We start from the raw sequence: 50948 nt of genomic DNA on the forward strand, positions 1-50948 counted from the left end.
ACTGCCTTTTATGCGGTAGGAGCCGTTTTTATCACCCCTGACCACGTTTTTGTCATTGCTCTCGCTGAACAGCATGGGAGAGATATACTGTAGTTCACTCACCTTTTCTTTGATCACCGGGATATCGCTGTTGGTGATATTCCACCTTCTGCCTTTCTGAAATCCTTTGTAGGGAACGGTTGTGCGCTCCGCTTCGAAGAAGCAGGAATTGGTGGCAAACCCTTCGATCTGCGAAAAAATCCCTTGTTCAAGCGCATTGCCTGCTCCCACCATCAGTATCAGCATCAGCATTCCCCAAAAAACACCGAAGGCGGTCAACGCACTCCGTGATTTGTTGTGCGTGATAGTGATCCATATTTCCTGCCACCTGTCTAAATCAAACATTTTTTTAAGAGTAAAGAGTAAAGAATCAAGACTTTTAGCACCACATTGATCATTCCTGCCGCATTGCTTCAATCGGCTTCACTTTCACTGCCTTGCGGGCAGGCAGGTAACCGGCAATTACGCCGGAGATAATCAGCACGAGTGTGGCGAACAGCGCATAGCCCACATTCACCGTAGGATTGGAAAATATAGACATCTGCGGTTCGTCGGACACCGCTTGTGCGTTGGCCGCCTGTTCCATAAAGAAGTTGACCGTTTCGGTCAGCCCGATTCCCAGTATCAGTCCTATATACCCGAAAACAGTAGTGATAAAGATCGATTCCAGGATAATGGTCTTCAGGATGGATGACGGTGTGGCGCCGATGGCTTTCCGAATACCGATCTCGCGCGTTCGTTCCTTGACGGATACCAGCATGATGTTGCTTACGCCTACGATCCCCGCGATGAGTGTGAGGATACCGATAATAGTGACCAGGAAGGTGATTCCCCCGAATATTTTCATCGTCTCCACATATTCCGTTTGTGCATTATATACCCAGAGCGCTTGCTGGTCTTCCGGGTTAAAATTCAGCCGGTGTCCCATCAGTGCCCTCAGGGATTCATTGAACCGGTCGTTCTCCTCTTCCGTCACCAGTCCGTCCACGGTGAAAGTGATCTGATAGAACTTACGGTTAGGATTAAAAATGGTCTGTGCAGTAGAGAATGGAATGTAAGTATTCGATCCGCCCCATTGTTCCTTTTTGGAATTCACTCCTACCACTTTGAACATCAGTTGTCCCACCTTGACATATTTGCCGAGTGATGATTCTTCTTTGAAAAGAAGGTCGGCAACTTTTTTATCCAGTACGATTACTTTATTCGATTGGTTGATATCCAGTTGATTAATGAAACGTCCTTCTTCCGGGGCAATGGTCAGTTTCTCAATATCAAAATAGTTCGGCATTACTCCTCTCACCTGATAGGAGCCGTATTCATTCCCGTAAGAGATGGTTTGGGATGTGTTGAACCGGGGCGTAATGAGCCGGCTCTCCTCTACTTCTTTCCTGATAAAATCCAGTTCGTCCTCTGTAAAATAGAGGTTCCTTTCCGATTTCAGTCCCTTGTGGGGCATAGATGTGGTGCCGGGCCAGAGGTTGACCCGGTTCACTGCCCGGGAACTGAAGTTTTGCATTACTCCGTTCCGCAGTCCGTTACCTGCCCCCAGCAAGACAATAAGGATAAAGATACCCCATGACACCGAAAGCCCGGTGAGGGTAGTGCGCATCTTGTTCTTTTTCAGCGTGGACAGTATTTCCTGAAGCTGGTCGGTCATACCATTTGTGATTTTTGGGAGGGGGTGGGGATATGTACACCGTTATCCTTGCGTGTTTCGTATTCGATCATACCGTCTTTCAGGTGGATGATGCGGTTAGTGGCATCTGCCACCGACGGTTCATGTGTGACGATAATGGTGGTGATCCCATCACTGTTGAGGTTCGTCAACACTTCCATTACTTCCACCGTAGTCTTGCTGTCGAGGGCGCCCGTAGGTTCGTCGGCCAGGATGATCTTTGGATTCGAGATCAGGGCACGGGCAATAGCTACCCGTTGTTTTTGCCCGCCCGACATCTCGTTCGGCATGTGGTGTGCCCAGTCTTTCAAACCCATCCTGTCGAGATGTTCCAACGCGATGATATTCCTTTTTTTGCGGCTCACCTTCTTATAATAGAGCGGTAACGCCACATTTTCCAATGCGTTCTTGAAGTTGATCAGATTGAACGACTGGAAGACAAAACCGATCATCTCATTGCGGTAAAGCGCCGCCTGTGTCTCACTGAGATTTTTAATCAGTGTGCCATTCAGGAAGTATTCGCCCGAATCGTATGTGTCTAGAATACCCAGGATATTCAACAGGGTGGATTTTCCCGATCCTGATGCACCCATGATGGAGACATATTCACCGGAACTTATTTCCAGATCGATCCCCTTCAGGACATGAAGCGACAGGGCTTCTGTTCGGTAGGATTTATGTAGTTGCCGGATTTCAATCATACAATAATATTTCTTGTGACCTCTATAGTTCTTTCTTCTGCTTAGACCATCTTTCACTCAAAATGGTTACAGGATTTTTCGCTTATTTTATTTGCACGGTACAAATGTATGTCAAAACATTGTACTATGCAATACATAATACTGTATTGTTTTTATTTTTAACATTGTTTGTGATTTAGTGGAAAAGTGGTTAGGTGGCTAAGACTGGAGGACTGGGAGAATAGGAGACTGGGAGAGGGAGGGATTGGGAGAGGGGGAGATTGGGGGACTGGGAGAGGGGTGTTGAATCGTTGAATTGGAAAAAATAGTTGATACTAATGAATATTTGTTGTAAGTTTACGAAAAAATGAAGCACATTTTCGTTGTTTAGTCCTTATTGCAGGAGCCTATGAAGAAATTGATTATTGCCGTACTTTGCATCTGCTTCGCAGGTGCTCTTTTCTCCCAGGATATAACAGGTTCATGGGGCGGAAAGCTGCAAATTCAAAATACCAGACTTGGGATTGTTTTCCATATCGTGAAAAACGACACAGTTTACGAAACAAAGATGGACAGCCCCGACCAGGGCGCTTTCGGACTGGCTACATCCAAAACTGTTTTTTCAAATAATCGGCTGGAAATTTCAGCAGGCGGAATGGGTATTTCCTATATCGGAACTTTTCAGGGTGATTCTATTGAGGGTATATTTCGTCAGGGTGGACTGCAATTGCCGTTGGTGTTGAAGCCCACTCAAAAAACTGACTTGTCCCGTCCCCAGGAACCTAAACCGCCTTTCCCATATATGACAGAAGATGTTACTTTCCGGAATGGGGTGAACGGAAACAGACTGTCCGGCACATTGACGGTTCCGGACGAAACGGGGATATTCCCGGCGGTAATCCTCATAGCCGGAAGTGGACCAAATGACCGCGATGAGGCTATTTTCGGTCACAAACCCTTTTGGGTGATCGCCGACCATCTGACACGCAACGGATTTGCGGTCTTGCGCTATGACAAACGGGGTATTGGCCAATCGAATGGTGATTATGCCAATGCTACTACGGCAGATTTTGCTTCTGATGCCGAGGCGGCGTTTCATTTTCTCCAAGCGCAAACTCGTATCGACAAAAAGCGGATAGCCCTGATCGGACACAGTGAAGGGGGAGCAATTGCACCCATGGTGGCAGCAAACGATACAACGGTCGGAGCGATAGTATTGATGGCGGGAATGGGAGTAGAGGGAAGCAGGCTTCTCCTGGAACAGAATGCGGACCTCTTGAAGATGGGACAGGTGCGGCAGGATACCATCGATCGGATACTGGCAGTGTTAGAGACGGTCTATCCAAGCCTGAAAAATTGGAAAGGGACAGAAGACGAGAAAAAAGAACTCAGCGATAAATTCGGTAAATTGTGGGAAGCAATGCCTGCCTCATCCCGTGGGGCAAACAGCCGGGAACAATTTATCAACAGGAATATGGGGTCGATGCTCATGCCATGGTACCGGACCTTTTTATCATTAAATCCCGCCGGATACCTTGAAAAAGTGAAATGCCCCGTGCTGGCTGTCAATGGTGAAAAAGACATACAAGTGGACTCCCGGCAAAATCTGGAGATGATAAGGAAGTCGTTGGAAAAAGGAGGTAATAAAAATTATACGATCAAACCATACCCCGGCCTGAATCACCTTTTCCAGGAATGTGAAACCGGTTCGGTGGGAGAATATGGAAAGATTGAGCAAACAATATCACCCCGGTTTTTGTCGGACATAACGGACTGGCTGCAACATGTTTTTGCAGGGAAATAAAGGGAATATAAGCTGCCGCTCGAAGCGTTTGAATCGGCTTTCATTGCCTGTAGGTTTTTTGAATGGATATGAGGAAGGCGTTCTGTTAAATATAGGCAGTTTGTCGGGCCGGAAAGGAAATGGAATTTATATCCGGGATCAACTCGAAAGCATATCCTTCTTGCTGCAACCACTCAATGGCACGAGGAAGGGCGTATTTCATATTCTTCTCCGCTTTCAATGAATCGTGAAACACGATGATGGACCCGTCCCGCGTATATCTCTTTACATTCTCCAGTACCTTTTCGGGTGTCATATATCGGCTATAATCTCGTGTTACTACGTCCCACATTACGACATTGTATCCGGCACGCCACAAGGCATAATTCTGGGGCACCCGCATATGTCCATGAGGAGGCCGGAAAAGGGGTGAACTGATCAGTTCACGCGCTTTTGCCGTATTCTTCAAAAGAAAGGAGGTCTTGTGTTTCCATCCCTGTACATGATTAAAAGTGTGATTCCCTGTCCGGTGGCCTTTTTCAAGTAGCAGACGATATAGGTGGGGGTACTTGCGGACATTGTCACCGACACAGAAAAAGGTGGCTTTTATATTGTGTTGGTCCAATATATCCAGTACCCAGGGTGTAACTTCGGGGATGGGGCCATCATCGAAAGTGAGATAGACCGTTTTTTGTCCGGGAACCGTAATCCGCCAGCGGGCTTCCGGAAAAAGGAGCCTGTATAGCTTTGGGGGTTGCTCTATTAACATGAATCGTTGTTGTGAGTTATTCAGCCGATTGTTGCTGGTATTGTTCCAGTAAACGGGGACTGAACTGCTGCATCATATTGAGTGCTTTTTGCATAGTCTCCTCTTCGGTAGCCCGGTGTAATGTGTCATCGGGAGAAGTGGAGTAATATCCTCGTACCGAGCTGTCGGTAATTTCTTTCAGGAGAGCATCCCCAAAATAGGGGGCTCCCAGCGTGTAGAAAGTCTGTGCCCGTTGTAATAGGTCATCGACCATTACCTTGTATTTTTGCTTGTCGTATTGCTGGTAAATGGTTGAGATGAGCAGCATAGGATTGATATTGTTTCCCATCACATCTATATATGTATTGGAGAGCTGTATGGGGTTTAATCGTGTGAACCAATCGAGGTTGCGGTTGATCCTGTCGCTGATGTCCGCGATAAGTGCTTCGGCTTTCTCTTTTTCACCCAGACGATAATAAGCTCTTGCGAAGAGCAGTCCATCGCTACTGTAAGGAACGGCCGAAGCTGGAATCATCGTGGTTACTTTATCCAGGGCAGTGAGTGCTTTCTCTTTCTCATCGGCTTCAACCAATGCATTTACAAGGTGTGTGAAGTAAAGTCGGAACGTAGAAAGCATCCGTCGGCAGGTCTCATCGAGATAGATATCGGAATTCTTTTCAAGCCCTCCCCACCTGAATTTGTTTACCATATTGTCGTAGGCCGTGTCTATATTTACACCGTTATATAGAGGGGCTCCCGGTACTACCTGATAGGTGAGTCCGTTAAGCGAGAAGTTACGGTTTTGCAGGTTCATGTAGAGGTCGGGAGTGATTGTGGTGGCAAAATGAATAGGACGTTCCCAGTTTTCATCATTGATATTATTGAGCATCTCCATGATCATCAGTTCCTGACGATACACAGCCGATCTTTCTCCCAGATTGATATGCATCTTGTGCGCGGGTTTTGCGGCAAGCGCTTTCCAGTTTACCTTTGCAGTATCTACATCCAATGAAAGTACATTTCCCGGAATGATCTGGGTATTACCTGTAGAGAATGGATTATTCGGCTTTGTATTTTGTCCTGTCCTCAGATTTTCCATCGTTTGTTTCAGTGATAATGTATCTTTGAAAGCATTCATATCGTAATAAGTGCTGAAAGAAACGGAAGGAATATTATTTTGTCGAAGCACGTCTTCAATTTCCCGTTTAGTTATGATCAGCGCTGCAGCTCCTGATTCACCCGAGTACTGTGGCCTTGCCCATTTGATAGGCAGCGGTTCCGATTCATAAGCTGGACGAAGTAATTGGTCCACATACCATTCCGTCTGGAGGAAGCTGAGGTTTGTAACCCGTACGTCGGTGCGGAACCCTTCAGTTTCCTGCACGTACCATAACGGATAGGTGTCATTGTCACCGTTGGTAAAGAGGATGGCATTCTCACCCACGCAACTCAGGTAGTTCATTCCGGTATCCCTTGCCAGAGTTCTTCCTGAACGGTCGTGATCGTCCCAGTTCTGCGAAGCCATCTGTATCGGTATACCTAAGGTGGCTACAGTGGCAAGTGCTGTAGCCACAGTGGTGTTTTTTATATACTTTTTCAGGAAGTAACTGACACCTGCCACACCCATTCCCACCCAGATGGTGAAGGCATAGAAGGAGCCTGCATAGGCATAGTCTCGTTCCCGGGGCTCGAAGGGCGTCTGGTTAAGGTAAAGGATAATGGCCAGTCCGGTCATGAAGAAGAGCATGAAGACAACGGCAAAACTCTGCTGGCCTCTCTTTTTCAGTTGGAACTGGTAGAAGATGCCGATGATTCCCAACAGTAACGGGAGCATATAGTATTTGTTATGTCCCTTGTTGTTTACGATATCGGGAGCGATATTATCTTGCGGCCCCAGACCCAGTACATGGTCATCGACGACCGGAATTCCGGTAATCCAGTTGCCGGATGTAATGCCACCGTCGCCCGGTATGTCGTTCTGCCTTCCGGAGAAGTTCCACATGAAATACCGCCAATACATATAATTGACCTGGTAATTAAAGAAGAACTTAATATTTTGCCACAAAGAGGGCATCTGGTTCATATCGGTCACGCCGCCCCACCGTTCATACCCGATACTATGGTTTCGGAATGACGGATTACCGGAATGGGAATGCATTCTGGGGAGCAACATGGTATTGGTGTATTTATAGTTGGGTTGAGTCACCTTTTCATACCTGTCTTTTTGATCGGGTGAGGTTTTTACTATCTGTTGGTAGGATGTTCGTTCGCCTTTCATTACTGCCGATCCATCAGCGGAACGCTCTATCTTTGAGGCATAGGTGGTACCGTAGATGAGCGGCGTTTGTCCGTACTGCTCACGGTTCAGAAAACTTCCTAACGAGAAGATATCTTCCGGTGTATTCAGGTCGAGTGGGGGATTGGCACTTGACCGAATAGGGATTATTGCATAGGCGGAGAACCCTACCAGAATAACCATCAGGCTGGTTACAGCCAGGTTGATAAAATGTATCTCCAGCTTTTTATACCGGAATGCGAAATAAGCACCTGCTGCAATGAGCAATACCCACAACCACGCACTGCTTCCGATGAAAAGGATTCCCGTCATTCCAAGACTCATAAAGAATGCGGTCCTGGCACGACGTTCCTTTCCCTTTGGAGAAAGAGTTTCATAGAGGGTCCATCCGATTACCCCTATTAATAAAATAAGGTATATGAATGTGCCTGTATGGTAAGAGAATCCTAATGAATTCACAAAAAACAACTCAAACCAACCTCCTACTTTGGTGAAACCGGGAATAATTCCCCACATCAGTATGACGATCAGTCCAAAAGAGAGCAGAAGTGCTTTAATGCCACCTTTCCAGTCGGGATTCTCATTCTTTTTAAAGTAATAGACCAGTACGATAGCTGGGATGCATAACAGGTTGAGCAAGTGTACCCCGATGGATAGTCCCAAGACATAAGCGATCAGTACGATCCATTTATCGGAATGCGCCTTGCCGGCATTATCCTCCCATTTGAGGATCAGCCAGAATACCAGGGCAGTAAGCATAGACGAGAAAGCATATACCTCACCTTCCACTGCCGAAAACCAGAATGTGTCGGAAAAAGTATAAGCCAGTGCCCCTACCAGACCGCTCCCCATTACTGCGATGGTTTGTCCCAGCGTGAGTTCGTTTTGCTCTTGGGATACAATGAGTTTGCGAGTCAAATGGGTAATGGTCCAGAAAAGAAACAGTATTGTAAATGCACTCAATAGTGCCGACATGATATTGATCATCCGGGCCACTTGGGAGGGATCGGACGCAAACTGGGAGAATAAATTGCCTACCAACATGAAAATAGGAGCACCGGGGGGGTGACCCACTTCCAATTTATAGGCTGCTGTGATGAACTCACCACAATCCCAAAAACTTGCAGTGGATTCAATGGTTAGCAGATAAACAATGGCTGCGACAGTAAAGGCACCCCAGCCAACGATGTTGTTGATAAGCTTATACTTGATCATTATTCTTTTTTTGATGGTTGATGTATAGTTTTAATATTCAACCCGAATCACGCTGATTGATTGCGAATTTCCGCGCAAAGATACTGAAAACTCTTTATTTTGGCGATGAATGAACCCCCATTTTATAGTCGGGGTATTAAAAAAAGTAAAATAACGCAATTGATATTCAATCATTATTCGATGGTAATTCATTGGTAATTTAGTGGTTACTTGGAGGTAATTTGGGCGTAATTCAATTGTAATTCAATTGTAATTCGGTGTGATTCAGTTACAATTCGGTAGTAATTTGGTATGATTCAGTTCTAATTTGGTAGTCTTTAATTTATGGTTAGGCGGTTGTACTAGATGTCAAGCCGAAGAATGCCAAAGTTGAGTATGATGAAGCCGAATAATCCCCCGACGGAGATAAAAATATGGTTAAAATTTGTCTATTGTGCTTAATATCAGTAAAATATGTTGTAAAACATGTTTTTGTGTAATATGCTGTAAATCTGCTGTATATGGATATGTTTTGTTTTGGGTGAGGAAATAGTCCACAAAAAAAAGATTCGATTATTTGGAGAAGAGATAATAAAAAGTTTACTTTGGAAATGATTTAAAGAAAAAAATCAATAATTAAAGGGTCGTTTTCATTAATAGTTTATCATTTTTTTACTTCATGGAGATTACATTAGTAATTTTGAAACCCTCTGCGGTACAGCGCGGAATCATGGGAGAAATTATCTCCCGTTTCGAAAGGAAGGGAATTCAGATTATAGGAATGAAAATGATAGAATTGACCGATGAAATGCTTAGTGAGCACTATTCTCATTTAGTTGGAAAATCTTTTTTTGGTCGTATTAAAGATTCCATGCAGGCAAGTCCTGTCGTGGTAATGGCATTAAAAGGGGTGGATGTGGTGAATACAGTGCGAAAACTTTCTGGTGTGACAAATGGAAGAGGAGCGGATCCCGGCACAATAAGGGGCGATTATAGTATGAGTATACAGGAAAATATTGTACATGCATCCGATTCCCCAGAAACAGCTGAAATTGAGTTGAGACGTTTTTTCTCGGAAAACGAAATTTTTAATTATTCCCATTATCTTATCCCGTATCTTTATGCGAATGATGAGATATAAAGGTAAAAGTGTTTTTTAATTGGATTATCAAAAAATTCAGTAAAACAGCAATGGAGAGAAATCAAATTCAGACAAAAGCAGGTATATTATTATCAGCAGGCTTGATGTTCATTACGTTGAACGCATTTTCACAACAATCTTCGGAGTCGACCGCTAACCATAGGCCTGATCTCACATATAAACAATTACATAGTTCTACTTTGAGTGAACAGTCCGGACTTTTTGCAGATGGGCTGAAGCTTAAGCTGGATTTGTCTGTCCTGGAGGAAGTGGAAGAAGACAGGTTCGAGCTAGATCCTGATGCCATTCCGGCAGATGACGTCTATGGCGGTCTCTGGGAGAACAGTTATGTGAATATGTATGGGAACCTGAAAAATGCTCCGGATACTTTTATTGTGGATGTGGAAAATTTCACGATGCCGGTGGACGGTCATATGACATCCAATTTTGGCAGAAGGGGGAGCCGTCGTTACCATTATGGAGTTGATCTGAAAGCGCAGACCGGCGATACTATTTATGCTGCTTTCGATGGCAAGGTAAGAGTGAAGAGATATGAAAGGAAAGGATATGGTTATTTTCTTGTGGTCCGGCATCTGAACGGTTTGGAGACGGTGTATGGGCATCTTTCCAAATTTCTTGTTAATGAGAATGATGTGGTGAAGTCGGGTGACCCTATCGGTTTGGCCGGTAATACGGGACGTTCATTCGGATCACACTTACATTTCGAAACCCGTTTCCTTGGAAAAGCCATCAACCCTAATTTCATTATTGATTTTGAGAAAAAAGCAGTGCACGAACAGGAATATCTGGTGACTAATTCCAGTTACAGGAAAACGTCTAACAGCAGTCGTGTGGTTGTAGGAAGTAAAACGGGTTCTTCGAACTATAAGCCATCCGCCAACACTGCTAACAATAAATATGTTGCGGGTGATGTAAAATATCACAGAATCAGTAAAGGAGATACGCTGGGAGCTATTGCCAGACGATATGGCACGTCAGTGAATAAAATCTGCACGTTGAATAATATCACTCCTAAAACTACATTGAATGTCGGAAAATCTATCCGCATTTCATAATTTGTAAAACGGACAGGTAAGCAGAAAAAGGTACAGGTTGATTAACTTGTGCCTTTTTTTATTAACTTTGCCGATCAATTATAGTAGATAATTATGAACTTAACCCTCCATCAATTTGACGAAGTGTTGGCTGTCTGCAGGGACGTGTTTATCAAGAAACTTCAGGATTACGGAGCCGCATGGCGAATTCTTCGCCCGGGATCGGTGACCGACCAGATCTTCATCAAGGCCAAACGTATCCGTACACTTGAGATGACAAAAGATAACAAAGTGGATGAAGGCATCTTTCCTGAATATATAGGGATAGTGAATTATGGTATTATTGGGCTGATACAATTGGATTTGGGTGATGTAGATTCAGTGGATATCTCTGCTGAGAGAGCGTTGGAGTTATATGACCGGTTTGTGGCAGAATCGAAAGCGCTGATGGAAGCTAAAAATCATGATTACGGCGAAGCGTGGAGAAGCATGAGACTGAGTTCCTACACCGATCTCATCCTGATGAAGATTCAGCGTACGAAGGAGATCGAAGCGAATGATGGACAGACCCTTATCTCTGAGGGAGTCGATGCCAATTATAAGGATATGATCAATTATGCCGTTTTCGGATTAATTAAACTTCACTTTGGGAAATAGTAATTCAAATTTACAACGTAAATTTAGATGTTTGCTGCACTTACCCAATGGCGAAGCCGAATAGCAATAAAATTGAATATCAATACAAAATGGAATCAGAAAATAAAACAGTGAAATTTTTAGTTGAATTGTCGCGGGTTGTTGTCGGAGCTACATTTGTATTTTCCGGCTTTGTGAAAGCTGTCGATCCATTGGGTTTTACTTATAAAATAGAGGATTATCTGATCGAATTGGGGCTTACCGGCCTCTTTCCCCTGGCCTTGCCGGTGGCCATTATTCTGGTGACTGCCGAATTTTCATTGGGTGTTTTTTTATTGTCCGGCATCTACCGGAAATGGACTGTCCGGATGATAGCCTTGTTTATGGCATTCTTCACGCCCCTTACATTATGGATTGCCATAGCAGATCCTGTGAAGGATTGCGGATGTTTTGGCGATGCATTCGTTATTACTAACTGGCAGACTTTTTATAAGAACTTGATACTTCTTGCGGGAACTATTTTACTGGTTTTAAAATGGCGGAAGATAACGCCGCTCTTTTCAGAAAAAATGGCACCTGTAGCAGGCTTGACAATCGTAATTTTTGGCGTGCTGTTTTCTCTCCATAATGTGTACCGGTTGCCGGTGATTGATTTCCGACCCTACAAGATTGGAGCCAATATTCCCGGGCAGATGTTCGTGGATCCGGAGAAAGCTGACGTAATGGAAACCATTTTCATTTACAGTAAAGATGGGGTCGTGAAGGAGTTTACAGAAGAAAATTATCCCTGGAGCGATTCCACCTGGACGTTTGTTGAAATGAAGACAAAACTGGTGAAGGAAGGAGAGAAACCTGCAATCGAGGACTTTGCCATAGAAACGTTGTATTATGATGAGGCTATTGGTATATGGAATATAGGTGGTGATATCACCGATCTTGTCCTTTCCGATCCTTCCTATACTTTTCTCATGGTTGCCTATTCATTGGAAAAGATGAATATGAAACATCTCGACCGGTTCAGGGAAGTATACCGCTATGCTGTAGAAAAAGGATATTCTTTTTACCTTCTGACTTCATCGTCCACTGATGAGGTAGGAGAATGGGAACGACAGCACCATACCGGGTTCCAGTTCGGCCACGCTGATGAGCGGGTACTGAAGACCATGATTCGGGCTAATCCCGGGTTGATGTTGCTGAAAGAAGGAACAATTATCAATAAATGGGATGGTCGCAGTGTCCCGGGTGATGACGCTCTTCATGCGATCAAATGATAGGAAGAAGGGGGCGATAAATTTTATTAATTATATATATTATTTGTATGAGAAAGAACATTGTAGCAGGTAACTGGAAAATGAATAAAAACCTGCAAGAAGGAGTTGAACTGGCGACAGCGTTGAATGAGGCTTTAAAAAACAAAACTGTGCACTGCGATATAGTGATCGGTACGCCTTTTATTCACCTGGCAAGTGTGGTAAACAGTATTGACACGAATAAAATTGGGGTAGCTGCCCAGAATTGTGCGGACAAGGAATCAGGCGCATATACGGGTGAAGTTTCTGCCGCTATGATCGCTTCTACCGGTGCTAAATATGTGATCTTGGGACATAGCGAACGTCGTGCCTATTATCATGATACGCCTGAAATATTAAAAGAAAAAGTGAAACTGGCACTTGCCAACAGTCTTACTCCTATTTTCTGTATCGGAGAGGTATTGGAAGAAAGAGAAGCGAATAAACATTTCGATGTGGTAAAATCACAAATCGAAGAATCGTTATTCGACCTCTCTGCCGAGGACTTCTCCAAGATTGTACTGGCTTACGAACCGGTATGGGCTATCGGTACGGGAAAAACTGCTACGGCTGATCAGGCACAGGAAATACACGCTTTTATCCGTAAGACTTTAGCCGAAAAATATGGTCAGGACGTAGCCGACAATACCTCTATCCTTTATGGGGGAAGTTGTAATGCCGGCAATGCAAAAGAACTTTTCTCCAATCCTGATGTGGACGGCGGCCTTATCGGCGGTGCTTCCCTGGGTGTGGATAAATTTATGCCTATTATTGAGGCATTCTGACCCAATTAACAGAATTTTACCACAGATCAGATCCGGGTCTGTGGTATTTTTATATCTTTGAGAGTAAATTTTTACGATTTCTCTCAGCTTTCACTATCTTTGTAGCAATTTATTGTGCCAATCCCGATGTCGGGAAATCGGGATAACTTGTCCCGACTTTCGGGATTGTGACTGGAGTCTTTATTCTTGGTTCTAAAAGTCTGTTTTAATAATGAACTATTTTTATCACTATACGATTCTCTTTTTGTTTTTGTGGGTGTCTGTAGGAGTTTATCCTCAGCAGTCGTCAATACAAAAGAAAGAGATATTTCGTGAACTGAACTCCTTTGTTCCCGGTAAGGGGAAAGTTTCCATCTATGAAGACGAAAGCATTGCACATATATTGGGGCGTCCTATGGGGTCTCCCAGGACAATATACTCCAATGCCGATGGGTCTACACAGTATTACCGGATAAGGGGATTTAAGATACAGGCTTTTTCGGGAAACAATCAACGTACCTCCAAAAACGAAGCTCAATATAAACAACAGCTTATCAACAATGCATATCCCGATCTTGAAACAGTTCTCCTTTTTGATTCGCCTTTCTGGCGATTGAGAGTGGGTAATTTCGAGACCAGGAATGAGGCCGAAGAAGTAATGAAACAGATGGTCAAGTCATTTCCCTCATTTGGAAAAGAGATGTATATAGTAACGGATGAGGTAAAGATCCCTGTCAATCATCCTTACAGTGGAGAACAGTAAGGTTGTAACCTATACAATAATAAACAGATGTCTTCCGAAGAATTAGATAAAAACAGGTCGGCCATAGCCGATCATATGCGGAATGTTCTCTCTCTCCTGGGTGAGGACGCCGACCGCGAAGGATTGATAAAAACACCCGATCGGGTTGCCAAAGCCTACCAACATCTGACAAAAGGGTATTGGCAGGATCCTGAAACGATCCTTCGTTCTGCCCTTTTCAAGGAAAACTACCGGCAGATGGTAATCGTGAAAGATATCGATCTCTTTTCATTGTGTGAACATCATATGCTTCCTTTCTATGGGAAGGCACACGTGGCCTATATCCCCGATGGATATATTACGGGACTGAGCAAGATCGCACGGGTGGTGGATGTGTTTGCACGGCGATTGCAGGTGCAGGAACGGCTTACTACCCAGATCAAAGATTGCATTCAGAGGACACTGAATCCGATGGGTGTGATGGTGGTGATCGAAGCACAACACATGTGCATGCAGATGAGGGGAGTGGAAAAACAAAATTCCATTACCACCACTTCCGATTTTACCGGTGTTTTTCGTGAACAGCGTACACGCGAAGAGTTTATCGCGTTGATTAAAAAATAGAACAAGCTCAGCTTTGGGTGATATCCAATGCGTAAGCTTGCTATCCGTTACAGGTGATGCCCGTTGGGCAGTCACCTTTTTTTATTACCCTTTCTTGGAAACCCGCTTGCGGTCGTTCTCATCCAGCAGTATCTTGCGGATACGCATATGCTTGGGGGTTACTTCCACATACTCGTCTTCCTTGATGTATTCCAGCGCTTCTTCCAGACTGAAGACGATGGGCGGTGCCAATTGCGCCTTGTCGTCGGTTCCCGATGCACGCACGTTGGTCAGTTTTTTCGATTTGGTCACGTTGACCACAAGGTCGCCCTCCTTGTTGTGCTCACCTACCACCTGTCCTTCATATATGTCGGTCTGCGGTTCAATAAAAAAACGTCCCCTGTCTTGTAACTTGTCCAAAGCGTAGGCATACGCATTCCCTGATTCTCCGGCGATGATGGAACCGTTCTGCCGCTTTTCGATATTTCCTTTCCATGGACGGAATTCCAGGAAGCGATGCGCCATGATGGCTTCACCGGCAGAAAGCGTCAGCACGGTATTGTTCAACCCGATGATACCCCTGGAAGGGATCACGAATTCGATATGCATGCGGTCGCCCTTGTTCTCCATAGTGAGCATCTCGCCCTTGCGGCGGGTAATGACGTCGATTACTTTGCTGGCCGATTCTTCGGGGAGGTTGACGGTGAGTTGTTCTATCGGTTCGCACTTCTCCCCATCTATTTCCTTGATGATCACCTGGGGTTGTCCCACCTGCAGTTCATACCCTTCGCGGCGCATGGTCTCTATCAGTACAGAGAGGTGCAGTACCCCCCGCCCGTATACAATCCAGGAATCGGAACTGTCGGTCTCCTGCACACGGAGTGCCAGGTTCTTGTCCAGCTCCCGCATCAACCGGTCGTAGATATGGCGCGAAGTCACATATTTCCCGTCCTGCCCGAAAAAGGGAGAGTTGTTGATGGTGAAGAGCATCGACATGGTGGGCTCGTCGATGGCGATCGGGTCGAGCGGTTCAGGTTTTTCTACATCGGTAACACTGTCTCCGATATCAAAGCCATCGATCCCGATCAGTGCGCAGATATCACCCGAGGTAGCTTCATCCACTTTCACCCGTCCCAATCCTTCAAACAGGTTCACCTCCTTGATGCGGATCTTCTTGATGCTCCCGTCCCGTTTGCAGAGCGCGTAATCCTTATTGGATGTGATGATGCCTCTATGTACACGCCCTACGGCGATACGTCCTACATAGTTGGAATAGTCGAGGGAAGTAATCAGCATCTGCGGTGTTCCTTCCAGCACTTTGGGTGCGGGGATATATTTGATGATGGCATCCAGCAATGGAATGATGCTTCCGGACGGTTTTTTCCAGTCGTCGGACATCCATCCCTGCTTGGCCGACCCATAGATGGTCGGGAAATCGAGTTGTTCTTCGGTGGCGTCTAAGCTGAACATCAGGTCGAACACGTTCTCCTGCACCTCTTCGGGACGGCAGTTGGGCTTATCCACCTTGTTGATCACCAGTATGGGTTTTAATCCGATTTCAAGTGCCTTTTGCAGTACGAATCGGGTCTGCGGCATAGGCCCTTCAAAAGCGTCGACCACCAGTAGGCAACCGTCCGCCATATTGAGTACCCGTTCCACTTCACCGCCGAAGTCGGCATGGCCGGGCGTGTCGATAATATTTATTTTTACGTCGTTGTAACGTATAGAGACATTCTTTGAGAGGATGGTAATACCCCGTTCCCTCTCCAGGTCGTTGTTATCGAGGATCAAATCCTCCGTCTGCTGGTTGTCCCTGAAGAGATGGCCTGCCATCAACATTTTGTCCACCAAGGTGGTTTTGCCGTGGTCGACGTGGGCGATGATGGCAATATTTCGGATATTCTGCATGTAAACAATCTTTTTAGGGACGCAAAGGTACGGATTTTCAACGAGAAATTGATTATATGCTTTGTTATAATCGCATTATATCTCATTTATTTTTCTTTTATCACCAAGATATTTACTTCAAAACTTGGAGATTGTTATCTTTTGTGATAGCTTTGTCGGATGAGCAGAAAAATAATTTTCTACGAAAATCACTTTATTGAATTGGATCATGGAAAATTAGGAACATAGGGCTGACATTCCTGTAAACCGAAATAAAATGCTTTTGAAATGTTGTATATGGAACAGTTTGTCACAATAAAAACATTTACTTATCCGCATGAAGCTTATGTGATCAGGGGAAAACTGGAATCGGAAGGGATCCGGACTTTTCTCAAGGATGAAATGACGGTACAGGTATATAATTTCTATTCCAATGCGATTGGAGGAGTAAAGTTACAGGTCCTCGAAGAGGATGCCGAAAAGGCGTTAAACATTGTCAACAGTGTGGAAGAGGTTCCCCGGGAGGTAGTTGTCTTTTCGAAGAAAGAACTTGACGGAACGGATATCTGCCCTTTTTGCCATTCTGAAAATATTGGCCATAGCAAAAAGCCCGGTTGGCTCACATTGATACCTTACCTGATCGTGGGTTTTATTTTTCCGGTATATAAAAACTCCTATCTCTGTTTTGACTGTGAGAAGCAATGGAAAATTAAGAGAAGTTGTCAAAACAAGTATTCATGAGACTGGAATAAATGTATAATTTATAATGTAAAAAGTCATGGAAAATAAAAATTCTAAATACGATAGATCAAGTGTTTTATTGATTGTGTTTATAGGAGTGCTATTCATTACCAGTATTACCATTATGATGCTACAAACTTTCGTCGATAATTGGTATGATAAAAAAGCAATAGCAACTATTCTTCTAATTTTGTCGATTTTACGGAATATAAGTTATATTTTGCCTGCATTGGCAATTAAGAGTAAAAACTTAAAAATCGCAGGAATTATTGTTGCTTCAATATTAATACTATGTTTGTTAATTAGCCCTGCAAAAGTGTTGTTCACTATACAACCATATTAAAAAATATTTGCAAGTTTACCGGAAAAATATTTACTTTGCAAATAATTTCTATTAGCAATTATTTTTAATGGAATCAATTTGCAGGTTAAAAGACATATATAAAGCGCTGTATGCTTACGAAAAGCAGTTTGCCGAAGATGCGGGTATTACCATCAATGAGGGAGCTTTGCTCTGTTGCATGAAGGATGGTAAGCCAAAATCTGCAAACGAATTAAGCGATTTTATCGGGCTTTCCGGTTCAAGGGTGTCACGTATTATCCATGCTATGGAAGAAAAAGGATTTATTTTGCGGGAGATAGGGATTTCCGATAAGCGCCAGATGATTTTTACACTGACCGATGCCGGAAGAAAAAAAATAAAAGAGATGCAAGGATATACTATAGACGTGCATTCTTTGATGGTCAAATTGACAACCATCGCAGAAGAATAAAAAATTTTACCTATGTGATTGCTACTGGCAAATATGTATATCGACAAATTAATTAACACATCAATATGAAGATTATCATTATCGGGGGAGTAGCCGGAGGGGCTACTGCGGCAGCGCGCCTCAGGAGATTGGATGAAAAGGCTGAAATTGTACTTTTTGAGAAAGATGAGTATGTATCTTATGCCAATTGTGGTTTGCCGTACCATATAGGCGGTACAATCAAGGAACGTGACGAGTTGTTTTTACAGACACCGGAAGGCTTCAAAAGCCGTTTCGGGATTGATGTCCGTATCAAGTCGGAAGTTATGGCGATAGATACTGTGCGGAAGTATGTTACCGTAAAAGATTTGAAAACGGGAGCACAGTATGAGGAAGCGTATGATAAACTGGTCATCTCAACCGGGGCGAGACCCGTAAAACCGCCCATCAGCGGTATAGAAAATGAAAATATTTTTTCGTTGCGGAATGTGCCCGACATGGACCGGATCAAATCGTTTGTCACCGGGAAAAGCGTCACATCGGCAGTGATTGTCGGTGCGGGCTTTATCGGGCTTGAAATGGCAGAGAACTTAAAAGATGTAGGGCTGTCGGTAACTGTAGTTGAACAGGCCGACCAGGTAATGGGTATCATTGATTATCCCATGGCGGCCATGGTGCATCAATATCTTCGTACACGAAAAATCAATCTTTTGCTGAAAGAAAAAATCACCGCTTTTGAACCGGATGGAAATGCTATTGTTGTTAAGACAGAGAGCCGAAAGGCTATTTCGGCCGATATGGTCATCCTGAGTATCGGGGTAACGCCGGAGAACAGTCTGGCCAAAGCCGCGGGGTTGGAAATCGGTAGTTTGGGTGGAATCAGGGTAAATGATTATATGCAGACCTCCAATGCCGATATCTATGCGGTGGGTGATGCGGTGGAGGTGAAAAACCTTGTCACCGGGAAACCCGCATTGATCCCGCTTGCCGGGCCGGCCAACAAACAGGCAAGAATTGCCGCAGATAACATTGTAAGAGGAAACTGCCGGATTTACCGTGGAACCATCGGCACTTCCATTGCCAAGGTATTTGACATGACGGTCGCTTCTGCCGGTGCATCTGAAAGGTTGCTTTCACGGGAAGGAATAGCCTATATGACTTCGATTAGCCATGCCGGTTCGCATGCCGGATATTATCCCGGCGCTCTGCCGTTAACCGTCAAGATCAATTTCGCACTCGATGGGAAACTGCTTGGAGCGCAAGTGGTAGGTTTTGATGGGGTTGACAAGCGTATAGACCTGTTGGCTCAGGTTATCCGTAACGGGGGAACCATTTACGACCTGCAGGAGATTGAACATGCATACGCGCCACCGTTCTCTTCTGCGAAAGACCCGGTGAATATGGCGGGATTTATCGCGGAGAACATACTGTCCGGACGGGTAAAGGTTATCCAATGGAGTGACATGCTGAAGGTGGAGAATGGTGCCATGATCCTTGATGTAAGGACCAGGGAGGAATTTGATTTCGGCCATATAGAGAATGCGGTGAATATTCCTGTGGATGAATTGCGGGGCAGGCTTCCTGAAATCCCCACCAATAAGCCGGTATATGTGTACTGTGCCGTGGGATTGCGGGGATATACTGCTTCACGTATCCTTTTGCAACACGGATATACCGCTGTGTATAACTTGTCGGGGGGATATAAGACCTATTCATGTGTGCTGCAGGATCAACAGAGTAATAATGGAAATACCGGCGTAGAATGCGATTTCTTTCCGGTGATTCGTGATGACGGGGAAATGATGGTGGAGCCTGAGAAAAAGGTGATTGTGGATGCCTGTGGTTTACAGTGCCCGGGCCCCATCAGGGAATTGAAAAGGCACTATGATACGTTATCGGCCGGGCAGCAATTGACAATTAAGGTAACCGACCAGGCTTTCGGGCAGGATTTAAATGCATGGTGTAATATGGTGGGAGCGAAACTGATCGACATGAAGCATTCGGGAGGCGTTATTACGGCTACGGTGGAGAAAGCAGAATTGAAGAACATGACTGTTCCTATGCCTGGCAACCCGATGAGTGGTAGTGGTACAAAGACATTGATTGTCTTCAGCGACGACCTCGACAAGGCATTGGCTACCTTTGTGATTGCGAATGGCATGTTGGCTGCGGGTAAGAAGGTGAGTATATTCTTTACCTTCTGGGGATTAAGTGTGATTAAAAAACAGGATAAACCGGCCGTGGAAAAAGATCTCATCTCCAAAATGTTTGGCATGATGCTGCCTTCGAACAGCCGTAAGCTGGGATTATCAAAAATCAATATGATGGGTGCGGGAGGAAAGATGATGCGGTCTGTGATGAAAGACAAACATATCGATAGTCTGGAGGATCTGATACGGCAGGCCATTGAGGGAGGCGCAGAACTGATTGCCTGCTCCATGTCGATGGATGTGATGGGAATCCAGAAAGAAGAGTTGGTGGATGGAGTGATCATCGGTGGAGTGGCAACTTACTTGGAAAGGGCAGAGAAGTCGAATATCAATTTATTTATATAGAGTTCAGTCATCATACAATTTAACATACATAATAATCAATAGAATATGGGATTTTTGGGAAATATGTTCAAGTCGCCGGGCAAGGGCGAATTAAAGGAAAAAATTCAGAAGGGAGCATTATTATTGGACGTGCGAGAAGTAGAGGAATATGAATCGGGACATGCCAAAGGATCGGTCAATATACCGTTGTTCCTTTTGCCGAGTGAAATGAGCCGGCTCGACAGGAACAGGCCTGTTGTGGTCGTTTGTCTCAGTGGTGCTCGCAGCGCCCAGGCGGTGAATTTGCTGAAAAGGCAAGGGTTTGAGGCTTACAATGGCGGAGGATGGCAATTGTTTTAAGTGGGCAAATTTACAACATATCCAGCATGTTTTTTATTTTGGGATGATATGTCTGCCAAATACCAATGGGAGAGTTCGGCCAAAGGTAACTGAGAAATAAATTTCGAAACTTGTGACATTTATTTGGTGTACTAAGGTTATCCAATTACGCATCCAAAACAGATATTTCCTTTGTGCAAACCGATGCTTTTTTATACCTTTGTCTCTGAATTCAATAGTAATCATTTCAGAGTATTTAAGGTCAGATGAATATAGGTAAATTTCTCTTTGTTTTGGCAGCATGTATCCTTATAGGAAACGCCGTGGCAAAACAATCAGCAGTCATGGCGCAGGAAGTGCCGGTTTCAAAAAGCGACAAGGTTTTCGAGAACCCCGATATCATTCCCATGTACACGGGGGGAAGTGCGGAGATGCACCGGTTTATCGCGAACACGTTGAAATACCCGGCGGATGCAAGGGAACGCAACGAGCAGGGGTTGGTAGTATATACTTTCGTGGTGGAAAAAGATGGTACTCTTTCAGACTTTAATATTATCCACCGCGCCGATCCGTTGTTGAATGAGGAGGCTTTGCGTATATTGCAGGCTATGCCGCCATGGCGCCCCGCCCGGCATAATGGTGAGATAGTACGCGCAGAGACATATGTTCCTATGTATTTCAGGCTCAATCAAAATGTGGCTGCATCCGGTCCCGCCGTGCAACCAACCCGTAATTACTCTAAAACAGATCCTACAATCATGGAAGATAATACTATTTATACCATAGTAGATAAAATGCCGCAGTACACTTATGGTGAGTCGGGATTATCCGCTTTTATAGGACATAATATCCGTTATCCGCGTGAAGCCCGGCAGGAAGGGATTGAAGGAAGAATACTCTGTTCATTTATTGTGGGTAATGATGGTGCTATTTCAAATATAGAAGTTGTGGAAGGAACGAACCAAGCTCTCAATGACGAGGCTGTCCGTGTATTGGGACTAATGCCCAAATGGATTCCCGGCGAAAATAATGGCGAAAAAGTGCATGTGAAATGTCTCTTGCCGATAGACTTTGTAATAGATGAGGAGCCGATCCCGCCGTTGACAAGTAAGTAATTAGCTGGAATAGTGCATAGGTTTTAACGTTGTAAAACCAGTTCAAAGGTGCGTAGTCCGGAATAAGTATTGATAAAAAGCCGGAAAGGAACGGAAGAAGTGGTTGTTTGATTCCTTAAATCAGAGAGTAGGAAAGAGGCGTACATCTTTTTTGGATATCCCGGAGGATCGTTGTTCAAAGAGTGGCTGAAATAAAGATCTATAGATGAGGAAGAAGGATTCCGGAGCAGTGAAACGCGATGAGGTGCGTTATAATATTCTGTCTCTATGATCAGGTTGAGGTAATCTCCGCCTACCCACACACTTTGGATATTTACCGGGTCATCCGAATAATTTTCAGGAAAACCATCCGATTGGATGGTGCCGGTAAAAATGGCAGTCACATAATTGATCCTGATCATGTTTTCTTCAATCGGGACATAATTGATGATGACACGCTGCCCTTCTTCTGCCGAGAAATTATTAACTTTTTCCGGGATAAGTACGCGGCCGTTATCGAGTCTGAAACGAAAATTTGAATTTTCTACCAGCACTGTGGCAAAATCCACAAAATAACTGTCCATTCGTACCGACTCCTTTTCACATCCGGGCAGGAGGAAAAACAAGAATAATACCAGAAAAGAATAGACGCGACCTCTCATTGTTCATTTATTGTGCTTCCAGATAGTTTCGCACCGTATTCCCATACATCCCTATCATTTTTTCACGCAGAAAGGCGTCATCTCTGTTGGGAATATTTATCTTGTCTATTTGCTGCTGAAGATATTCATTAAAATTAGAGAGGTCTTCTTCCGTATATTGCGATGAGAACCGATTGGTACCCGTCATCAAGTCATAAGCCACATAATTGAATGGCCGGAAAGCGTAATTACGGTAGATTTCCCTATCGACAAGAGAGGCTGCCTGCTTCAACAATTCATTTCTATCAGAGATTGTTTCGGCAAGGGCCTTTACTTCTTCGTCAATACATTTTCCAAACCGCAAAGAGACATATCCTTTGAATCCCCATATACTGGTAATGATATTCTCTATATCATCTCCTTTTGTTTTTCTATAAGTCGGATCATCCCGTTTCAGCTGAAATTCCTTGGCCTTCAGATAGTCACACGGATCGAATTCGTATGAGATGGAAAGAGGGACGATATGCAGGTCTGTCAACGCACGCGCCGGGTTAGCGCTGTCGTGTAGAGTGAGCATCTTCAGTAAGCTTACCTGTGTTTTATCATTCGAATCCTTTGCCCGCCCTTCGCGTTGTGCAATCCATGCCGGTTGTTGTCTACGGTTTACGGTATCATGAATATACTCTGAAAGATGCGTGGATACTTCCAACATCTGGCGTACCGAAACACCCCGCTTCACAATGAAACTCTTGTTGAGCCGTACCACTTCCTCTATCCAGGGATAGATAAGCAGGTTATTGCCAATTGCGATCTCAGTAGTGATGTGATTTTGATCAATTAGAAGCATATTCAGGAAAGCAACATCCAATACTATATCCCGATGGTTCGAAATAAACAGGCAACCCTTTCCTTCGGGAAGGTTTTCCCAACCTTCTCCCTTCAATTCAGAAGTCGTCCTGATAATCAGTTGCTTCATTACCGGATAGATAATCTGGCGTTGAAAATCGTCCTTCGTTTTGCATTGTTTCAACACTTGGATAAACCTTTCCCATGTGGGGAAGGCCTGTAACACGAATGCCTCTGCCGCACGTCTGAAGTAATTATTGGCGATGAGACTGGAAATGGTTGCCGGAACTTCATTATCCAGAATCGGGCTGATATCTTCGAATCTGTTTTTTGTCTCTGTCATAACATTCTAACGGATTAAAAAGAGTAAGTTTCGATAATTGCTGTAATGATCTCTGTCATGGAGAGCCCTGCAGCGTTTACCTGTTGAGGGATAAAACTGGTGGAAGTCATTCCCGGTGTGGTGTTCACCTCAAGGAGAACAGGTCCGTTACCGGTCAGAATGAAGTCGACCCGGATGATTCCCTTTGCACCGACCAGACGATAAATCTTTTCGGTCTTATGTTGAATCGCTAAAGTAATTTCTTCGGGAAGCCGCGCAGGTGTGATCTCTTCTACCTGGCCATTATATTTTGCGTCAAAATCGAAAAACTCGTTGGAGGTAACCACTTCTGTGAGGGGTAATACCGTAATGCCCATACTAGTCCCAAAGCAACCGCAGGTTACCTCTGTTCCTTGCAGGAAACTTTCTATGATTACTTCCGGTGCTTCCCGGAAAGCTGTAATAACGGCATTGTCAAGTTGAGAACTTTCCTTCACTTTGGTGATGGCAAAACTTGAACCGCCCAGATTGGGTTTTACGAATAGTGGCAACCCCAATGTAGAGATAATTTCGTTGATCCTGTAAGGATCGTTCTTCCGCAAAAGAATCGAGTCGGCTACATCAATACCAAAACTTTTTAAAAAACTGTTGCAGATGAATTTATTGAATGTCAGGGCTGACGCCAGTACGCCACAATTTGAATAGGGGATACCCATCATATCGAAATAGCCTTGAATTACACCATCTTCTCCCGGAGTTCCGTGGATGGTAATATAGGCAAAATGGAACCTGATATTTTTGCCATCGCTGTCGGTAAAGCTGAAATTGTTCTTGTCTATAGGGTAAACACAGTCCGGAGCTTCTACTTCCCAAGAGTTACGGTCTATTTTTACCTTGTAGACATTGTATTTCTCCTTGTCGATAAAGGAAAAAATACCGGCGGCACTCTTCTCGGATATTACGAATTCCGAAGAATAACCTCCCCATACAATAGCTATATTCTTTTTTATCATCATATCATCATTATTTCCCAACCTTACTGTATGCTCTCCATTTATCGATTACCGATTGCATATCTTCAGGGATATTGCTTTCAAAGAAAAGTTCATTACCCGTGGAGGGATGAATGAACCCTAATGTCTGTGCGTGCAAGCATTGCCGGGGGCACAGGTCGAAGCAATTATATACGAATTGTTTATATTTTGCGAAATGGGTTCCGCGAAGGATATCATTTCCTCCATATCGCTCATCGTTGAACAATGGGTGTCCTATATGTTTCATATGTACCCGGATCTGGTGTGTGCGTCCTGTTTCAAGCCGGCATTGCACCAATGTCACATAGCCAAACCGCTCAAGCACACTATAGTGGGTGACAGCCGGTTTTCCATGCTCACCGTCGGGAAAAACCCGCATGCGCATGCGGTCGTTCGGGTCGCGTCCGATATTGCCTTCAATGGTACCGTGGTCGTCTGCCGGATTTCCCCATACCAAGGCTATGTACATCCTTTTTGTCTCTTTTCTGAAAAACTGGGCGGAGAGGGTAGTCTTGGCCACGGGTGTCTTGGCTACGAGCAGTAAGCCCGATGTATCTTTGTCGATCCTATGTACCAAACCCAGCCTTGGATCATTCATATCACTGATATTGTCATGGTGAAGATGGTATGCTACCGCGTTGACAAGTGTTCCGGTATAGTTTCCGTGTCCGGGGTGTACTACCATGCCCGCAGGTTTGTTAATCACCATTAACGCATCATCTTCATAAACAATGTCAAGGGGAATATTTTCCGGTATGATCTCCAGTTCCCGTCGTGGTTGATCCATCACGATAGAGATTACATCTAGCGGTTTTACCTTGTAGTTCGATTTAACCGGCTGTCCATTCACCAGGATGCAGTTTGCCTCAGCTGCCTGCTGGATGCGGTTTCGGGATATTCCCTCTATCCTGACAGACAGGAATTTATCGATCCGAAGCATGTTTTGACCTTTGTCTGCTACAAACCTGTAATGCTCGAATTTCTGATTTTCGTTCCGGGATTCTTCCGCTATGGCATCATCATCTTCCGGTAAAAAATCGATATCGTCTAAATTCTGTTTCGTCACAAACAATCAGTTAGAAAAATGAATCGTCTATCCCTCCATCGCCTTCCGGTTGAGAATTGCCGCTTAACCGTCCGGGCGGTACAATATATTCGTTGTCGATTTTCAATGAATCGGCAAGTATCCCACTGGTAACCACCAGAGTGAGAGGAGAGCCGGCCGGCACCTTTTCTTCGGCTATCAACCTTTTCCCTCTGTATTCCACAGCTACCACCAGCCCGGAATATTCAGCCGGTACTTCCTGAATGGATATCTGATTAAATCCCAGTGAGTTTAACAATGCTGATGCTTGCCGGGACGAGTAGTCCGCCAATTCCGGCACTGCAATCATCTGAGGATTCTTTGAGTATATTGTCAAATAAATGGCACGTCCCTCTTTTACTTTATTACCAGCCTTGGGTGTTTGATCTATGATGGCTCCGGGTACGGCGTCACGATGGTAGACGGAGTCTACGATCTCGGCATGGAGACCCTTGCCCTTGAGTATAGTATTGGCTTCCTCGATTTGAAGATTTTCAAGAGCAGGTACAATCACATTTTGCCCATGTCTTGTATAGATGTTTAAGAGCAGCAATGCCAGTATAATAAGTAATATACCGCTGGCTATAATCAGCAACAGATTTTTTACAATACCGTCGCTAAAGAAAGATATTTTAGTCTGTTTTTTACTCATAACAATCGCTCATAAGGACGTATGCACATACAGAGATACAAAAGTAGTAAAAATAATGAGAGTGGGAGGGTAGAGTTATGGAAAAAGAAAGACGAATACATTTTATATTATATAGGTTAGAATAAACAAAAAACAGGAATAGCACTGTCCTATTCCTGTTTTTTTAATGATAAGTCTATCAATATTCGTCCGACACGGTTAATTTTGCCCTGCCCTTTGAACGACGGGCAGCAAGCACTTTCCTTCCGTTTTTGGAAGCCATTCTGGAACGGAATCCGTGTTTATTCTTTCTCTTTCTGTTAGAGGGTTGAAATGTTCTTTTCATACGATTATTTTATTTTTTTTATTTCGTTGTATGGAATATTTGTCATAATGGCGTGCAAAATTAGACAAAATATTTGAAAGAACCAATCCGATGCGGAATAAAAATAGTTTTTTTCTATTTTTCAGCCCTTTATACAATTGCAATCAAAAAATGGAGGAAATGAATGAAGAAATTTGAATGAAAAGTTTTGTGCTTTCAGAAAAACGTTCTATATTTGCACCCGCAATTGCGACAGCGAGATATTTAACAATAGGTTCACGCCTGAAAAGGCCCATTCGTCTATCGGTTAGGACGCAAGATTTTCATTCTTGAAAGAGGGGTTCGATTCCCCTATGGGCTACATTAATTGAAAAAATAAAACATACGCGTCAATAGAAATGGCAAATCATAAATCATCTATAAAGAGAATCAGACAAGCTAAAGTTCGTCGTCTGTCTAATAGATATGTGTCACGCACTACTAGGAATAAAGTGCGCGAATTACGTACCATCACTTCCAAAGAAGAGGCTCAGAAGATGTATCCCGAAGTTTGCTCTATGCTTGATAAGTTGGCAAAGAAGAACGTGATACACCAGAACAAGGCTAACAACCTCAAGTCGAAGTTAGCTTCTCATGTAAACAGTCTTAATTGAGATGATCCGGCATTTGGTATTCTTTCAATTGGCCGAACAGGCTGAGGGGAATTCCAAAAAGGAAAACATCCTTATTATCAAGGAGAAATTAGAAGCTCTCAAGGAGGTAATATCTGTAATACGTAAGATAGAGGTCTTGTCGAATCATCCTTTGGCTTCTTCGGAAAATTATGATATTGTGCTCGACAGCGAGTTTGATTCGCTGGAAGATCTGGAATATTATACGATCCATCCTGCCCATCAGGAAGTGACTGGATTTATAGCTAAGGTAAGGGTTGGCAGGGCAGCTATTGACTGCGAAATCTAAGAGAGGTTTATTTTAAAATAACAATAAAAGCGGACAAATCGTCCGCTTTTATTGTTATTGGCTTTTTCTGGTATAGTAATCAGAGTTCTCTCCTATCGTTGGGTATCGACCCGGTAATGGTTCACTAAAAAAAACAAAAGGGATTGGAAAAATGACTATTTTTTCGTACTTTTGTTCAGTTTTGAAAAATTTATGGGATTATTAATAAATATCTGATTTATAGTCGATTTTAATATATACTGAAAGAAATGTCAGAAGAAGAGAAAAAAAATGGAAGCGGAAATTATTCCGCACAAAATATTCAAGTACTCGAAGGGCTTGAAGCAGTACGTAAACGCCCTGCGATGTATATCGGGGATGTAAGCGAAAAGGGATTGCATCATTTGGTGTCTGAAGTAGTGGACAACTCTATTGATGAGGCCTTGGCCGGATACTGTTCCGAGATTGATGTGACTATCAACGAAGATAATTCCATTACTGTAAAAGACAACGGACGGGGTATTCCTGTAGATTATCACGAGAAGGAAAAGAAATCGGCCTTAGAGGTTGTACTCACGGTGCTGCATGCAGGCGGTAAGTTTGATAAGGGAACTTATAAAGTGTCGGGTGGTCTTCATGGAGTGGGTGTTTCTTGCGTGAATGCGCTTTCTATTTATTTGAAAGCTGAAGTACATAAAGACGGCAAAGTCTATGTACAGGAATATTCAAAAGGGAAACCTTATGCCGATGTGAAGGTGGTAGGGGAGACTAACGAGACAGGTACCATCATTACCTTCAAACCGGATGATACTATTTTTATTACGACCGAATACAGGCACGATATATTAGCAACCCGCCTCCGTGAACTGGCTTACCTGAATGCCGGTATTACCCTTACACTGACCGATAGGCGGGTTTCTACCGAAGAGGGTACTTTTAAGACAGACCGTTTTTATTCCGAAACGGGACTGGAAGAATTTGTTCGTTATATTGATAAAAATAAGGAACCGCTCATCCCGGAACCTATTCATATTATTACCGAGAAAAGCGGTATTCCCATTGAAATTGCGCTTACTTATAATGATACGTATAATGAGAATATCCATTCTTATGTAAACAATATCAACACTATTGAAGGAGGAGCACATCTTACCGGTTTCAGACGTGGACTTTCACGTACACTCAAGAAATATGCCGAAGACTCCAAGATGCTTGAGAAAGTGAAAGTGGAGATCAGTGGCGATGATTTCCGTGAAGGAATCACTGCCGTACTGTCAGTAAAGGTAGCCGAACCTCAGTTCGAGGGGCAAACCAAGACAAAATTGGGGAACAGTGAGGTAATAGGAGCGGTGGACCAGGCAACAGGAGAAGCCTTGAAAAATTATTTGGAGGAACATCCCAAAGAAGCCCGGGTAATTGTGGAAAAAGTTATCCTGGCGGCGACAGCACGTCAGGCGGCACGTAAAGCCCGTGAGATGGTACAGCGTAAATCGCCGCTCTCGGGAGCCGGATTGCCCGGAAAGCTGGCTGACTGTTCAAGCAAAGATCCGGTACAGAGCGAAATTTTCCTGGTAGAGGGTGATTCTGCAGGAGGAACGGCCAAACAAGGTCGTAACCGTATATTTCAGGCCATCCTTCCTTTACGCGGTAAAATCCTGAATGTGGAGAAAGCGATGCCGCATAAGGTGCTGGAAAGTGACGAAATCAAGAACATATATACCGCTTTAGGTGTTTCTATAGGGACCGAGGAAGATTCCAAAGAACTCAATATAGAACGATTGAGGTATCACAAGATTATTCTGATGACGGATGCTGATGTGGACGGTAGCCATATTGATACCCTTATTCTTACTTTTTTCTTCCGTTATATGCGGCTACTGATAGAAAATGGATATGTCTATATAGCTACTCCACCTCTCTATCTTTGTAAGAAAGGTAAGGTTGAAGAGTATTGTTACAACGATCAGCAACGACAGGCCTTTATCAATAAATATGGAGAGGGTAACGAAAATGCTATTCATACGCAGCGTTATAAAGGTCTTGGGGAAATGAATGCCGAGCAACTCTGGGAAACAACAATGAATCCTGAGCACCGCACCCTGAAACAGGTGACAATTGAAAATGCTGCCGATGCAGATGTGATTTTCTCTATGTTGATGGGTGAAGAAGTGGCACCTCGCCGCGAGTTTATAGAAGAGAACGCAACATATGCCAATATAGATGCATAGATGATAATAACCGGATGAAGCGACCGCCAACACTGCACTTTAATGATAGAGCCGTCATTCTCTCCCCCGCGGGGAAAATAGAGGGTTATATTGTGCAGGATGCTGCGGATGTGTTGGAGAATTGGGGCCTTCGTCCGAAAATCAGTGAAAACGCCTTGTGTGACGAAGGGCGGTTCAGTGGTTCGGTAAAACAACGTCTTTCCGATCTGCAAAATGCATTTGACGATCCGTTAATTAAACTTATCCTCTGTTCTCGTGGTGGTTACGGGATGATACATCTGATCGAGAAACTCAACTTTTCGGAGATCAGGAAAAATCCAAAATGGGTGGTTGGTTATAGTGATATAACTTCACTTCATGCGGCGTTGCAGACCCATGGCATAGCGTCTCTTCACGGGCCGATGGCGCAGCATTTCTCTGATGAAGGAGCCGGAGACATATCGGTACGCTATACAAAAAGTATCTTGGCCGGTCAACCCGTAAAATACCGGATTCCTGTGGGAAATAATTTCCCTTTGAATCGAAAAGGAAGTGCCAGAGGCAGATTATTTGGCGGAAACCTTTCGGTTTTCTGTAGTTTGTTGGGATCTAAGTACCTGAAAATTCCCCGTGGGGGTATATTATTCATTGAGGATATTGGAGAAGCGCCTTACCGTGTGGATCGAATGATTTATCAATTAAAACTTGCAGGAATATTCAGAAAAATCAATGGTTTGATTGTCGGGCAGTTTACCGGTTATGAGGAGGATAATCTCATGTATGCCCCGTTACATCAATCTATTTGGGAGGCAGTCAACGAGTATGATTTTCCTGTTTGCTTTAATTTTCCGGCAGGTCATGTGAGGTTGAATTTTCCGTTGCTCATGGGAGCAACAGCAATATTGAGAGTAGAAAATGATTTTAGTTCATTCGTACAATAAACGAATATAAGAAGATGACAGTAAGCCCTGAATTATTATTATTGGTAGGATCTATCCTGTTTTTTATAAGTATGTTGGTTGGGAAAGCAGGTCACCGTTTTGGTGTCCCGGTATTATTGCTTTTCCTTGTGGTGGGAATGGTTTTTGGATCAGACGGATTTGGTTTACAATTTGAAAATGTGCAGACGGCACAAACGATTGGCACAATCTGTCTGACTGTGATTCTTTTTTCCGGTGGTTTGGATACCAAGTTTTCTGAAATAAAGCCGATTATCTGGCCCGGAGTAATGCTTGCCACAATAGGGGTACTTATTACAGCGGTTGTCACCGGAGTATTTATTTACTGGTTATCAGGACATATGTTCCCTTCTTTGGGAATCAGCCTATTGACGGCAATGCTGCTTTCATCTACTTTTTCATCTACCGATTCGGCTTCTGTTTTTGGTATATTGCGTTCCAAAGGATTGTCGCTTAAGAATAACCTTAGACCATTGCTGGAGTTGGAGAGTGGAAGTAATGACCCAATGGCTTATATGCTTACAATCGTGTTTATGGGGATTATCCAGTCGGGATCCGATCCCAATATCGGTATGGTAGCCCTTACCATCGTAGTGCAACTCGTAGTGGGTGCCGGGATGGGTTATCTATTGGGAAAAGGATCGGTGAAGATTATCAACCGTATCCGTATGGACAATACTTCTTTTTATCCTATTCTATTGCTGACGTTAGGGATATTTATCTTTGCCTCTACTTACTATCTGAAAGGAAATGGATATCTGGCAGTGTATATTGCCGGATTGGTTATTGGCAATGCGAAGTTCTCCCATAAACGGACCTCCATGAAGTTTATAGATGGAGTAGCCTGGATGAGCCAGATATTGCTATTCATCACATTGGGATTACTTGTAAATCCTGCCGAACTGCTTGATGTATTGGTTCCGGCATTAATTGTTTCTGCTTTCCTTATTTTTATCGGACGACCGTTGACAGTATTCCTTACACTTATTCCATTCCGTAAAATAGGCGTCAGGGATAATATTTATATTTCCTGGGTAGGCTTGAGAGGAGCTGTTCCTATTATTTTTGCTATTCTGCCCTTGGCGGCCGGAATTCCGGGTGCACGTTGGATATTTAATATGGTCTTCGTGATCACTATTGTTTCTCTGCTTGTGCAAGGTACTTCGCTTCCTCTGGTTGCAAAATGGCTGAAGTTGGCTGAAAAACCGGAGGACCATAAGGCTTTGGTAGATTTTGATGTAGAATTTGCCGAAGAGATCAAGTCGGCAATGACTGAAATACTGATTACCGACGAGACTTTACAATATGGGAAAAATTTAATTGAGATGCCTTTGCCCGACAAAACACTGGTGGTAATGGTGAAACGGGGAGAGCGCTATTTTGTGCCTACCGGACAGACTGAATTGTATTCAGGGGATAAATTATTGGTTATTTCCGACAATGAAGAGGCGCTAAGGGAAACTTATCAGAATATCGGGATTTCTAATTTTTCATATCAAAAGAACCAGTAGTAATTTGACGAAGGTGTTAATAAGACTAATCCCGATTTATCAGGAAAAGTTATGAATAATAATTTGATTGGCATATTAATAAATTGACACATTTATTATATGAAACAAGTAGGAAATTTTTTTATACTGATGTTATTCATAGCCGGCGTGTTGTTTTCTATATCGTGTAATTCCTGTCAGTCCAAAAAAGGTACACTGGTGATGGAGCCATACCGGCAGGTTTCTCCGGATTTCAATGCCGATAGTGCTTATGTGTTTGTGGCGAAACAGGTTGGCTTTGGTCCGAGGGTGCCCGGTTCAACGGCTCATAAAGCCTGTGGTGATTATTTGGTATCGAAACTGTCGGAATTTGGCGCACAAGTGACAGAACAGAAGGCGGAGATCATCCATTATGATGGTAGAGATTTATATATACGAAATATAATCGGAAGCTATCATCCTGAAAAAGAGAGAAGAGTATTGCTTTTTGCCCATTGGGATACGCGTCCCTTTGCCGATGAAGAACCCGATGCCGGTAGCCAGTACCAACCCATTGCAGGTGCTGATGATGGAGCAAGCGGGGTAGGGGTATTGCTCGAAATTGCCCGAAGCTTGCATCACGATCCCGTTGAGAGGGGTGTTGATATTATCTTCTTCGACATGGAAGATTGGGGGCAGCCCTCTTTTGAGACCGATTGGGTGCAGGGTGAATGGTGGTGTCGTGGTTCACAATATTGGTCAGAGCAGCCTCATGTAGAAAATTATAAAGCTGAGTATGGTATCCTGCTCGATATGGTGGGTAGTGCCAATGCCACTTTTTTGAAAGAAGGATACTCTAAGCAGTATGCCCCGGCTGTATTGGAAAAAGTATGGAGTATCGCAGCAAAATTAGGATATGGAAACTATTTCCAATCGAAAAATGGAGGTTATATTACTGACGATCATTTGTTGGTGAATCGCCATCATCGGGCCCCGAGCATCAATATTATCAATTTGAGAACCGACTCCCATACCGGATTTGTGCAACATTGGCATACGCATAGGGATGATATGCGCAATATCGACCGAAATAGCCTGAAGGTGGTTGGACAAACCGTAATGGAATTGATTTATAGTGAACCGGTAAAGATAGATTAAAGAGAAATGAAGCAGACAATAGACGAAGTACAACAGGAGATTATTGATGAGTTCAGTATATATGACGACTGGATGGATAAATATGCTGTTATTATCGAGCAGGGAAACGCCTTGCAACCCATTGACGAAAAATATAAAATACCCGAAAATATCATAGAAGGATGCCAGAGCCGAGTCTGGTTGCAGACTGATTACCATGAGGGAAAACTCTATCTCCAGGCTGAGAGTGATGCTATCATCGTGAAAGGATTACTCGCGTTGGTACTTCGGGTATTTAATGGACGTACTCCCGATGAAATTATCAATACCGATCTTCGTTTTCTGAAAGAAATCGGCTTGACCGAACATCTTTCCCCTACGCGGTCTAACGGATTGCTTTCGGTAATCAAACAGATCCGTTTTTATGCCATTGCATATAAAGCCAAAGATGATTCGATGATTTATTGATGTGTCAAGTCTGAGATTTGAGATTTCAGCAGAGTGTTTTGGTCCGCCGGAAGAAGTGGCGGGAGTTCCCCTTTGTCCATATCCTATCGTATCGCCCACGGAGGCAATTTGTACAGAGAGACAATGATTACATTGAAAAGGTTCTTCATCAAGACTGGGTTTGTCTTCGTAGAGGAGATAATCTTTTCGTTGTTTGGCTGGAGTCAGGTTAGGCATCATTACATTGGCGCCGAATAAGAATCCCTTTTCCCTTCCGAATTTATCCAATGCCTGCATAGCTGTGGAAAAAGTCTCACCACGGCAGAAAGGGGTTCCTGAGTATTCAATAAAAGGACCACCCCCCATCATATCTATCTCCATGTCCCGAAGGAAAAGAATATCACCTGCTATATCCTGGTAGGTTTGGCAAGGTACGCCAATCATACTTCCTGAACCTACCTGAAAAACAATTTTTTTCAACGATTTCAGATACCTATACGCGTATCGAAGCTATGTACCCTGTCGTCAGGATGCCATTTTTTATATAACTGAGGAGAAGATGTCTCTATGCGGAGGAAGTAATGATGCGCTCCGCTCTCAAAGAAACGACGGTAAGTTTCTTCACTTTGTGCCCCGCAGGATAGAGTAATGCCCTGATTGTATCTTGCTTTGATCTGCTTTATAATGGCGCAAACAAAATAAATATGTTCTTCGCTTTGATTTTCACCAGTTTGAAATACTAAAGAGCCGTTAACGCAAGGATTGCAAGGCTTCCATCTCCTCCTTTGAAAAATGCTTCTCTTTAAATCATTATTTTAATCTTCGTTTTTACTCATTTTCTCCGATCGGTTTCTGGCTGCATCCAATACACCCTTGAAATGTTTTCCTATCTCGTGGGTACGGAAATAATCAAGCCCTGCCTGGGTAGTACCTCCTTTGCTGGTAATATTTTTTATTAATTGTTCGATACTATGATTCTTCTGGTTTTGTGTGAAGTAGATAGTTGTTCCCTGTGTAAGTTCCAGTAGAAGTCCGTCAAGCTGCTCCCCGGATAAGTTGAACTCCTGCATTTTCTCCTTGAAGATATGGATGAAAGAGAGGATAAAAGCGGGCCCGCTACCGAAGACAGCGGTGAAAAGGTCGAAACCGCCCTCTTCCAGTGCTACTGCTTTTCCCAGTTTTTCCAAAAGATGAAAGATCTCCACCGCTTTTATATTATCGGGATAGTTGGATGCGAAGGACGTCACCGATTTACGATAAGCTACCGCCAAATTGGGCATAATACGTATGATTAATTGCTCAGTGCCCAGATAGTGTTCTATATAAGCAATAGTTCTTCCTGCTACCGGTGAGACGATAGTTTTACCTGCCCTGTTGAGCTGTTTTAATTCTCCCAGAATGAGGGATAGGTCCTGTGGTTTTACCATTAACCAGACCACATCGGCAAAAGTAACGAGATCTTCCATCCGCTCATAAAAGGGAATATCTACCTCTTTCCGGTTTCTTGCATAATAGGCGAACTCAATATCCGCCTCGTCTTTCAATCCCTGATATACTGCTTTGGCCAGATTGCCGAAGCCTATAAATCCATGTTTTACTTTCATTAATTACCAATTACTATTACCATTTACCAATCTTTATTCAATTTCACTTTCAACCTTCCAGTCCCCATCCTCCTATTCTCTTAAGTCTTCCAGTCATTTTTTACAAAACCGAGTGAATGGGATACGGTTGCCCATGGCGTTGATGATATAATTGGCACGCTGTCCATTTACAATCCACATCTCTACCCCGTGTGCCATGCATATTTCCGCTGCATGTACTTTGGACGACATGCCTCCGGTTCCCAGTGAAGACTCTTTCTCTTCAATATATTCACTAATGGAGTTTAAGTCGGAAACTTCGGCTATCAATTGTGCATCGGCATGCAGGTGCGGATTCCGGTTAAAAATACCATCGATGTCTGAGACAAGTACCAACAGATCTGCTTCCGTGATTACTGCCACCAGCGCCGAAAGTTTGTCGTTATCACCCAGTACGATTTCTTCGATGGAAACAGTATCGTTTTCATTGACAATGGGGGTGTAATCGACCTGCCAAAGTCGTTTGATGGTGTTACGCGTATTTTCATTGGCTGTCGGATTTTCGAAATCGCGGTAAGTCAAAAGTATTTGTGCAATATTTAATCCGAACGTGCTGAAAATGGTGTCGTACAACTCCATCAATTTGGTCTGCCCGATAGCTGCCAGCGCTTGTTTGGAGTCGACATGCTTATAGAACCCGTTAATTTCCACAAATTGTCTTGCAGTAGCAATCGCCCCTGATGAGACGATCACGATATCGTATTCTTTTTTCAATTCTACGATTTGTCGTGCCAAACTCTCTATCACCGCAAATGATATACGGTTTGTTCCGGCTGTTAGTGTAGATGTTCCGATTTTTATGATCAATTTCTTCTTCATTCTATGTCCTTAGTCTTATCTTCCCAACCATTTGGGCATCCTATTCTTCCATTTCCCGCTCTTCCAGTCTCTCAGTCCCTCACCTGTCCGTTTCCATATACGAACCACTTGTTGGTTACCAGTTCCTGTGCACCTAAGGGGCCACGAAAATGGAGTTTTTGCGTACTTATAGCGATTTCTGCACCCACGCCAAACTGTCCGCCGTCAGTAAAACGTGACGACGCATTGTGGTAGACCGCGGCACAATCCACCTGTTGCATAAATATATCGGCTTTTGCGATATCGTTTGTTACAATCACAGCCGTATGTCCACCGGAGTAGCGGTTAATCATTCCTATAGCTTCCTGTATTTCATCCACAAGGGAAAGGTATAGTTTTGGAGCCAGGTATTCTTCACAAAGTGTGGCAGCATCATTTTCCTCCTTGATATCTTTATGTAGTGATACTATTTCTTGGTTTCCCCATACTTCGATACCTTTTTCCGTAAGATGTGTTACCAACTCAGAGAGTTTTTCCTTCAGTTTGTTTATATTCCTGTTTATGAGAATCTTGTCTATCGCATTGCAGACGCTGATACGTTCTTTACCGTTTACCACAAGCCGTACGGCCATTTCAAAATCGGAATCGTTATCGATATAGAGGAAGTTATTGCCCCTGCCGCTTACGATGACCGGCATTGAAGCATTTGCCTGTACGAAATGGATTAATCCTTCTCCTCCCCGGGGAATAATAAGATCCACATGATGGCTGTTTTCCCTGATGAGGCGTTGTGTCTCCTCACGGGACAAGTCGAGATACCTGATGTAATTCGAATCAGCATTATGTCCTGCAAGCGCTTGTTGCCACAGTCCGGTAAGCAGCAGGTTAGTATGGCGTGCCTCTTTGCCTCCTTTCAACAAAATACGATTTCCCGCTTTAAATGCAGTAGCCGCAGCTTCGATAGTGACATCGGGCCGAGATTCATATATGATCAGGATGGTTCCGAACGGTACTGTCCGGTTTGTAATCTTTACTCCGTCTTCACGGACGAACTCATAAAGGACTTTCCCTTCTGGATCGGATTGTGAAGCGACTTCCTCTAATGAACGGATCATTCCATCGATCTTTTTATTATCTACCTTCAGCCGGTCTGTCATCGACTCGTCCATTCCCGGAAACGTATCCATATCAGTATTGTTTACTTCTATGATTTTTTCCCTGTTCACTTCCAAAAGGTGTGCGAGAAAAAATAATACGTCATTTTTTTGTTCATTGTCCATATTATAGTCAAATGATGCCTTTACAATTTTTTATATATTATAATTAATTGAAAATACTTATTCCGGCAGGATTTTGTTTACCTGTTTCGGTATGTATAATTGAAAGTATTTTGGTCTCAAAGGTAGCAAATTATTCTTAAATTATTTCTTTTGCTATCCAAATTGAATTATAATGAAATAGTTTAAACCCTTTTCAACTTGTTAAGTCCAATGGTCGATGATTAATAAAGAAACTTATAGCCAGTCTTTTAAAGCCCTTTTCCGAAACCTTGTCCCATATGTGAAACCCTATAGGAAGATGATTGCGGGGACACTCCTTCTCACGCTGGTGGGATCGTTTGCCGCCCAGGTAAATCCGCTTTTAGTGAACGAGACGATCAATCGTGTGGAAGAGTTGCTCAGGCAGTCCGACCCGTTTGAGAACGGGGTGCGCTTACTGTTGATCATTTCCGCCATCATGCTTGCCAATGAGTTGCTGAACATCGGTATCCAGTTCGGACAGAAATATTTCGGGGAGAAAATCCGTATCAAAGTGGGAAGCGACCTTTCCCAGGCTGCTGTAGATCGTATATTGAGATATAAGATGTCGTTTTTTTCCGAACCGGAAAACCAGACCGGATTATTGCAAACCCGCATTAATAGGGGAATTGAGAGCCTTATTGGGCTGGTACAGAACTTCTTCCTCGATATACTGCCCCTGTTTTCAACCGCTATCATCGCCCTTGTGGTGATGTATAACGCCAACCTCTATGTGGGGTTGCTGGCTACGATCATAGTTCCGGCTTACTTTTATGTGAGCCAGAAACAGGCAGGTAGGTTGAAAGGATGGCGCATCCAGTTGCGGGGGCAACGCGAACGCAAGAACCATGGATTGATCAATATTATCGATTCCATCACGGTGATCAAGAGCTTCGTACGGGAAGAACCGGAAGGAAAGAAACAATATGATGTGCAGATGGAGATGCTCAACAACCAATTGCAGACCCGCCGGACAAGTTATGTCTACGAGAGCCTGAAATCGTTTATACAGCAGATCGGGGTGGTGCTGATCATTATCCTTACCGTATTTCTGGTGCTTGATGGACAGATGGGAATCGGTGCCATCATGATGCATATCATGCTCTTCCGCAACGTGTCGGCTCCCATCAGCCAGTTGCATCGTATCTATGACCAGGTGAATGACGCCCTGATCTATGCCGACGGATTTTTCGAGGTGCTTGCCAACGACGATGCGGTAGAGGTGGGTGGTGACATAAAAGCCCAGGATGTGAAGGGACAGTTTGAAGTACGTGATGTGACCTTCACCTATCCCAACGGGAAGGAGGCGCTTTCGGATGTCAGTCTCACCCTTGAAAAAGGCAAGACGACGGCTATTGTCGGCTTAAGCGGGGCCGGCAAGAGTACCCTGATTAATCTTCTTTGTAAATTTTATAAGCCTGATCGCGGAGAGATCCTGCTGGACGGGATCGACCTGGAAGAGTATGAGAACGGGTCATTGCGTAACAATATCGGTCTGGTATTGCAGAAGAATCATATTTTCAAGGGAACCATCTATGACAATATCCTTTACGGGAAACTCGATGCTACGCGTGAGGAGGTGATCGAAGCATCGAAAAGTGCTTTTCTGCACGACCAGGTGCTTCTGCTGCCCGACGGTTACGATACCGACGCTTCCAACCTGAGTGGCGGACAGCAGCAACGGATCGCCATTGCCCGGTTGTTCCTGAAGAATCCGCCGGTGATTTTCCTTGATGAGCCGACCGCCAGCCTCGACGCCATTGCCACCGAGCATATCAAGATGAGCCTCGATGCCATCAAGGAAGGCCGCACGGTGGTGATTATTTCCCACTCACTTTCGCAGATCGTGGATGCCGACGTGATCCACGTATTAAAAGAAGGACGGTTGGTGGAGACCGGCTCGCATGAGTCGCTCTATAAACTGAACGGGGAATACCGCAAGATATTCGACGCTTCTGCCCGCAGCCTCAACCTCGACAAGATGCTCGACACCATCGCAGGGTGAGTATCCTTAATCAAACCGGATAATAAACCGTGTCCAGTTGTCGGGGTAAGTGCGTAAGGAATATTGGACATCATGCTGTGCGAGTACTTCACGGATAAAAAGCAGTCCGATCCCCTGTCCTTGGGGTTTGCTGGAAAAGAAGGGGTTGAATATCTTTTTCTCGACCTCCCTGCTGATTCCCTTCCCGTTGTCCGCAATGACCAATTTTTTCGACTGCGCCTCTGTGGTGATGATGATTTCCCCATTTTCTTCAATACTTTCCACCGCGTTCTTGATGATGTTCAGTATTACCTGGTCAAAGAGCGATGTGTCAAGCAGTACCGGTGGAAGGTGCTCGTCCGGCTTGAAGGTGAGCCGGATGTTTTTGTGTGTACACATCACTTCCATAAAACGTATCAGGTTGGTGATTAACCGGTTCAGGTCGATCAGTTCCCGCTCTGCTTTCGGAATCTTTACTACATCGGCAAAGTTGGTGATAAAGCGACTCATCCCATAACATCTCTCCACGCAGATTTGCATGGCCTGTCGCATATCCTCTGCTTCGGGGACCGGTTCAAGTCCTTCAATCACGGTGTCGAGGGTGGAAGTGATCCCCGCGGTGGTGTTGTTTACCTCGTGGGATATCATGCGGATCACTTTTTCGTATGCTTTCTTTTCTGCCCTGCGTACTTCCTCCGTAAGACTTTCGATCAAGTAGAACGGACGAGGGAATCCCCGGTCGACAAATGATTCCAGTGAGCATTTATAGACGGTACCATTACTCAGGCCGATAGAGCGGGTTTCGTGCATCGGTATTTCTGAAAGGTCGATCGGCACCGATTCTTTTATTTCGGAGATTGTCTTGCCTCTCACCCCATCCGCATTCTTCACATCTAACAGTCTGACTGCCGCCGGGTTGAGGTCGATAATCTGGTGGTCGTAGTTCAGCACGATGACACCCATGGGTGAAGCAGTGATGAGCAGGTCGAGGAATTCATTCTGTTCGCGGAGTTGGAGCCGTTCGTTCTTCAATTGCGCCATCATCCTGTTGAAGATGGCGACTACCCTGTCGGCTTCGTATTGTCCCACTTCCCGGAGTTTGGAACTGAAATCCTGTTCCCGGAGCAGGTCCATCCCGTTACTGATCGTTTGCAAGGGGCGCACCGTTTTCCGGTAGAAAATGACCAGATATACCACAGTTCCCAGGATAAGCCCCTCAAGCGCCAATGTTTTCCACGAAGGAGCATCCAAGTTCTCGTAAAGTGTAAACCCGAAGACCAGCAGCAGTAAAATTGCCAGAATATAGAAATAGACTTTCAGTTTCATAACCCATATTTCTCAATGCGCCGGTAGAGGGCGGTCCTGCTTATCCCCAGCGCGCGGGCGGCTTTCGACAGGTTGCCGTTATGTTGTTCGATCGCATGGCGGATAGTTTGTGCTTCCAAGTTGTCCAACGTCATGGGCTGGTCTGTATGGTAGCTGCCGGGCAGGATTCCTCGCCTTTCCTGTACTCCCTGCACCCCCTGAGCCCCCTGCATGGGTGTTTGGCTGCGCAGGTCGTCTGCCGAAATGCGGCTCTTTCCACTTACGAGGATGGTGCGCTCTATCAAGTTCTTCAATTCCCGGATATTTCCCGGAAACGGAAGCGTTTGGAGTAGTTCGAAAGCGTCGGGAGTGAATGAAATGGCAGGAAGCCTGTTTTGTGCCGATAGGCGGTCGGCAAAGAATTGTGCCAGCAGGGGAATATCTTCTTTACGTTCGCGGAGTGCCGGCAGATGAATTTGAATCAGGTTGATGCGGTAGAAAAGGTCTTCACGGAATGTCTTTTCCCGTACCATTTGCTGCAAGTCGGCATTGGTTGCGCTCACCACCCGTACATCCACTTTTCGGGGAGTACTGTCGCCCAGCACCTCGAAGGTCTGGTCCTGCAATACACGTAGCAGTTTCACCTGGCAGGTGATGTCGAGTTCACCGATCTCATCCAGGAAGATGGTTCCCTTGTCCGCCAATTCGAATCGTCCGGTACGGTCGGCTTGGGCATCGGTAAAGGCTCCTTTGCGGTGCCCGAACATCTCGCTTTCGAATAGGCTTTGGGATACGCCGCCCAGGTTGACTTTCACAAACCGTTGTTTTTTGCGGGAGCTGTTTTTGTGGATGGCCTCCGCAATCAGTTCTTTCCCTGTACCGCTTTCTCCTGTGATTAATACCGAAGCATTGGTGTCGGCGATTCGGGCTACGGTGGAGAGTACGTCGACCAATGCCTTCGATTGTCCGATGATGAAAGAGAAATCATATTGACCATCCAGCTCCCGGCGTGTCTGAGGAAGATTGTCAATAGCTCTCCGCGCTTTCAGTTCGAGTGCGGTTTCTACCGACTTCAATAGTTGGCGGTTATCCCAGGGTTTGGTGATGAAGTCGAATGCACCGGTTTTCATCCCTCGTACTGCAAGCGATATGGAGCCCCATGCGGTAATCAGTATGACGGGCACCCTTGGACAAAAGACCTGTACTTTCTGCAATAACTCTAATCCTTCTTCACCTTTGGTGGTCAGTGAAAAATTCATATCCATCAGCATCAGGTCCGGCGAGGTATGGCGTACGAAATCCAGCGCCGCTTTGGGAGAAGCCACCGCTTCGGTTTCATATCCCGCACGTTTCAGCAGTAGTGAAAGTGAAGAACGTACAATCGCATCGTCATCAATTATCAAGATTATCATGAGCGCAAAGTTACTATTTTTATCTCATTGGCATTACTTGCTCCGATTTATCGGGGTTATCCACATTAACTCATTGACTTCGTCCATTTTCTGTCGTCACTCGACAAAGCGCAAACAAGTTTGGCTATGTGTTCGTTCCTAAGAAAATTGACACATTATTCCCTTACCAACCGTTCAAATTCAGCATCCATATTTACGCCCTTTTCAAAATCATACAATGTGAGGCTGCGCAGTTGATAGAGATAATACCAGTATAAATGCATTTCCGAAACGTAATTGGCTCGGGCATTGTCTTTCGAGAGTTGAGCGTCATTCAGGTCGAGGGTGTTGATTTTTCCGATCATGAATGATTCTACCGATGTGTTGTAACGTTTCTGTGCGATCACATCGGCTTCCCGGGATATACGCAATTGTGCTGCCTGGTGGTTGTATTGCTCTACCAACAGGAAGATATCCTGGTTGAAATCCATCTGTTCCTGTTTGAGACGGGAAGCGATCACGTCGCGGTTGGACTCCGCCACTTTCACGCGCCCCTTGCGTTTACCCCAATCAAGAATGGGTATCTTTACGCCTACCTGTATCACCTGGTAATCCATCAGGTTCTGGTATGCTGCCCGGAATGCCTGATCCTGCCCGGTATATCCTACCGAAGCGAACAGGGCTATTTCGCGTTGTGCCCCTTTGGCTTTTGCCACTTCATAATCAGCTTCCAACTGGCGGCGACGGATATTTTGGGCAAGCGGGTTATTTTGTTGCGCTTTTTCCAACACCTCGTGATAACTGATCACCGGATATTGTGTCATTTCAGGGATTACCGGATCGATGGTGTCGGTTTCGCTCAGTCCCAAAAACGACCGTAGCCGGAACATCGCACCATTGAGGGACGACTGTTCTTTGGTGAGGTTGGATGCTGCTTTCAGGGCTGAAAGTTCCAGTTGCAGCAGTTCGTTTTCCGATATCTGCCCCATTTTACGGCGTGCCTGTGCAATTTCGTAGATACGGTCGGCGTTCTTCTTGTTCTGTTCGGCGATATGCAGGTTTTCCTTTGCCAGGAGTAGCTGGAAATAATAGGTGATGGTGCGTAGCGTGATGATTTCCACGTTTTCCAGATAAGAGGCTTTCGCTTCGTTATAGCGGATGGGCTCAATACGCCGTTTCCATTTCATGTTGTTTACGCCGAAGATGGGCTGGGAATAGGTAACCCCTACCGGCACACTCATATAGTAGCGGTTGGCTCCGGACGAATTCAGCGGATCGATATATTGCAAAGAGGTGTTGAGGGACAGTTTTCCGCCGGTTAACCATACATTCTGGTCGATGGAGATATCACCGTTTACACTCAGTGAATTGGTCCTGACAAATTTATAGGAGCCATCGTCACTTTGGTATAGGTTATAACTCCTTCTGTAATCCGGCAGGGTGGCAGAGAAATTCACTTCCGGCAGCAGATCTGCCCGGTAGGTGCGGTATTCCCAGTAGGATGTCTTTAACTCGTTAAGCGCCACCGCGGCGTCTACCGATTGTAGTCGCGCCATCTCAATGGCTTCGGGAAGTGTCAGCACCTGCTGTGCCGGCACCCCCGTTGCCATAGAAAATAAAAAAAGTAGAGTTATGAAATTTATTTTTTGCATACAAGAGTCATACAAGGGTCATTGAGTCTAAATCTATCCTGCCATAAACAAAGGATGTGCCAAAAATATAATCAATTGTGTATTAGATTATAATAAAACAATAACTGTCCGAAAACGAACAGTCAGGGTTCGTTTTCGGACAGTGTCGAAAATAAAAGGTTAAGGATATATACTCTCGTTTTTCTTTTTTCAGTAGCTATTGAATGAATATTAGTTTATAAACCTCTTCATTGAAATTATCTCTATTAATTCCAATTAGTTTTTCTGTGGTTTTGAATAAATTATCGTTACCTCTACCACATTTTAGTAATTCATTAATCCCTTCTGTCCCTTTTTGCTTTTCAACTTCTCGACAAATAATCCCAGATATGATTCTATTTAGGTGTATTGGCCAAGGATAACCATATTCGGCAAGGATATTGGGGCTTTTTTCAAACAATTCTAATAAACTCACCTCTTCGTGCGATTTGAGATAATACTGCAATGCAGTTACTAATTCGTCTAACTCCGGAGATTTGCCAACAGTTCCTGCATGATAGGCGTTTCCCCAATAATAAGCTAAGCCACACTCTCCGTTCGCATTTCTTTGCGGTCTTTCCCGGATTTGCGAAGCGTAAATATGCAGGACATCATGCGAGAAATCTTCATCATTCATGCAAGTGAAAAGAGTTTTGGGATCCATGATATAGCCACTATTGTACACTCCGATTCGCGAAAAGTCATACATGCATCCCTGAAGTTGAAGTGCTTCTTGAAAATTCCGACACATGTAAATATCCCAGTTTCTAACAGGTAAGTTCAAATTCCGGGCCATCGAAATATTTTTCTGATTGAAAAGTTCAGCCCGTTTAGTATCAATTGTATCAGGATAATAATATGTAGCGGTTCCGATAGTTGTTGTTTTCCAAAATTTCGTATTGTATTTTAATGGATTAGCAAAGGTTATATTTGTCTTCTGGTTATTAACAAGAAAAGTGAAAATCCTCCCGATTTCCTCCTCTTTCTGATAACTCATTGTAAGTAGATATTGATTATCTTCCACAGGATATAGGTTGATTAATTGTGCCTGAAAATAGTGAGGAATGGTATCTTTTTCGTCAACACCTTTCAGGTGCGAAAAGAAATTGCGGTTCAATTCCTTATCTTTTGTATCCACCAGGGTGGTGTCCAATTGAGAATTATCAATGCTGATTAATAATTTGTCAAGCGAGTTAATGATTTTATTTGTAAGTGAATCCGGCAAAGCAGAATAAAATTCTTTACATAACTTGAATTGTGACTGGCAGTTGGCGCATAATGATATTACCAATAAGAGAGAGATTGTGAGTAGTTTTGTTTTCATTATAAGTTTGTTTCGTCGCCAAATTTAATAAATATTTGAGGAATAGCAATACTTATTTTTCCTTTTTTACCTGATGATGTTTTGGCTTAATCTATCTTGTTTTTTTGAAATTCGCTGTATTTCTCCGGAAAACAGCTGGAGATACCTGTTTTTCCGACTGGTCTTCAACATCTAACAGGACAAGTAATTACATTCTATTTTATCTGCTCTCAATCTCGGACATACACGAGCCTATTCTTGTATCTATGCTAACCATGCTGCTGCCGACTTCTATAATCAAAATTTATTATTTCAAAGCAACTTATTTAGAGCATTTAGTAAATTTCAGAAATGGACAATTTATAATTTATCGGACTACTTCTCGAAAATATAATCAATGAGGGCATTTGACTTCTATAGTGCATCCAAGTGGGGTAATCGATTCTACCACTATTACGTGGGGAGAAAAAGGACTATATAGTGTGAGCACCTTAAGTACCGGTAAACCTTCCACTATCACTCATTACGATGCACTGGGACGTGAAATACGAACTGGTAATCAACGCTTTGATGGACAGTGGCAATATGTAGACATGGAGTACGACAGTTATGGCCGATCATATAAGACCTCCCTTCCATTCAAGGGCACTTCTGCTACACAGTGGAGCAGTTATAATTATGACAGTTACAACCGTCCTACAAAGTTGACCGAAGCTTCTGGCAAAATTACTTCATGGACTTACTCCGGTTTAAGCACTACTGAAACCAATAACAGCATCGCTACCACCAGGACGATGGATGTATCAGGGGCTTTGGTCAGTGTATCAGATCCCGGAGGCACCATCACTTATACTTTGCGGCCAGACGGGCAACCTTCGTCCATTACTGCCCCGGGGGGTGTGGTAACTTCGTTCGAGTATGACGCCTTCGGCAGGCAGACAGCATTGGTGGACCCGAGCGCTGGGCGCCAGACATCTGCCTATTCATATACTGTAGCAGGTGTATTGACCCTCACTGAAACCAGCCCGAAGGGGACCAATATATCGGTCTTTGATAAATACGGCCGTATCACCAGCCTGCAGCGACAGGGTGAATTCACCACTACTTATGGGTATAGTGTAGATGGATTACTAGCGAACGAAACCTCTACAAACGGGACTTCAAAAACATTTACCTATGACATCTATGACAGGCTTCTGACAGAAAAAGAGACGGTTCCCGATAGCAAGTGGTTACAGAAGACATATACTTATAGTGGAGGGAATGTGTCATCAGTACAATATTCGGCACAGAGTGGTACGCTTGCTACCGAAAATTTCGTGTATGCCAATGGATATAATACAGAGATTAAGCTAAACGGTTCAACCACCATCTGGAAGCTGACTGTTGAAAATGCACTCGGACAACCCACATCAGCGACAACAGGTAATATGAGTAGAAGCTATAATTATAACGTCTATGGCGTATCAACAGGTAGAACTGCAGGGAGCATCCAAAACTTCACGTACAGTTTCGACGTACAGAAAGGCAACCTTTTGAGCCGGACCGACAACAGGTACAGCAAAACAGAAACATTCTCCTACGACAACCTGAACCGGTTGACCGGTGCTGCCGGTAATACAATTACATATGCAGCCAATGGAAACATAACACGTATCCAAGGCGTCGGTACGATGACCTACGGCAACTCGGCCAAACCCTATCAGGTAACCATGCTCAGTCCTGAAGGAAGTGCGGTGCCGTTACGCAACCAGAGCGTGGCGTACACCTCCTTCCTGCGTCCGTCACGCATAGATGAAAACGGGTTGAGCGCATCATTTACATATAACTCAACAGGAGAAAGGGTTAAGATGTACGTTGCCAACGGAACTACACCTGTGTTGACACGCTACTACATAGGTGGTCAATATGAACTGGATGCACCCTCGAATACCGAAAGGTTATATCTTGGAGGAAATGTATACTCTGCACCAGCTGTTTATGTAAAAGAAGGTGGAAACTGGAAAATTTATTATATTTGCAGGGATTACCTTGGTAGTATAACACATATTGCAAATACCAATGGAGAAAAGTTATATGAATACAGTTATGACGCGTGGGGACGGTTAAGAAATCCCTCCACACAGGTAGCGTACGCTCCGGGAAATGAACCGGCCTTGTTTCTTGGACGAGGATATATCGGTCATGAATACCTGCCTTGGTTCGGGTTGGTAAATATGAATGCAAGATTGTATGATCCGGCTCTCGGACGCTTTTTAAGCCCCGATCCGAATGTGCAGATGACGGACTTTACTCAGAATTTCAACCGGTATAGTGTTACTGTCTGAATAACCCGTTACTGTATATCGATCAGGATGGGGAGTCTTTTATACTGGTTGCCGCAATTATTGGAGCATGGATAGGCATGGGGCAAGCCATGATAAACAGCGATAAATCTGGTTGGGGGCTTGCTGGCGATATGTTCAAAGGAGCTCTAACAGGAGGCGCTGCAGGTGCCGCAGGAGCATGGGCAGGGGGTGCGGTTTCAGGCGCCTTGAACTTTGGAGGATTCTTTGGAGGAGCGGTGTCTGGTGGAGCCGGTGGAGGGCTGAGTGGTTTTATTGGCGGTTCAGGAAACGCATGGCTTCTACAGGGGGCCAACTTTGGACAAGGACTTTCTGCTGGCCTAATTGGAGGTGGAATTGGATTGGCGAGCGGAGCCCTACTAGGAGGGTTATCTAATGGTATACATGCAAGTAGAAATCATGGAGATTTCTGGACTGGGAAAGGTACAATTTTAGCGAGTTATGGAGATCCTAAACTACGCCCTGAAGATGTAAAAGTAGGCAAAGATGTGGAATTTTCTTCAGATTTCGCTAAAAAAGTTGCGGATGAAACCTATACAAAACTAGATTATGTAAAAGATATGAATACAAATAAAGTTCCATCTAAAGGAGGGTATACTATAAAGAATGGGAGTATTCTTGATGCAAAGGGTAGGATTATAGATGGTCTGACTGAATCATTGGGTAAGGGTAATTCCGCAGTCTATTTGTCTAAATCTACTTTTGTGAGTATGGATCAATTAAAAATGACTATAGGACATGAATATATACATGCTACTCATAATTTCATGGCTAGCAGGGGTATATTAAATGCTAATGCGAAGCATGAAGGAATATTATGGACAGAAATTTCTGCACATCACTGGGAAAATCACGTGTGGGGAGTACAAAACGGGTATGGAATATACGAGCGACAATTGGGGAGATTTCACTGGTGGAGAAAAGATTATTTTGGATGGCTCTTAAATGCAAAATACTAATTATTATGATAAATAAAATTTGTACCCCCTTTTTAATAATTGCAATTCTGGTAACAATACAAAGTTGTGAAAAACCTAGAATAACTGCAGAGCTAGACTTTGTTACACCCAAAGCAGATAGTCTAGTCATTTTGGTAAGTCTACAAAATCATTCTAATATACCTCTTTTATTAGTTTGTAAAGCGAATCAAATTGTGATTGAAGTAGATAATGCAATATTAGTAAACTATAATGGCTCGGCTGAAGAAGAATTTGAAAACTTAAAAAATGAGGCGCGGGGTTTTATAGAAGCTAATAATGAACGTAGTAATGTAAAAGACACATTCTACCTTACCTTACCAAAGGTGAATAAGCAATTCCAAGAAAATCATTTGGGAGATAAAGTTGACATATATGACAGGATTGATAAACTAGAGAATGCTTATTATGTCCTACGTAGAGATAAATTAGCTCCTGATCCACCTGATTTAGACAAAATTGCTAAATATTTTTATACTGATATAGAAGTATATAATTTGATTCAACGGGAAAATATCAAGGAGCAGAAAACAATCTTTTACGAGGAAGTCGTTATTCTAAAACCAAATCAAATTAAAACATTTTCGATTAATGCGAGCTATTTGTTGTTGCAAAAGGCTACATATCTCTTATCTTTTGATTTTAAAACTAACGATACTATCTTTATAGAAGAGGGGAAAACTTTACAAAAACTAGGATTCAAACGCTTTAAAGGGCATATTACCTCCAATGTAATCGAAATAAAATCAGAAAAAGAAGTAATACCTTAACAGCTATAGAACAGCTAGCTCATAATAACGTAGATACCTATGTAAGATGTATAGTTATGACAAAAATGACAATAACAGGTAGTTTTTTGTAATTGTTTAATATTTAAGTCCACTCCGATAAATCGTTTTCTTTAAAAATATCCCCTCCACAATACTCTGTAGGGAGGATGGAGTTGGGAAAATGGGGTTTTCGGAGGGAACTCATATTTATCAATATGAGAGTAGATCATACATATTTAATCGGATATTTAATTTTCCAGCTGTCAACCTCTTCCTTGATTGCTAAGGAAGTTGGTACATATTACTGTGATTTATGAGATAATGAGAATACAGTTGTAATTGGCTTGAATATTGATAAGTCTTATTATCTGAAAATTAATTGCACGATTATTGAAAATACATTTAGTTTTCCAATATCTGCAGGTAATTATACCAGTTGCAATGAATTATTAATCCTACATGATAATTATAGTGGATTTGTACTTTCTTTTAAAATAAAAGTCTAACAAAAAAGCAAGTCAAAGCCAAGCGAGGACAACCGATTGAAAATGTGCGGATAAAGTCCTTTGTTTGGCTTTTCTTTTAGGCGGTCAAAGCCACCGATAGACAAAGGTAGGACAAAGTTCAATTACCACATCATTACCTGCGCTACAAAATGCAATTTGGCTATAAGGAACTCGTTGTCTGCTGTTTGCGCCATTTCGTATAGCCTCTCTTAACTCGAAGTAAACTAATTTTGTAATCTGTAAAAACTTTGAGTTATGATGCAGCGTAGCACATTCAAAATTCTGTTCTATCTTAAACGGAACAACCCCAAGCCCGACGGAACAGTACCCGTAATGGGCAGGATAACGATTGACAAAACAATCAGTCAATTTAGTTGTAAAATGACAGTCCCGCCTAACCTTTGGGATACCAAAGCGGGAAGATTGACGGGTAAAAGCGCATTAGCGGTAAAGACGAACATTGCACTGGATAAAATCCGTGTCGATATCAACCGCCACTATCAGGATGTGATGCAAACGGATGGCTTTGTAACAGCGGATAAAGTGAAAAACGCCTATCTGGGATTGGGAGTAAAGCAGGACACGTTCTTAACTCTGTTTGCCAAACACAACCAAGAATTTTCCCGAAAGGTAGGCTACAACAGGACGGAAGCGACTTATTCCAAATATTGCACCCTGTATAAACACATGGAAGACTATATCAAGCAGGAATACAATCGGAATGATATTTTCCTGAAAGAATTGAACCTTGCTTTTATTAATGGTTTTGAACATTATTTGCGGACGGAACGTAAGTGTTCTACCAATACGATATGGTGTTATATGATTGGTGTAAAACACATTGTTGCCATTGCCCGCAATTCAGGTCAGTTAGCTATCAATCCGTTTGCAGGCTATCTGATTGATATTCCGATGATATGCACCC

General features: G+C 43.7%; 45 protein-coding genes and 1 tRNA gene (1 of these 46 only partly in view). 27 read left to right on the forward strand and 19 right to left on the reverse strand.

The genetic code is table 11. The features are described from left to right. The 3 genes in view from B4G81_RS14610 to B4G81_RS14620 are tightly spaced (at most 49 nt apart) and all read right to left on the reverse strand, a layout consistent with a single transcriptional unit that may run on beyond the window. A protein-coding gene (locus B4G81_RS14610; protein ID WP_294083784.1) for an ABC transporter permease crosses the window boundary here: on the reverse strand, nt 1-384 show its start. 864 nt of this gene lie to the left of the window's left edge; 384 of the gene's 1248 nt are visible here — the first part of the coding sequence; it begins with the start codon at nt 382-384; its stop codon lies beyond the left edge, outside the window. 49 nt (nt 385-433) lie between these two features. Beyond that, complete coding sequence (locus B4G81_RS14615) at nt 434-1696, reverse strand: ABC transporter permease (RefSeq protein WP_294083786.1); 1263 nt, start codon at nt 1694-1696, stop codon at nt 434-436. After that, entirely contained in the window at nt 1693-2415 is a 723-nt protein-coding gene (locus tag B4G81_RS14620) for an ABC transporter ATP-binding protein (protein WP_294083788.1), read from the reverse strand. The genes B4G81_RS14615 and B4G81_RS14620 overlap by 4 nt, the downstream gene beginning before the upstream one ends. A 388-nt stretch (nt 2416-2803) precedes the next feature. On the opposite strand from B4G81_RS14620, the gene B4G81_RS14625 reads away from it, so the two are divergent. Next, entirely contained in the window at nt 2804-4198 is a 1395-nt protein-coding gene (locus tag B4G81_RS14625; RefSeq protein WP_294083790.1) for an alpha/beta hydrolase family protein, read from the forward strand. An 85-nt stretch (nt 4199-4283) separates the two neighbouring features. On the opposite strand, the gene B4G81_RS14630 is transcribed toward B4G81_RS14625, so the two are convergent. Both B4G81_RS14630 and B4G81_RS14635 read right to left on the reverse strand, forming a co-directional pair. After that, on the reverse strand, nt 4284-4946 hold the full coding sequence (locus B4G81_RS14630) for a polysaccharide deacetylase family protein (RefSeq protein ID WP_294083795.1): 663 nt from the start codon (nt 4944-4946) through the stop codon (nt 4284-4286). Nucleotides 4947-4962: 16 nt separating this feature from the next. Continuing rightward, nucleotides 4963-8436 carry a DUF2723 domain-containing protein gene (locus B4G81_RS14635; protein ID WP_294083796.1) on the reverse strand — a complete coding sequence of 1158 codons (3474 nt, stop codon included), beginning with the start codon at nt 8434-8436 and terminating at the stop codon, nt 4963-4965. A gap of 658 nt (nt 8437-9094) precedes the next feature. Here B4G81_RS14635 and ndk point away from each other — a divergent pair. From ndk to folE, 7 genes are all read left to right on the forward strand, one after another. Continuing rightward, complete coding sequence (gene ndk, locus B4G81_RS14640) at nt 9095-9556, forward strand: nucleoside-diphosphate kinase (RefSeq protein ID WP_294083798.1); 462 nt, start codon at nt 9095-9097, stop codon at nt 9554-9556. Between the two features lie 50 nt (nt 9557-9606). Further along, on the forward strand, nt 9607-10632 hold the full coding sequence (locus B4G81_RS14645) for a peptidoglycan DD-metalloendopeptidase family protein (RefSeq protein WP_294083800.1): 1026 nt from the start codon (nt 9607-9609) through the stop codon (nt 10630-10632). Between the two features lie 93 nt (nt 10633-10725). Next, entirely contained in the window at nt 10726-11268 is a 543-nt protein-coding gene (locus B4G81_RS14650) for a DUF1599 domain-containing protein (RefSeq protein WP_294083801.1), read from the forward strand. 110 nt (nt 11269-11378) lie between these two features. Further along, nucleotides 11379-12518 carry a BT_3928 family protein gene (locus B4G81_RS14655; protein ID WP_294083802.1) on the forward strand — a complete coding sequence of 380 codons (1140 nt, stop codon included), beginning with the start codon at nt 11379-11381 and terminating at the stop codon, nt 12516-12518. A gap of 47 nt (nt 12519-12565) precedes the next feature. Continuing rightward, nucleotides 12566-13321, forward strand: a complete 756-nt coding sequence (gene tpiA / locus B4G81_RS14660; protein WP_294083805.1) for a triose-phosphate isomerase — start codon at nt 12566-12568, stop codon at nt 13319-13321. Nucleotides 13322-13532: 211 nt separating this feature from the next. Beyond that, complete coding sequence (locus tag B4G81_RS14665; RefSeq protein WP_294083807.1) at nt 13533-14063, forward strand: SPOR domain-containing protein; 531 nt, start codon at nt 13533-13535, stop codon at nt 14061-14063. Nucleotides 14064-14090: 27 nt separating this feature from the next. Next, entirely contained in the window at nt 14091-14666 is a 576-nt protein-coding gene (gene folE / locus B4G81_RS14670) for a GTP cyclohydrolase I FolE (protein ID WP_294083809.1), read from the forward strand. Nucleotides 14667-14750: 84 nt separating this feature from the next. Here the strand turns inward: folE and typA are convergent, their stop codons facing one another. Then, complete coding sequence (gene typA / locus B4G81_RS14675) at nt 14751-16553, reverse strand: translational GTPase TypA (RefSeq protein WP_294083811.1); 1803 nt, start codon at nt 16551-16553, stop codon at nt 14751-14753. Nucleotides 16554-16829: 276 nt separating this feature from the next. Here typA and B4G81_RS14680 point away from each other — a divergent pair, with 276 nt between their 5' ends. From B4G81_RS14680 to B4G81_RS14705, 6 genes are all read left to right on the forward strand, one after another. Beyond that, complete coding sequence (locus B4G81_RS14680; RefSeq protein WP_294083813.1) at nt 16830-17273, forward strand: DUF2007 domain-containing protein; 444 nt, start codon at nt 16830-16832, stop codon at nt 17271-17273. 37 nt (nt 17274-17310) lie between these two features. Next, nucleotides 17311-17616, forward strand: coding sequence for a hypothetical protein (locus B4G81_RS14685; RefSeq protein ID WP_294083815.1), 306 nt, complete (start codon nt 17311-17313; stop codon nt 17614-17616). A gap of 67 nt (nt 17617-17683) precedes the next feature. Next, the gene (locus tag B4G81_RS14690; protein ID WP_294083817.1) at nt 17684-18046 is read left to right on the forward strand and encodes a MarR family winged helix-turn-helix transcriptional regulator; all 363 of its coding nucleotides are present in this window, start codon (nt 17684-17686) and stop codon (nt 18044-18046) included. Nucleotides 18047-18111: 65 nt separating this feature from the next. Further along, complete coding sequence (locus B4G81_RS14695) at nt 18112-20580, forward strand: FAD-dependent oxidoreductase (protein WP_294083819.1); 2469 nt, start codon at nt 18112-18114, stop codon at nt 20578-20580. A 45-nt stretch (nt 20581-20625) separates the two neighbouring features. After that, entirely contained in the window at nt 20626-20919 is a 294-nt protein-coding gene (locus tag B4G81_RS14700; protein ID WP_294083821.1) for a rhodanese-like domain-containing protein, read from the forward strand. Nucleotides 20920-21164: 245 nt separating this feature from the next. Continuing rightward, nucleotides 21165-22013 carry an energy transducer TonB gene (locus B4G81_RS14705; protein WP_294083822.1) on the forward strand — a complete coding sequence of 283 codons (849 nt, stop codon included), beginning with the start codon at nt 21165-21167 and terminating at the stop codon, nt 22011-22013. A 23-nt stretch (nt 22014-22036) separates the two neighbouring features. Here the strand turns inward: B4G81_RS14705 and B4G81_RS14710 are convergent, their stop codons facing one another. The 6 genes from B4G81_RS14710 to rpmH all read right to left on the reverse strand — a co-directional run bounded on the left by B4G81_RS14710 (nt 22037) and on the right by rpmH (nt 26896). Then, nucleotides 22037-22654, reverse strand: coding sequence for a hypothetical protein (locus tag B4G81_RS14710; protein WP_294083824.1), 618 nt, complete (start codon nt 22652-22654; stop codon nt 22037-22039). A 7-nt stretch (nt 22655-22661) separates the two neighbouring features. Beyond that, complete coding sequence (locus B4G81_RS14715) at nt 22662-23822, reverse strand: 1-acyl-sn-glycerol-3-phosphate acyltransferase (RefSeq protein WP_294083826.1); 1161 nt, start codon at nt 23820-23822, stop codon at nt 22662-22664. A gap of 14 nt (nt 23823-23836) precedes the next feature. Then, entirely contained in the window at nt 23837-24811 is a 975-nt protein-coding gene (locus B4G81_RS14720) for a D-alanine--D-alanine ligase (RefSeq protein WP_294083870.1), read from the reverse strand. 13 nt (nt 24812-24824) lie between these two features. After that, a complete protein-coding gene (locus B4G81_RS14725; protein ID WP_414703210.1) occupies nt 24825-25901 on the reverse strand; it encodes an RluA family pseudouridine synthase in 1077 nt (358 codons plus the stop codon). A 10-nt stretch (nt 25902-25911) separates the two neighbouring features. Further along, nucleotides 25912-26571, reverse strand: a complete 660-nt coding sequence (locus B4G81_RS14730; RefSeq protein ID WP_294083828.1) for a PASTA domain-containing protein — start codon at nt 26569-26571, stop codon at nt 25912-25914. Between the two features lie 178 nt (nt 26572-26749). Continuing rightward, nucleotides 26750-26896, reverse strand: a complete 147-nt coding sequence (gene rpmH / locus B4G81_RS14735; RefSeq protein ID WP_076931049.1) for a 50S ribosomal protein L34 — start codon at nt 26894-26896, stop codon at nt 26750-26752. 268 nt (nt 26897-27164) lie between these two features. On the opposite strand from rpmH, the gene B4G81_RS14740 reads away from it, so the two are divergent. The 8 genes from B4G81_RS14740 (at nt 27165) to B4G81_RS14775 (ending at nt 34054) form a co-directional block, all read left to right on the forward strand. Then, nucleotides 27165-27236, forward strand: a tRNA-Glu gene (locus B4G81_RS14740). A 37-nt stretch (nt 27237-27273) separates the two neighbouring features. Further along, entirely contained in the window at nt 27274-27528 is a 255-nt protein-coding gene (gene rpsT, locus B4G81_RS14745; RefSeq protein ID WP_294083833.1) for a 30S ribosomal protein S20, read from the forward strand. 1 nt (nt 27529) lies between these two features. Further along, on the forward strand, nt 27530-27835 hold the full coding sequence (locus B4G81_RS14750; RefSeq protein ID WP_294083835.1) for a Dabb family protein: 306 nt from the start codon (nt 27530-27532) through the stop codon (nt 27833-27835). A 248-nt stretch (nt 27836-28083) separates the two neighbouring features. Then, nucleotides 28084-30042, forward strand: a complete 1959-nt coding sequence (gene gyrB, locus B4G81_RS14755; protein ID WP_294083837.1) for a DNA topoisomerase (ATP-hydrolyzing) subunit B — start codon at nt 28084-28086, stop codon at nt 30040-30042. Nucleotides 30043-30056: 14 nt separating this feature from the next. Continuing rightward, nucleotides 30057-30962 carry a S66 peptidase family protein gene (locus B4G81_RS14760; RefSeq protein ID WP_294083839.1) on the forward strand — a complete coding sequence of 302 codons (906 nt, stop codon included), beginning with the start codon at nt 30057-30059 and terminating at the stop codon, nt 30960-30962. Nucleotides 30963-30976: 14 nt separating this feature from the next. After that, complete coding sequence (locus B4G81_RS14765) at nt 30977-32491, forward strand: potassium/proton antiporter (protein ID WP_294083841.1); 1515 nt, start codon at nt 30977-30979, stop codon at nt 32489-32491. A gap of 99 nt (nt 32492-32590) precedes the next feature. Continuing rightward, a complete protein-coding gene (locus B4G81_RS14770; RefSeq protein WP_294083843.1) occupies nt 32591-33607 on the forward strand; it encodes a M28 family peptidase in 1017 nt (338 codons plus the stop codon). 6 nt (nt 33608-33613) lie between these two features. Beyond that, complete coding sequence (locus tag B4G81_RS14775) at nt 33614-34054, forward strand: SufE family protein (RefSeq protein ID WP_294083845.1); 441 nt, start codon at nt 33614-33616, stop codon at nt 34052-34054. 794 nt (nt 34055-34848) lie between these two features. On the opposite strand, the gene B4G81_RS14780 is transcribed toward B4G81_RS14775, so the two are convergent. From B4G81_RS14780 to B4G81_RS14790, 3 genes are all read right to left on the reverse strand, one after another. Beyond that, nucleotides 34849-35637 (reverse strand): pyrroline-5-carboxylate reductase family protein, encoded by a 789-nt coding sequence (locus B4G81_RS14780; protein ID WP_294083847.1) that lies wholly within the window; start codon nt 35635-35637, stop codon nt 34849-34851. Between the two features lie 93 nt (nt 35638-35730). Then, entirely contained in the window at nt 35731-36495 is a 765-nt protein-coding gene (proB, locus tag B4G81_RS14785) for a glutamate 5-kinase (RefSeq protein WP_294083849.1), read from the reverse strand. A 71-nt stretch (nt 36496-36566) separates the two neighbouring features. After that, nucleotides 36567-37754 (reverse strand): glutamate-5-semialdehyde dehydrogenase, encoded by a 1188-nt coding sequence (locus tag B4G81_RS14790; RefSeq protein WP_294083851.1) that lies wholly within the window; start codon nt 37752-37754, stop codon nt 36567-36569. A gap of 217 nt (nt 37755-37971) precedes the next feature. Between B4G81_RS14790 and B4G81_RS14795 the strand changes: the two genes are divergently transcribed. Next, nucleotides 37972-39777, forward strand: a complete 1806-nt coding sequence (locus B4G81_RS14795; RefSeq protein ID WP_294083853.1) for an ABC transporter ATP-binding protein — start codon at nt 37972-37974, stop codon at nt 39775-39777. 6 nt (nt 39778-39783) lie between these two features. On the opposite strand, the gene B4G81_RS14800 is transcribed toward B4G81_RS14795, so the two are convergent. The 4 genes from B4G81_RS14800 to B4G81_RS14815 form a co-directional block, all read right to left on the reverse strand. Continuing rightward, nucleotides 39784-41082 carry a sensor histidine kinase gene (locus B4G81_RS14800; RefSeq protein WP_294083855.1) on the reverse strand — a complete coding sequence of 433 codons (1299 nt, stop codon included), beginning with the start codon at nt 41080-41082 and terminating at the stop codon, nt 39784-39786. Then, nucleotides 41079-42470, reverse strand: coding sequence for a sigma-54-dependent transcriptional regulator (locus B4G81_RS14805; protein WP_294083874.1), 1392 nt, complete (start codon nt 42468-42470; stop codon nt 41079-41081). The genes B4G81_RS14800 and B4G81_RS14805 overlap by 4 nt, the downstream gene beginning before the upstream one ends. A gap of 158 nt (nt 42471-42628) precedes the next feature. Then, entirely contained in the window at nt 42629-44104 is a 1476-nt protein-coding gene (locus B4G81_RS14810; RefSeq protein WP_414703211.1) for a TolC family protein, read from the reverse strand. A 196-nt stretch (nt 44105-44300) separates the two neighbouring features. Further along, nucleotides 44301-45446 (reverse strand): hypothetical protein, encoded by a 1146-nt coding sequence (locus tag B4G81_RS14815; RefSeq protein WP_294083858.1) that lies wholly within the window; start codon nt 45444-45446, stop codon nt 44301-44303. Nucleotides 45447-45832: 386 nt separating this feature from the next. Between B4G81_RS14815 and B4G81_RS14820 the strand changes: the two genes are divergently transcribed. From B4G81_RS14820 to B4G81_RS14835, 4 genes are all read left to right on the forward strand, one after another. Continuing rightward, a complete protein-coding gene (locus B4G81_RS14820) occupies nt 45833-47752 on the forward strand; it encodes an RHS repeat-associated core domain-containing protein (protein WP_294083860.1) in 1920 nt (639 codons plus the stop codon). Nucleotides 47753-47841: 89 nt separating this feature from the next. Further along, nucleotides 47842-48729 (forward strand): hypothetical protein, encoded by an 888-nt coding sequence (locus B4G81_RS14825; protein WP_294083862.1) that lies wholly within the window; start codon nt 47842-47844, stop codon nt 48727-48729. Nucleotides 48730-48734: 5 nt separating this feature from the next. Next, the gene (locus B4G81_RS14830; RefSeq protein ID WP_294083864.1) at nt 48735-49517 is read left to right on the forward strand and encodes a hypothetical protein; all 783 of its coding nucleotides are present in this window, start codon (nt 48735-48737) and stop codon (nt 49515-49517) included. 761 nt (nt 49518-50278) lie between these two features. After that, nucleotides 50279-50948, forward strand: a 670-nt coding sequence (locus tag B4G81_RS14835) for a phage integrase SAM-like domain and Arm DNA-binding domain-containing protein (RefSeq protein WP_294083866.1), incomplete at its 3' end; no start/stop codon positions are given.

The sequence above is a fragment of the Proteiniphilum sp. UBA5384 genome (assembly GCF_002410825.1).
Lineage (GTDB): Bacteria > Bacteroidota > Bacteroidia > Bacteroidales > Dysgonomonadaceae > Proteiniphilum.

Excerpts from the sequence above, each read along its gene's own strand:
- B4G81_RS14615 (WP_294083786.1), bottom strand. The coding sequence starts at position 1,696 with ATGACCGACCAGCTTCAGGAAATACTGTCCACGCTGAAAAAGAACAAG.
- B4G81_RS14620 (WP_294083788.1), bottom strand. The coding sequence starts at position 2,415 with ATGATTGAAATCCGGCAACTACATAAATCCTACCGAACAGAAGCCCTG.
- B4G81_RS14625 (WP_294083790.1), top strand. The coding sequence starts at position 2,804 with ATGAAGAAATTGATTATTGCCGTACTTTGCATCTGCTTCGCAGGTGCT.
- B4G81_RS14630 (WP_294083795.1), bottom strand. The coding sequence starts at position 4,946 with ATGTTAATAGAGCAACCCCCAAAGCTATACAGGCTCCTTTTTCCGGAA.
- B4G81_RS14635 (WP_294083796.1), bottom strand. The coding sequence starts at position 8,436 with ATGATCAAGTATAAGCTTATCAACAACATCGTTGGCTGGGGTGCCTTT.
- ndk (WP_294083798.1), top strand. The coding sequence starts at position 9,095 with ATGGAGATTACATTAGTAATTTTGAAACCCTCTGCGGTACAGCGCGGA.
- B4G81_RS14645 (WP_294083800.1), top strand. The coding sequence starts at position 9,607 with ATGGAGAGAAATCAAATTCAGACAAAAGCAGGTATATTATTATCAGCA.
- B4G81_RS14650 (WP_294083801.1), top strand. The coding sequence starts at position 10,726 with ATGAACTTAACCCTCCATCAATTTGACGAAGTGTTGGCTGTCTGCAGG.
- tpiA (WP_294083805.1), top strand. The coding sequence starts at position 12,566 with ATGAGAAAGAACATTGTAGCAGGTAACTGGAAAATGAATAAAAACCTG.
- B4G81_RS14665 (WP_294083807.1), top strand. The coding sequence starts at position 13,533 with ATGAACTATTTTTATCACTATACGATTCTCTTTTTGTTTTTGTGGGTG.
- folE (WP_294083809.1), top strand. The coding sequence starts at position 14,091 with ATGTCTTCCGAAGAATTAGATAAAAACAGGTCGGCCATAGCCGATCAT.
- typA (WP_294083811.1), bottom strand. The coding sequence starts at position 16,553 with ATGCAGAATATCCGAAATATTGCCATCATCGCCCACGTCGACCACGGC.
- B4G81_RS14680 (WP_294083813.1), top strand. The coding sequence starts at position 16,830 with ATGGAACAGTTTGTCACAATAAAAACATTTACTTATCCGCATGAAGCT.
- B4G81_RS14685 (WP_294083815.1), top strand. The coding sequence starts at position 17,311 with ATGGAAAATAAAAATTCTAAATACGATAGATCAAGTGTTTTATTGATT.
- B4G81_RS14690 (WP_294083817.1), top strand. The coding sequence starts at position 17,684 with ATGGAATCAATTTGCAGGTTAAAAGACATATATAAAGCGCTGTATGCT.
- B4G81_RS14695 (WP_294083819.1), top strand. The coding sequence starts at position 18,112 with ATGAAGATTATCATTATCGGGGGAGTAGCCGGAGGGGCTACTGCGGCA.
- B4G81_RS14700 (WP_294083821.1), top strand. The coding sequence starts at position 20,626 with ATGGGATTTTTGGGAAATATGTTCAAGTCGCCGGGCAAGGGCGAATTA.
- B4G81_RS14705 (WP_294083822.1), top strand. The coding sequence starts at position 21,165 with ATGAATATAGGTAAATTTCTCTTTGTTTTGGCAGCATGTATCCTTATA.
- B4G81_RS14710 (WP_294083824.1), bottom strand. The coding sequence starts at position 22,654 with ATGAGAGGTCGCGTCTATTCTTTTCTGGTATTATTCTTGTTTTTCCTC.
- B4G81_RS14715 (WP_294083826.1), bottom strand. The coding sequence starts at position 23,822 with ATGACAGAGACAAAAAACAGATTCGAAGATATCAGCCCGATTCTGGAT.
- B4G81_RS14730 (WP_294083828.1), bottom strand. The coding sequence starts at position 26,571 with ATGAGTAAAAAACAGACTAAAATATCTTTCTTTAGCGACGGTATTGTA.
- rpmH (WP_076931049.1), bottom strand. The coding sequence starts at position 26,896 with ATGAAAAGAACATTTCAACCCTCTAACAGAAAGAGAAAGAATAAACAC.
- rpsT (WP_294083833.1), top strand. The coding sequence starts at position 27,274 with ATGGCAAATCATAAATCATCTATAAAGAGAATCAGACAAGCTAAAGTT.
- B4G81_RS14750 (WP_294083835.1), top strand. The coding sequence starts at position 27,530 with ATGATCCGGCATTTGGTATTCTTTCAATTGGCCGAACAGGCTGAGGGG.
- gyrB (WP_294083837.1), top strand. The coding sequence starts at position 28,084 with ATGTCAGAAGAAGAGAAAAAAAATGGAAGCGGAAATTATTCCGCACAA.
- B4G81_RS14760 (WP_294083839.1), top strand. The coding sequence starts at position 30,057 with ATGAAGCGACCGCCAACACTGCACTTTAATGATAGAGCCGTCATTCTC.
- B4G81_RS14765 (WP_294083841.1), top strand. The coding sequence starts at position 30,977 with ATGACAGTAAGCCCTGAATTATTATTATTGGTAGGATCTATCCTGTTT.
- B4G81_RS14770 (WP_294083843.1), top strand. The coding sequence starts at position 32,591 with ATGAAACAAGTAGGAAATTTTTTTATACTGATGTTATTCATAGCCGGC.
- B4G81_RS14775 (WP_294083845.1), top strand. The coding sequence starts at position 33,614 with ATGAAGCAGACAATAGACGAAGTACAACAGGAGATTATTGATGAGTTC.
- B4G81_RS14780 (WP_294083847.1), bottom strand. The coding sequence starts at position 35,637 with ATGAAAGTAAAACATGGATTTATAGGCTTCGGCAATCTGGCCAAAGCA.
- proB (WP_294083849.1), bottom strand. The coding sequence starts at position 36,495 with ATGAAGAAGAAATTGATCATAAAAATCGGAACATCTACACTAACAGCC.
- B4G81_RS14790 (WP_294083851.1), bottom strand. The coding sequence starts at position 37,754 with ATGGACAATGAACAAAAAAATGACGTATTATTTTTTCTCGCACACCTT.
- B4G81_RS14795 (WP_294083853.1), top strand. The coding sequence starts at position 37,972 with ATGATTAATAAAGAAACTTATAGCCAGTCTTTTAAAGCCCTTTTCCGA.
- B4G81_RS14800 (WP_294083855.1), bottom strand. The coding sequence starts at position 41,082 with ATGAAACTGAAAGTCTATTTCTATATTCTGGCAATTTTACTGCTGCTG.
- B4G81_RS14810 (WP_414703211.1), bottom strand. The coding sequence starts at position 44,104 with ATGCAAAAAATAAATTTCATAACTCTACTTTTTTTATTTTCTATGGCA.
- B4G81_RS14815 (WP_294083858.1), bottom strand. The coding sequence starts at position 45,446 with ATGAAAACAAAACTACTCACAATCTCTCTCTTATTGGTAATATCATTA.
- B4G81_RS14825 (WP_294083862.1), top strand. The coding sequence starts at position 47,842 with ATGATAAACAGCGATAAATCTGGTTGGGGGCTTGCTGGCGATATGTTC.
- B4G81_RS14830 (WP_294083864.1), top strand. The coding sequence starts at position 48,735 with ATGATAAATAAAATTTGTACCCCCTTTTTAATAATTGCAATTCTGGTA.